Source organism: Colwellia sp. BRX8-9 (assembly GCF_014077245.1).
In the GTDB taxonomy this organism is placed as follows: domain Bacteria; phylum Pseudomonadota; class Gammaproteobacteria; order Enterobacterales; family Alteromonadaceae; genus Colwellia_A.
On the sequence record NZ_JACGVN010000012.1, the window covers coordinates 1 to 57,671 of the forward strand.

At 37.9% G+C, this 57,671-nt stretch carries 48 protein-coding genes and 1 pseudogene (1 of these 49 running past the window's edge); 29 read left to right on the top strand and 20 right to left on the bottom strand.

The genetic code is table 11. The features are described from left to right. The 7 genes from infB to H4J70_RS11455 form a co-directional block, all read left to right on the top strand. A partial coding sequence (gene infB / locus H4J70_RS11425) for a translation initiation factor IF-2 (RefSeq protein WP_259368048.1) occupies positions 1-2,157 on the top strand: 2,157 nt, incomplete at its 5' end. A 174-nt stretch (positions 2,158-2,331) separates the two neighbouring features. After that, positions 2,332-2,766: a 30S ribosome-binding factor RbfA gene (gene rbfA, locus H4J70_RS11430; RefSeq protein ID WP_182215444.1), complete on the top strand. Its 435-nt coding sequence runs from the start codon at positions 2,332-2,334 to the stop codon at positions 2,764-2,766. Between the two features lie 11 nt (positions 2,767-2,777). Continuing rightward, positions 2,778-3,740 carry a tRNA pseudouridine(55) synthase TruB gene (gene truB, locus H4J70_RS11435; RefSeq protein ID WP_182215442.1) on the top strand — a complete coding sequence of 321 codons (963 nt, stop codon included), beginning with the start codon at positions 2,778-2,780 and terminating at the stop codon, positions 3,738-3,740. A gap of 244 nt (positions 3,741-3,984) precedes the next feature. Then, positions 3,985-4,254 (top strand): 30S ribosomal protein S15, encoded by a 270-nt coding sequence (gene rpsO, locus H4J70_RS11440; protein ID WP_070376186.1) that lies wholly within the window; start codon positions 3,985-3,987, stop codon positions 4,252-4,254. A 348-nt stretch (positions 4,255-4,602) separates the two neighbouring features. After that, positions 4,603-6,720, top strand: a complete 2,118-nt coding sequence (gene pnp, locus H4J70_RS11445) for a polyribonucleotide nucleotidyltransferase (protein ID WP_182215440.1) — start codon at positions 4,603-4,605, stop codon at positions 6,718-6,720. 96 nt (positions 6,721-6,816) lie between these two features. After that, positions 6,817-7,713, top strand: a complete 897-nt coding sequence (gene nlpI, locus H4J70_RS11450; protein ID WP_182244922.1) for a lipoprotein NlpI — start codon at positions 6,817-6,819, stop codon at positions 7,711-7,713. 30 nt (positions 7,714-7,743) lie between these two features. Further along, positions 7,744-9,126 (top strand): hypothetical protein, encoded by a 1,383-nt coding sequence (locus H4J70_RS11455; RefSeq protein WP_182251173.1) that lies wholly within the window; start codon positions 7,744-7,746, stop codon positions 9,124-9,126. Between the two features lie 48 nt (positions 9,127-9,174). Here the strand turns inward: H4J70_RS11455 and H4J70_RS11460 are convergent, their stop codons facing one another. Further along, positions 9,175-9,438 carry a hypothetical protein gene (locus tag H4J70_RS11460; RefSeq protein WP_182251174.1) on the bottom strand — a complete coding sequence of 88 codons (264 nt, stop codon included), beginning with the start codon at positions 9,436-9,438 and terminating at the stop codon, positions 9,175-9,177. 179 nt (positions 9,439-9,617) lie between these two features. Between H4J70_RS11460 and H4J70_RS11465 the strand changes: the two genes are divergently transcribed. After that, positions 9,618-11,303: a SufS family cysteine desulfurase gene (locus H4J70_RS11465; protein ID WP_182251175.1), complete on the top strand. Its 1,686-nt coding sequence runs from the start codon at positions 9,618-9,620 to the stop codon at positions 11,301-11,303. Here H4J70_RS11465 and tcdA read toward each other — a convergent pair. Together tcdA and H4J70_RS11475 are read right to left on the bottom strand one after the other, a co-directional pair. Beyond that, complete coding sequence (gene tcdA, locus H4J70_RS11470) at positions 11,294-12,094, bottom strand: tRNA cyclic N6-threonylcarbamoyladenosine(37) synthase TcdA (RefSeq protein WP_182215431.1); 801 nt, start codon at positions 12,092-12,094, stop codon at positions 11,294-11,296. The genes H4J70_RS11465 and tcdA overlap by 10 nt on opposite strands. A gap of 683 nt (positions 12,095-12,777) precedes the next feature. After that, the gene (locus H4J70_RS11475; RefSeq protein ID WP_182215429.1) at positions 12,778-14,064 is read right to left on the bottom strand and encodes a citrate synthase; all 1,287 of its coding nucleotides are present in this window, start codon (positions 14,062-14,064) and stop codon (positions 12,778-12,780) included. Positions 14,065-14,474: 410 nt separating this feature from the next. On the opposite strand from H4J70_RS11475, the gene sdhC reads away from it, so the two are divergent. The 8 genes from sdhC to sucD all read left to right on the top strand — a co-directional run bounded on the left by sdhC (position 14,475) and on the right by sucD (position 24,407). Beyond that, complete coding sequence (gene sdhC / locus H4J70_RS11480; protein WP_070376194.1) at positions 14,475-14,849, top strand: succinate dehydrogenase, cytochrome b556 subunit; 375 nt, start codon at positions 14,475-14,477, stop codon at positions 14,847-14,849. Further along, positions 14,843-15,190 carry a succinate dehydrogenase, hydrophobic membrane anchor protein gene (gene sdhD, locus H4J70_RS11485; RefSeq protein WP_070376195.1) on the top strand — a complete coding sequence of 116 codons (348 nt, stop codon included), beginning with the start codon at positions 14,843-14,845 and terminating at the stop codon, positions 15,188-15,190. Before sdhC ends, sdhD begins: the two co-directional genes overlap by 7 nt. Then, the gene (gene sdhA, locus H4J70_RS11490; RefSeq protein WP_070376196.1) at positions 15,191-16,963 is read left to right on the top strand and encodes a succinate dehydrogenase flavoprotein subunit; all 1,773 of its coding nucleotides are present in this window, start codon (positions 15,191-15,193) and stop codon (positions 16,961-16,963) included. Positions 16,964-16,974: 11 nt separating this feature from the next. After that, complete coding sequence (locus tag H4J70_RS11495; RefSeq protein ID WP_070376197.1) at positions 16,975-17,685, top strand: succinate dehydrogenase iron-sulfur subunit; 711 nt, start codon at positions 16,975-16,977, stop codon at positions 17,683-17,685. Between the two features lie 159 nt (positions 17,686-17,844). After that, complete coding sequence (locus tag H4J70_RS11500) at positions 17,845-20,652, top strand: 2-oxoglutarate dehydrogenase E1 component (RefSeq protein ID WP_182222941.1); 2,808 nt, start codon at positions 17,845-17,847, stop codon at positions 20,650-20,652. A gap of 19 nt (positions 20,653-20,671) precedes the next feature. Further along, positions 20,672-22,168, top strand: coding sequence for a 2-oxoglutarate dehydrogenase complex dihydrolipoyllysine-residue succinyltransferase (gene odhB / locus H4J70_RS11505; protein WP_182215423.1), 1,497 nt, complete (start codon positions 20,672-20,674; stop codon positions 22,166-22,168). 200 nt (positions 22,169-22,368) lie between these two features. Beyond that, on the top strand, positions 22,369-23,535 hold the full coding sequence (sucC, locus tag H4J70_RS11510; protein WP_070376200.1) for an ADP-forming succinate--CoA ligase subunit beta: 1,167 nt from the start codon (positions 22,369-22,371) through the stop codon (positions 23,533-23,535). After that, entirely contained in the window at positions 23,535-24,407 is an 873-nt protein-coding gene (gene sucD / locus H4J70_RS11515) for a succinate--CoA ligase subunit alpha (RefSeq protein ID WP_070376201.1), read from the top strand. Before sucC ends, sucD begins: the two co-directional genes overlap by 1 nt. A 1,399-nt stretch (positions 24,408-25,806) precedes the next feature. Here sucD and H4J70_RS11520 read toward each other — a convergent pair. Then, positions 25,807-28,023, bottom strand: a complete 2,217-nt coding sequence (locus H4J70_RS11520; protein WP_182251176.1) for an EAL domain-containing protein — start codon at positions 28,021-28,023, stop codon at positions 25,807-25,809. A 1,614-nt stretch (positions 28,024-29,637) separates the two neighbouring features. Between H4J70_RS11520 and H4J70_RS11525 the strand changes: the two genes are divergently transcribed. The 5 genes from H4J70_RS11525 to H4J70_RS11545 all read left to right on the top strand — a co-directional run bounded on the left by H4J70_RS11525 (position 29,638) and on the right by H4J70_RS11545 (position 35,774). After that, positions 29,638-31,629, top strand: a complete 1,992-nt coding sequence (locus H4J70_RS11525) for a hypothetical protein (RefSeq protein WP_182251177.1) — start codon at positions 29,638-29,640, stop codon at positions 31,627-31,629. A gap of 550 nt (positions 31,630-32,179) precedes the next feature. Then, on the top strand, positions 32,180-33,001 hold the full coding sequence (locus tag H4J70_RS11530) for a transporter substrate-binding domain-containing protein (RefSeq protein WP_310740338.1): 822 nt from the start codon (positions 32,180-32,182) through the stop codon (positions 32,999-33,001). Between the two features lie 153 nt (positions 33,002-33,154). Further along, the gene (locus H4J70_RS11535) at positions 33,155-34,096 is read left to right on the top strand and encodes a DUF2785 domain-containing protein (protein ID WP_182243695.1); all 942 of its coding nucleotides are present in this window, start codon (positions 33,155-33,157) and stop codon (positions 34,094-34,096) included. 114 nt (positions 34,097-34,210) lie between these two features. Further along, positions 34,211-34,798, top strand: a complete 588-nt coding sequence (locus H4J70_RS11540; RefSeq protein WP_182243696.1) for an LURP-one-related/scramblase family protein — start codon at positions 34,211-34,213, stop codon at positions 34,796-34,798. A 22-nt stretch (positions 34,799-34,820) separates the two neighbouring features. Then, positions 34,821-35,774 carry a glyoxylate/hydroxypyruvate reductase A gene (locus tag H4J70_RS11545; protein WP_182251178.1) on the top strand — a complete coding sequence of 318 codons (954 nt, stop codon included), beginning with the start codon at positions 34,821-34,823 and terminating at the stop codon, positions 35,772-35,774. An 85-nt stretch (positions 35,775-35,859) separates the two neighbouring features. Here the strand turns inward: H4J70_RS11545 and H4J70_RS11550 are convergent, their stop codons facing one another. The 4 genes and pseudogenes from H4J70_RS11550 to lgt form a co-directional block, all read right to left on the bottom strand. Further along, positions 35,860-36,792, bottom strand: coding sequence for an exopolyphosphatase (locus H4J70_RS11550; RefSeq protein WP_182215412.1), 933 nt, complete (start codon positions 36,790-36,792; stop codon positions 35,860-35,862). 208 nt (positions 36,793-37,000) lie between these two features. Beyond that, positions 37,001-37,342: pseudogene (locus H4J70_RS21025) on the bottom strand (DUF2789 family protein). A gap of 79 nt (positions 37,343-37,421) precedes the next feature. Continuing rightward, a complete protein-coding gene (locus H4J70_RS11565) occupies positions 37,422-38,258 on the bottom strand; it encodes a ribonuclease H family protein (RefSeq protein WP_182251180.1) in 837 nt (278 codons plus the stop codon). 13 nt (positions 38,259-38,271) lie between these two features. Next, complete coding sequence (gene lgt / locus H4J70_RS11570) at positions 38,272-39,060, bottom strand: prolipoprotein diacylglyceryl transferase (RefSeq protein ID WP_070376208.1); 789 nt, start codon at positions 39,058-39,060, stop codon at positions 38,272-38,274. A gap of 109 nt (positions 39,061-39,169) precedes the next feature. Between lgt and H4J70_RS11575 the strand changes: the two genes are divergently transcribed. From H4J70_RS11575 to H4J70_RS11590, 4 genes are all read left to right on the top strand, one after another. After that, positions 39,170-40,087 (top strand): aldo/keto reductase family oxidoreductase, encoded by a 918-nt coding sequence (locus H4J70_RS11575; RefSeq protein WP_182251181.1) that lies wholly within the window; start codon positions 39,170-39,172, stop codon positions 40,085-40,087. A 160-nt stretch (positions 40,088-40,247) separates the two neighbouring features. Next, the gene (locus tag H4J70_RS11580) at positions 40,248-40,829 is read left to right on the top strand and encodes a DUF2975 domain-containing protein (RefSeq protein ID WP_182251182.1); all 582 of its coding nucleotides are present in this window, start codon (positions 40,248-40,250) and stop codon (positions 40,827-40,829) included. After that, positions 40,829-41,038: a helix-turn-helix transcriptional regulator gene (locus tag H4J70_RS11585; RefSeq protein WP_070376211.1), complete on the top strand. Its 210-nt coding sequence runs from the start codon at positions 40,829-40,831 to the stop codon at positions 41,036-41,038. Before H4J70_RS11580 ends, H4J70_RS11585 begins: the two co-directional genes overlap by 1 nt. A 13-nt stretch (positions 41,039-41,051) precedes the next feature. After that, on the top strand, positions 41,052-41,624 hold the full coding sequence (locus tag H4J70_RS11590) for an outer membrane beta-barrel protein (RefSeq protein ID WP_182251183.1): 573 nt from the start codon (positions 41,052-41,054) through the stop codon (positions 41,622-41,624). Between the two features lie 26 nt (positions 41,625-41,650). On the opposite strand, the gene H4J70_RS11595 is transcribed toward H4J70_RS11590, so the two are convergent. Then, positions 41,651-42,919 carry an MFS transporter gene (locus tag H4J70_RS11595; protein ID WP_182251184.1) on the bottom strand — a complete coding sequence of 423 codons (1,269 nt, stop codon included), beginning with the start codon at positions 42,917-42,919 and terminating at the stop codon, positions 41,651-41,653. 141 nt (positions 42,920-43,060) lie between these two features. Between H4J70_RS11595 and recR the strand changes: the two genes are divergently transcribed. Together recR and htpG are read left to right on the top strand one after the other, a co-directional pair. Continuing rightward, positions 43,061-43,666, top strand: coding sequence for a recombination mediator RecR (recR, locus tag H4J70_RS11600; RefSeq protein WP_182251185.1), 606 nt, complete (start codon positions 43,061-43,063; stop codon positions 43,664-43,666). Positions 43,667-43,844: 178 nt separating this feature from the next. Further along, positions 43,845-45,806: a molecular chaperone HtpG gene (htpG, locus tag H4J70_RS11605; protein ID WP_070376215.1), complete on the top strand. Its 1,962-nt coding sequence runs from the start codon at positions 43,845-43,847 to the stop codon at positions 45,804-45,806. A 65-nt stretch (positions 45,807-45,871) separates the two neighbouring features. Here htpG and H4J70_RS11610 read toward each other — a convergent pair whose 3' ends face one another. Both H4J70_RS11610 and H4J70_RS11615 read right to left on the bottom strand, forming a co-directional pair. Further along, entirely contained in the window at positions 45,872-46,318 is a 447-nt protein-coding gene (locus tag H4J70_RS11610) for a DUF255 domain-containing protein (RefSeq protein WP_182251186.1), read from the bottom strand. Between the two features lie 246 nt (positions 46,319-46,564). Beyond that, complete coding sequence (locus H4J70_RS11615; protein ID WP_182251187.1) at positions 46,565-49,198, bottom strand: ATP-binding protein; 2,634 nt, start codon at positions 49,196-49,198, stop codon at positions 46,565-46,567. A gap of 688 nt (positions 49,199-49,886) precedes the next feature. Between H4J70_RS11615 and adk the strand changes: the two genes are divergently transcribed. Together adk and H4J70_RS11625 are read left to right on the top strand one after the other, a co-directional pair. After that, positions 49,887-50,531, top strand: a complete 645-nt coding sequence (adk, locus tag H4J70_RS11620) for an adenylate kinase (protein WP_070376218.1) — start codon at positions 49,887-49,889, stop codon at positions 50,529-50,531. 214 nt (positions 50,532-50,745) lie between these two features. Next, positions 50,746-51,147, top strand: coding sequence for an MAPEG family protein (locus H4J70_RS11625; RefSeq protein WP_182217508.1), 402 nt, complete (start codon positions 50,746-50,748; stop codon positions 51,145-51,147). Between the two features lie 110 nt (positions 51,148-51,257). Here the strand turns inward: H4J70_RS11625 and H4J70_RS11630 are convergent, their stop codons facing one another. From H4J70_RS11630 to hisC, 9 genes are all read right to left on the bottom strand, one after another. Continuing rightward, complete coding sequence (locus H4J70_RS11630) at positions 51,258-51,719, bottom strand: GNAT family N-acetyltransferase (protein WP_182244569.1); 462 nt, start codon at positions 51,717-51,719, stop codon at positions 51,258-51,260. A 244-nt stretch (positions 51,720-51,963) separates the two neighbouring features. Continuing rightward, entirely contained in the window at positions 51,964-52,260 is a 297-nt protein-coding gene (locus H4J70_RS11635) for a hypothetical protein (RefSeq protein ID WP_182222471.1), read from the bottom strand. 147 nt (positions 52,261-52,407) lie between these two features. Beyond that, entirely contained in the window at positions 52,408-53,292 is an 885-nt protein-coding gene (locus tag H4J70_RS11640; RefSeq protein ID WP_182251188.1) for a hypothetical protein, read from the bottom strand. Between the two features lie 149 nt (positions 53,293-53,441). After that, a complete protein-coding gene (gene hisIE / locus H4J70_RS11645) occupies positions 53,442-54,062 on the bottom strand; it encodes a bifunctional phosphoribosyl-AMP cyclohydrolase/phosphoribosyl-ATP diphosphatase HisIE (RefSeq protein WP_182217514.1) in 621 nt (206 codons plus the stop codon). Beyond that, positions 54,056-54,832 (bottom strand): imidazole glycerol phosphate synthase subunit HisF, encoded by a 777-nt coding sequence (gene hisF, locus H4J70_RS11650; protein ID WP_182217515.1) that lies wholly within the window; start codon positions 54,830-54,832, stop codon positions 54,056-54,058. Before hisF ends, hisIE begins: the two co-directional genes overlap by 7 nt. A gap of 61 nt (positions 54,833-54,893) precedes the next feature. Next, positions 54,894-55,631, bottom strand: coding sequence for a 1-(5-phosphoribosyl)-5-[(5-phosphoribosylamino)methylideneamino]imidazole-4-carboxamide isomerase (gene hisA / locus H4J70_RS11655; protein ID WP_182204062.1), 738 nt, complete (start codon positions 55,629-55,631; stop codon positions 54,894-54,896). After that, on the bottom strand, positions 55,628-56,251 hold the full coding sequence (hisH, locus tag H4J70_RS11660) for an imidazole glycerol phosphate synthase subunit HisH (protein ID WP_231907369.1): 624 nt from the start codon (positions 56,249-56,251) through the stop codon (positions 55,628-55,630). Before hisH ends, hisA begins: the two co-directional genes overlap by 4 nt. Next, positions 56,251-57,333, bottom strand: a complete 1,083-nt coding sequence (gene hisB, locus H4J70_RS11665) for a bifunctional histidinol-phosphatase/imidazoleglycerol-phosphate dehydratase HisB (RefSeq protein WP_182251189.1) — start codon at positions 57,331-57,333, stop codon at positions 56,251-56,253. The genes hisH and hisB overlap by 1 nt, the downstream gene beginning before the upstream one ends. Position 57,334: 1 nt before the next feature. Further along, positions 57,335-57,671, bottom strand: the end of a protein-coding gene (gene hisC, locus H4J70_RS11670; RefSeq protein WP_182222473.1) for a histidinol-phosphate transaminase. 770 nt of this gene lie beyond the right edge of the window; only the last 337 of its 1,107 coding nucleotides appear in the window; its start codon lies off the right edge, out of view — the gene reads right to left on this strand; it ends in the stop codon at positions 57,335-57,337.

A 57,671-nucleotide genomic window follows, 5' to 3' on the forward strand; every position in this document is an offset into this window, starting at 1 on the left:
GCAAAAAATGCTGAAGAAGTACCAGTAAAAATTGCAGAAACTGAAGAAGCTAAAAAAGTTCGTCTTGCTCTAGAAGCTGAAACAAAAGCTAAGCTTGAAGAAGAAGCTAAAGAAGCAACAGCCGCCGCTAAAAAATTAGCAGAAGAAAATGAAGCGCGCTGGAAAGAACAAGAAGCTGAGCGTAAAGCTAAAGAGAAAGAGGTTGTTCATTTAACTTCTTCTAAATATGCTCAAGAAGCTGAAGATAAAAGTGACTCTGCTGATGAAAGTGGCCGTCGTCGTAAGAAGAAAAAAGCACCTGCAGACCGTAATGCTCGTGGCCGCAACAATGGTCGCGGTAAAGGTAAAACTTTATCTTCACCTGACAGCTTAAAACATGGTTTTACTAAACCAGTAGAAACAAAAGTACAAGATATTCGCATTGGCGAAACTATTTCGGTTGCTGAACTTGCCAATAAAATGGCTAAGAAAGGCGCGGAAGTTGTTAAAGCTATGTTCAAACTAGGCGCAATGGCAACCATTAACCAAGTTATTGACCAAGAAACAGCCGCACTTGTTGCTGAAGATATGGGTTTTGAAGTTGTACTTGTTAAAGAAAATGCCTTGGAAGAAGCTGTACTTGCTGACCGTCATCATACGGGTATCGAGATTACTCGTGCACCTGTTGTTACTATTATGGGTCACGTTGATCACGGTAAAACATCATTACTTGATTACATTCGTAAAGCGAAAGTAGCAGACGGTGAAGCCGGTGGTATTACTCAGCATATTGGTGCTTATCACGTAGAAACTGGTCATGGTATGATCACTTTCTTAGATACTCCAGGTCATGCTGCCTTTACTTCTATGCGTTCTCGTGGTGCTAAAGCAACCGATATCGTTATCATTGTTGTTGCTGCAGATGATGGTGTTATGCCACAGACTGTTGAAGCAATTCAACATGCTAAAGCATCTGATGCACCTATTATCATCGCTGTAAACAAGATGGATAAAGAAGGTGTTGATATCGAACGTGTTAAGAGTGAATTATCTCAACACGGTGTTTTATCTGAAGAGTGGGGCGGTGAAGTTCAATTTTGTCATGTCTCAGCTAAAACAGGTTTAGGTATTGATGACTTACTTGATTCAATATTGCTACAGTCTGAAGTTTTAGAGCTAACTGCTGTTGTCGATAAAATGGCAAGTGGTGTAGTTATTGAATCTAAATTAGATAAAGGCCGCGGCCCAGTAGCAACTATCCTGGTTCAAGAAGGTACTTTAAAGCAAGGCGATATTGTTCTTTGTGGTTTAGAATATGGCCGTGTTCGTGCAATGCGCGATGAAAATGGTAAAGATATTCAATCAGCAGGTCCATCTATCCCAGTTGAAATTATTGGTTTAAGTGGTGTTCCACAATCTGGTGATGAAGCGACTGTTGTTAAAGATGAGAAGAAAGCACGTGAAGTTGCTTTATTCCGTCAAGGTAAATTCCGTGATGTGAAACTTGCTCGTCAACAAAAAGCTAAACTTGAAAATATGTTTGCAAGTATGGCTGAAGGCGAAATTTCTGAAGTAAACGTTGTAATTAAGTCGGATGTTCAAGGTTCACTTGAAGCTATTAGTGACTCATTACTTAAGTTATCTACTGATGAAGTTAAAGTTAGAATCATAGGTTCAGGTGTTGGTGCTATCACTGAAACTGATGCGACATTAGCGGCGGCTTCAAATGCCATCGTGGTTGGTTTTAATGTTCGTGCTGATGCATCTGCGCGTAAAGTGATTGAATCTGAAAACATTGATTTACGCTACTATAGTGTTATTTACGCATTAATTGATGAAGTTAAGCAAGCGATGAGCGGCATGTTAGCGCCAGAGTTCAAGCAAGAAATCATTGGTCTTGCACAAGTTCGTGACGTGTTTAAGTCGCCTAAAATCGGCGCAATCGCTGGTTGTATGGTTACTGAAGGTATCATTAAACGTAGTGCTCCAATTCGCGTATTACGTGACTTGGTTGTTATATACGAAGGTGAACTTGAATCACTTCGTCGTTTCAAAGACGATGTTGCAGAAGTTCGTAACGGTACTGAATGTGGTATCGGTGTTAAGAACTACAATGATGTTCGCGTTGGTGACCAAATTGAAGTATTCGAAACAATAGAAATTAAGCGTACGCTATAACTTTAGATTATTGCTGATTGATTGACTGCTTTTGTTGGTTAATCGGCTTCAATGTAATGAGATAGCTCACTTACTGTTGTACAAATACTAAATGGGGGCTTTGCCTCCATTTTTGTTTATATATTAAAAGTTATCAGGTAAAAGTCCTCGATAATTTTATTAGGAGAATTTCCTATGGCAAGAGAATTTGCCCGTACCGACCGTGTCGGACAAGAAATACAAAAAGAAATCGCGACTATTTTGATGCGCGAAGTTAAAGATCCACGCTTAGTCATGACAACAGTTTCTGCTGTCGAGTTGACACGTGATTTAGCTTACGCAAAAATATTCGTGACTTTTTTTACCAATGAAGCCTCAGAAATAAAAAGCTCTATTGAAGTGTTAAATGAAGCTGCTGGTTTTATTCGTTCGTTATTAGCGAAGAAATTACGTGCTCGTATTATGCCGCATTTACGTTTTGTTTATGACAGCTCTATGGCTGAAGGTGTTCGAATGAGTTCATTGGTTGATGAAGCTGTCGCTAGCGATAAGCATATTGCTGAAAGCTCAGAGCGAGATGCTACCGCTTCTAAAGAAGCAACTGATCTCAACAACGAAGAAAATTCATAGGGTACAGCTAGATGGCTAAACGCAGAAAAGGTCGCCCAATTAATGGGGTGATCCTACTTGATAAACCCTATGACATGTCATCGAACAGTGCTTTACAAAAAGTTAAGCGTATCTTCTTTGCACAAAAAGCCGGGCATACTGGGGCATTAGATCCACTTGCTACCGGTATGTTGCCGATTTGTTTAGGTGAAGCAACTAAGTTTTCTCAATTTTTACTCGATACTGATAAAACCTATCAAGTAACAGCAAAATTGGGTGTGCGCACTACAACCAGTGACGCTGACGGCGAAGTTGTTGCGGAAAAGCTGGTTGATGTATCAAGTGAGCAATTAGCAATAGCACTTGAGTCTTTTCGCGGTACCACACAGCAAATTCCTTCTATGTACTCAGCGTTAAAATATAAAGGCCAGCCTTTATATAAATATGCGCGAGAAGGTGTTGAGGTCCCTCGTGAGTCCCGAGATATTACGGTTTTTCGTTTAGACTTATTACGCTTTGAAGGTGATGAAGTTGATTTACATATTCATGTATCTAAAGGCACCTATATTCGTACTATCATCGACGATTTAGGCGAGCTGCTTGGTTGTGGCGCACATGTTGCTAATTTACGCAGAAGTGCCGTGGGAAATTATCCTACAGATAAAATGGTAACACTGGAACAATTACAAGCATTAGTGGCACAAGCAGAAGAGCAAGAGTTAGCGCCTTCTACTTTACTTGACCCTTTATTGTTACCGATGACGACGGCCTGTGATGGTATCCCTGAGGTTTTTATAGATGATATGTCTGCTAACTTTTTACGCCACGGTAATCCAGTACAAGCAGCTAATGTTCCAGCTGAAGGTTTAGTGCAGGTTTTTGTTGGAGACAATATCAATGATGGAGAGTTTATTGGTGTTGGTCATATAGACGACAACGGTTTAATTGCACCAAAACGCATTGTTGTTTTAGACGAATTTTTGAAAACGCTGTAATAAATTATTTAACATTTTAGGATCTTGGCTGGTTATCGCCTATATCAGTAAAATAAAACAGCGTTTACTCATGGTTAAATGTTATATAGTCTAACGACAAGTTATTAATGGTGTGACACAAATATCAGTTGCAATTTCGTCTGTCGCTGATACAATGCGCGCTCTTTTGTCACCTTAGCTGAATTAGTGTTTGGCGAGGTGCGAATTTTAAGTACTTTCGAGTACATCACACTAAGGATTTATTATGTCTTTAAATGCTACAGAAAAAGCTGCAATCGTTGCAGAATATGCTCAAAAAGAAGGTGATACTGGTTCACCTGAAGTACAAGTTGCTTTGTTAACTACACAAATTAACCACCTACAAGGTCACTTCAAAGAGCACATCCATGATCATCACTCACGTCGTGGTTTATTGCGCATGGTTGCACAACGTCGTAAGTTACTTGATTACTTAAAAGGCAAAAACGTTGAGCGTTACACAACGGTAATCGCTAAATTAGGTCTACGTCGTTAAGATGTGACTTATTTGTTACCTTTTTTCTTAAAGGTAATATCAAAAAAAAGGAGCTTTATAGCTCCTTTTTTTATTGCTAATTTACTGGGTAACTTGCCCAAACTTAGTCAAAGTACGCTTTTTTGTCTTTTCTTAATAACAATTCCCCTTTCTGGCTAGTAAATAGCGCGTTTGATAGTATAATGTGCCTGCAAATTTTTAGAAAATTTAAGCTTTTGCAAAACTAATCAATCCAAACTGTATAATTTTTTGTTCAACTTAAGCGGTTAAAATTTTGCTCTAAGTGAATAAATAATTGTACAGATTGGTTAATCAAGAAAATTTATATTTAGCTAAAAAGGAACATTTATGTTCAATACAGTGACAAAAACATTTGAATTCGGTCAACATACCGTTACTTTAGAAACTGGTGCTATCGCACGTCAAGCAACTTGTGCTGTTATGGCAAGCATGGACGATACGTGTGTATTAGTGTCTGTTGTTGGTAAGAAAGAAGCAAAACCAGGACAAGATTTTTTTCCATTAACAGTTAACTACCAAGAGCGTACATACGCAGCGGGTAAAATCCCAGGTGGTTTCTTTAAACGTGAAGGCCGTCCTTCTGAAGAAGAAACATTAATCTGTCGTTTAATTGACCGTCCAATTCGTCCACTTTTCCCAGATGGCTTTACTAACGAAGTTCAAGTTGTTATTACGGTTGTTTCTGCTAACCCAGAAATTGCCCCTGACATCATTTCTTTATTAGGTACGTCTGCAGCTTTAGCTATTTCAGGTATGCCATTTAGTGGTCCTGTTGGCGCAGCACGTGTTGGTTATACTGACGGCAAATACATTCTTAACCCATTACAATCTGAATTAGAAACGTCTAAGTTAAACTTAGTTGTTTCAGGTACTGATTCTGCAGTACTAATGGTTGAGTCTGAAGCTGATATTTTATCTGAAGAAGTTATGCTTGGCGCTGTTATGTATGGCCATGAGCAAATGCAAACGGCTATCACAGCAATTAAAGAAATGGCTGCTGAAGTTAACAATCCTAAGTGGGATTGGGTTGCACCAGTTAAGAATGCTGACCTTATTGCTAAAATTGCAGAATTGAGTGAAGCACAAGTTAACGAAGCTTACCAAATCACTGAAAAAGCTGTTCGTTACGAAAAAATCAAAGAAATCCGCGATGGTGTTGTTGAAACATTATTAGCAAGCGATGCAGATCTTAATGTTCAAGAAGCAAAAGATTTATTCCATGACTTAGAGAAAACTGTTGTTCGTGGTCGTATCACTAAAGGCATGCCTCGCATCGATGGTCGTGATCCTGAAATGATCCGTGCCCTAGACGTTATGACAGGTGTATTACCGAGAACTCACGGTTCTGCGGTATTTACTCGTGGTGAAACACAAGCATTAGTTACGGCTACTTTAGGTACACAACGTGATGCACAGCGTCTTGATACTATTATGGGTGAGAAGACTGACGCATTTATGCTTCATTATAACTTTCCTCCATACTGTGTTGGTGAAACAGGTTTTGTTGGCTCTCCAAAGCGTCGTGAAATCGGCCATGGCCGTTTAGCAAAACGCGGTATGTTAGCGGTTATGCCTTCACTTGAAGAATTCCCATATGCTGTGCGTATTGTTTCTGAAATTACAGAATCAAATGGTTCATCTTCAATGGCTTCTGTTTGTGGTGCTTCATTAGCATTAATGGATGCTGGTGTACCAATTAAAGCTTCTGTTGCTGGTATTGCAATGGGCTTAGTTAAAGAAGGCGACGACTTTGTTGTTCTTTCAGACATTTTAGGTGATGAAGATCACTTAGGTGACATGGACTTTAAAGTAGCGGGTACTACCGGTGGTATTACTGCACTTCAAATGGACATTAAAATTGAAGGCATCACTAAAGAAATCATGCAACTTGCTTTAAACCAAGCAAAAGCTGCACGTACTCATATCCTATCTGTAATGGATGAAGCTATCTCTGGTCACCGTGATGATATTTCACAGTTTGCACCACGCATTCATACCATCAAAGTTAGCCAAGATAAAATTCGTGACATCATTGGTAAAGGTGGTGCTACTATCCGCATGCTTACAGAAGAAACAGGTACAACTATCGAGATTGATGACGATGGTACTGTTAAAATTGCTGCAACTAATGGTGAGCAAGCTGAAGATGCGATTAATCGTATTAAAGCATTAACGGCTGAAATTGAAGTAGGTACAATTTACCAAGGTAAAGTAGTACGTATCGTTGATTTTGGTGCTTTTGTTAACGTACTTCCGGGTAAAGATGGTTTAGTTCACATCTCTCAAATCTCTGACGAACGTGTTAATGCTGTAAGTGACGTATTAACTGAAGGCCAGGAAGTTACGGTTAAAGTACTTGAAGTCGACCGTCAAGGCCGTGTACGTTTAAGTATTAAAGAAGCTAATGAGAAAAAGGAAGCACCAGTAGCTGACGCTGCTGAATAGCTTACTTAAAAAGTTAGATAAAAAGGGAGCCTGATGGCTCCCTTTTTTATATACTAAAATGAGTCAATACAAAATTTCATTAGGTACATTATTTCTGTGAATAAATTATTTAAAGTAGCGCTTGTCATCGTCATCTCATCTTTACAAGGTTGTGCAAGCAGCCCAGAAAATGACGATTCGCTCGCCATGAATCAACTTATCATTGTCGAACCATTAGCCATAAATTATAAAAGTGAAATAGCGATAGCGCGTCTAACTGATGTTATTCAAAGAGCTGAAATAACCGATGCCCAACGAGCTGAACTTTATTATGACCGCGGTGTTGTTTACGACAGTGTTGGTTTACGTTCATTAGCCCGTCTTGATTTCAATCGAGCTTTGCGTTTAAAGCCAGACTTTGTTGATGCCTATAATTTTTTAGGGATCCATTTCACCCAATTGCAAGAGTTCAACCAAGCTTACGAGGCTTTTGATTCGGCAATAGATTTAGCGCCTGAACATGAATATGCCTATTTAAATAGAGGGATTGCTTTATATTATGGTGGTCGTGCTGAACTATCTATTGATGATTTTAGTACTTTTCAGCAACGAAAAAGTAATGACCCTTACCGTATTTTATGGATGTATTTAGCCGAGTCAGCGGCAAATAACCTTAATGCGAAAACATCATTAAAGGTCGCGGCAGAGCAAGTTGAAGAGAGTGTTTGGGCTAAAAATATTATTCAACTTTATCTTGGTGAGATAACCGAGCAAGAATTTATCAGTCAATTATCAATAGGCGTAAATTCTAATAAGGCTTTAAGTGAACGTCTGTGCGAGGCATATTTCTACTTAGGTAAATACTATCAACTCAAAGACAATAATGAACTTGCAGCAAACTTTTTTAAATTAGCCTTAAGTACTAACGTCTATGAGTTTGTTGAACACAGATACGCCAAACTTGAGTTAGACTTAATGCGACAAGAAATTGTTAAAGCCGCTAAGTCGTCTTAATGTGTTGATGGATGTTATTTATACCTGCAAATGAAATATAAAGTCAGCTTAACCATCATCAGCTTATTGACTGTTATATCAATAAGCTCTTTTGTATCGGTAAACTCATTAATTAAAGCCGTAGAAAATGGTTACGCTAACCACTCACAATTAACCGTTATAGAAAAGCTTGGCTTAAACACTCTTTTGTATAAGCATTTAAATACTTATGTTGATAACGACCCAAGATGGCAAAATATTGCTAAATCACTGGCTAAAAGTGATGGAGAGGTGGCATTTAAATTAGCCCAATATTATAAAAATAAGCAAGGCGACAATAATCAAAATATCGAGCTATGGCTTGCACAAGCCATTCGATTAGGTCATCAGCAAGCAAGAATAGACTTAGCGAAAATTTATTTTTCCCATAACAAACTACTTGCGGCTAAAAAATTATTATTACCAATATCGTCTAATGGATCTGCCCTAACGCTTTTACTTGAGGTTTTAATTTCAATAGGAGAAAAACCAGAAATAGACCGATATATTAAGCAGCTTGAGACGATAAACGCAGACAAACCATCTGAAGAACTTGAATCTTTTTCGAAAAAGCTATTGCGTTACAATGTCTTAAATACCCCACATATACCGTCACAAGCAAATTGTCTAGCGAGCATTGCGCCTTATGCAACGAATCTACGCGACTTAGCATATTTTGAAGAACTGATATCATCCTCGACGTTAGCAACATTACAACCTTACCTTTGTTTTTCACCGGTACAATACATCAGTAAAATAACACTCGCTTGTCACCAAAGTACTAATGAAGCGATTCGATGTGACGAATCTATCTGGCCAAATAATAAGCGAGTGTCACTAGACAGGTTCATTGCGGTGCTTGTTGAAAAAGGCGGTGCTAACGTAAACGCGGGTATTTTATATATTGATCGTCATGATAATGCAGAAGTCTTTTACCATGAGCTGGCTCATCTACTTGGCTTTATTGATGAGTACGCGCTACCTAAAAATCATTCTCGTTGCTTGGCTGTGCAAAATGCGATGTTCTCCCATAATGTTGCAATTTTGCCCCGTTTTTATCAAGGCTCTCGTGAGAAAGTCCGTGCGATAATTCTCAGCGAATTACCTTGGGCTAAATATATTTCAAGGAAAACATCGTTAGTGACTCATACTGCGCAAGGTTGGAAATTAGGGACTGTTTCTAAAGAAGGTGATAGCGTGGGGGCTTTTATTGCTGAAAGCTGTAATGAAAAAGACTTTGTTGCAATAAAACCTTTAAAGCAAAGAACTAGGATGCGGTATTATCAAACAGGCTTTCCAGCTTTATACTTACAATTGCTAGCCGACAACCCCGAAAAGTTCTTAATGCCACACTATTTACATAATGTTAGTCTAGCAATAGAAGCAAAAAAATAACGCTTTCGCGCTATTTTTATCAGCCAGATTAGTTGAGAAGAGCTCTGCCTAACCTAAAGGAATAGGGCCAATAATTGGCTTACTCGCTTTAGTCGTCTCGTATTTATGGGTACTTTGAGACGTATTCATTTTCTTATTTGGCTTCTTAATAATCACAGTCGCGTTTTTAACTTTTGCTATCGGCCACATAGTATTGCGATTAAGTGCTTTTATTCCTTCATCTGCGATGTCATTTGATACAGCTGTTGTTAAACCTTCTTGTGCAGGCTTTGGATGCTTATTTGCTTTAATGAACCATGAAAATAACTTCATACTTTTCACCCTTTATTTTCTTTACTGTTTAACTCTAGTTTAAAACAGGTAAATTAACCTATTATTTTGGACTATTGTCTAAATAAACTAGCGAGACTCTTGATTGTTTAAATGATCAATTTTTATAGTATTATCAGGTATAATTATGTCAGTAATATTATCTTTGCATGTAATCTCTTATGAATAAATTCGATGTCAGCACATTTCGCCAGCATTTTCCTTTGCTCAGTAATACCGTCAACGACTTGCCCTTAGTTTATTTTGATAATGGCGCTACCACTCAAAAGCCTAATGTGGTTATCGATACCGAAGCTGAGGTGTATCAGCAATATAATGCTAATGTTCATCGCGCCTCACATGCTCTGAGTGCTAAAGCTACTTTGGCTTTTGAGCAAGCTAGAGCTAAGGTGCAACACTTTATTCAAGCCAAATACTTAGAAGAAATCATTTGGACTCCAGGTACAACGGGAGGAATTAATTTAATTGCTCAGAGTTGGGGGCAGAAAAACTTACAAGCGGGCGATGAAATATTATTAAGCCATGCTGAACACCACGCTAACATCGTGCCTTGGCAAATGATTGCCGAAAAAACTGGCGCTATTATTAAAGTTTTACCTTTAGATGCGAGCGGTCGTATCGATGAAAATAGCTTAGCAGGTTATTTTAATGAAAAAACTAAGGTGGTTAGTTTTACGCATATTTCTAACGTGATTGGTAAAGTGAATCCCGTTAAAAAAATCATCACCTTAGCTAAAAAATATAAAGCCATAACCGTTATTGACGGTGCTCAAGCTTGTGCCCACTTAGCACTAAATATGCAAACTCTAGACTGTGACTTCTACGTTTTTTCAGCACACAAAATGTTTGGACCCACGGGCGTTGGTGTTTTATACGGTCGACGTGACTTATTAACGGCTATGCCTCCTTATCAGGGGGGTGGGGAAATGATAAAAATAGTTAGTTTTCAAGGAACATCATTTAATCAACTCCCCTTTAAATTTGAAGCTGGAACACCGAACTATGCTGGTGTTATTGCTTTCTCTGCCAGTATTGAATTCATTAATTCATTTGGAGTAGCTCAGTTAGCAAAATATGAAAGCTTGCTGACATGCTACTGTTATGAAAAATTATCACAAATTAAAGTGGTTAAATTTGTTATTGAGGACAAACCTGATATTAGCGTACTTTCATTCACCGTCTGTGGTGCACATAATTACGATATTGCCAGCGGGCTAGATGCATATGGTATTGCCATCAGAAGTGGACATCATTGTGCGATGCCTTTAATGGACTATTTAAAATTAAGTGGCTGTATTAGAGTTTCATTAGCGGCTTATAATACTTATGCAGAAATTGATTTTTTTATTGAGAAACTAAATTTACTGATCCAAGGCACTGATGACAATGTTGATAAAATTATTATTGAACCACATCACTCAGCACAGCCGGTCAATTCAACTAATCACTCAGCTATGATAGTAAGATTTAGTTTATTAAAAGGTTGGGATTCTCGTCATCGAGAAATAATGATGTTGGGTAAGTCATTAGTCAGAATGGATAAAAGCTTCCGTAACAACACTACCTTGATTGTAGGATGCGAAAGTCATGCCTGGTTAATGGCAACTAAAAATACTCAAGATGAGTTTATTTTTAGTTGCGACAGTGACGCTAAAGTTATTCGAGGTTTAATGGTGATTATATTAGCTGCTTTTCAGCAGCTTTCATCGGCACAGATATTAGCGTTTGATGACCAATCTTACTTTTCAAAGTTGGGTTTGTTACAGCACTTGAGCCCATCACGTAGTAATGGTGTTAAAGCCATCGTTGAAAAAATTAAAATGATGGCAAGGCAACATCAAAGCTGATGCTTAGCTAAATATTTCTTAATTGCACGGCTGGTAGCAAAGAAAGCAAATGTGGCTGTAACGTGAGTAACCGCGCCAAAACCTGAGCTGCAATCTAACCGTACCGTACCATTTTGAGTTTGCTTTGCGTGACAAACATTGCCATTTTCATCAGGATAAACCAGTTGTTCAGTAGAAAAAACGGCATCAATTGAAAATTTTCGCTTATTGCTTGTTTTCGCATCGGCTTTTGGGAAGTTAAATTCACGGCGCAGTTGATTTTTTACCTTAGCAAGCAATGGATCTTGATAAGTTTGGCTCAAGTCACAAAGTTGAATCTTACTTGGATCTGTTTGCCCTCCTGCGCCACCAATAGTAATTACCGGTATTTTATTACGTTTACAATGAGCAATAATAGCCGTTTTTATTTTCACTGAGTCAATAGCATCGATGACATAATCAAAATCGTTACTTAATAGTTCACGCAAATTATCAAAAGTGACAAAATCTTCAATGACATTAACCTGACAGCTTGGATTAATTTGCTTAATACGTTCAGCCATCACATCGACTTTACTTTCTCCAATCGTTTCAGTAAGTGCATGAATTTGTCTATTGATATTGGTTGTGCAGATATCATCTAAATCAATTAATGTTATCGAACCAATCCCTGTTCTTGCTAAAGATTCAGCAGCCCAAGAACCAACACCACCGATGCCTATCACACAGAAGTGCGCTTTTTCTAATAAAGCAGCACCTGCAGCGCCGTAAAGACGCGCAATTCCACCAAATCTCATTTGATATTCAGACATACCGTAATCATTAACTCATAAAATTTTTAACATTATAAGGGTGAATTAACACTGAATACAGCAAATCCCGTAAGCAATTAACTTTTTTCTTTATCTCGCTATTTTTACCCTTAACAATGACGACTTTATCCGCTGGCTGCACCTTAATTTAAAGTGTGAGGCAGCAGAATTGTAATGGTTTGGTTGATTTATTAATAAATCAATCAATGATTGTGAGAGTGTAAGGTGACAATTACAGTTGATTTAGCTGGGTATAGTGTTGGAAAAATAAATATGCAGTGGCAAGGTATCAATTGTTTTACTTATAATTAATAAATCATCAGTATTTTAAACAATTATTGTAGTAATTTTTAGCTATTATCGGTATAGATTTGGCCCGGAATTAAGCTGAACTATCGGTCTGTGTTTTTTTAATTTACTGTTTATTAATACTATTTTTTATGTGTATAGCTAGTATTCTTTATTGTTATAATGATTATTTATTGGGCTGTTTTATGTTTTTATCAAGATAAAGCTGTTTTTATTGCAGTAAAGAGAAAATTATTACTAAGGCGAGGCAAAAGAAATTTCCTGATAATCAAAGAAAAAAGGGTTATTAATTGTTTTTATGATGCGACTAAAATTGAAGGAATAAAAAAGGTAGCGTGAGCTACCTTTCAAAGAGTGATTTATAAAATAAATAATTATCTTTTATTTAATGGGATAAATTCACGGTCAATTTCACCAATATAGTTTTGACGAGGACGACCAATTTTTTGACCCGCTTGACCTAACATTTCATCCCAGTGAGAAATCCAACCCACGGTACGAGACATAGCAAATACTACTGTGAACATGTTGGTAGGAATACCGATAGCTTTCAAGATGATACCTGAATAAAAATCTACATTCGGGTAAAGTTTTTTCTCAATAAAGTATGGGTCTTCAAGGGCCACTTTTTCAAGAGCCATTGCCACGTCTAAAAGAGGATCTTTTATGCCTAACTCTTTCAATACTTCATGACATGTTTCACGCATTACTGTTGCGCGTGGATCAAAGTTTTTGTAAACACGATGTCCGAAACCCATTAAGCGAAATGAATCACTCTTATCTTTAGCACGAGCAACAAATTCGTCAACACGCTCTAATGTACCAATTTGCTCAAGCATTTTTAAGCAGGCTTCGTTAGCGCCGCCATGTGCAGGGCCCCACAAAGATGCTACGCCTGCAGCGATACATGCATAAGGGTTAGCACCAGAAGATCCAGCTAAACGAACTGTTGAAGTTGAAGCGTTTTGCTCGTGATCTGCATGCAATGTAAATATTCTATCCATGGCACGGGCAACAGTAGGGCTAACAACATACTCTTCTGCTGGTACAGAGAACATCATATGTAAGAAGTTTTCTGCATAGCTTAATTCATTACGTGGATAAACGAATGGTTGGCCAATGCTGTATTTGTAAGCCATTGCTGAAATAGTTGGCATTTTAGCAATTAAGCGATGCGCACTACGCATACGTTGCACAGGATCTTCAATGTCTAAATCACTATGATAAAATGAAGACATAGCACCAACAACACCACAAAGCATTGCCATTGGGTGTGCGTCAGGCAAGAAACCTTGGAAAAAATGAGCCAGTTTCTCGTGAACCATAGTATGGTTGGTAATAATATCAACAAATTCATCATATTGAGTTGATGTTGGTGCATCACCATTTAACAAAATATAACAAACTTCTAGATAGTTAGCTTGTTTAGCTAAACTGTCAATTGGATAACCACGATGTTGTAAAATACCCTTACCACCATCGATATAAGTAATAGCTGATTCACATGAAGCGGTTGCTAAGAAACCCGGGTCATAAGTGAAATAACCATAATTACCCAAAGTTCTGATGTCTATTACGTCGTTACCGGCGCTACCTGAAAGTATTGGTAAATCTGCAACTACGTTACCATCAATACTGAGAGTGGCTTTAGATTCAGCCATATGTTTAATCCCCTATAAATTATTTAATTCGCTTGCTGAACTTACTTTTGAAAAGTTAGTCAGTTTTTATGAATATAAAACTGACCGTATTCTACTTCATTATACCCCCTTAAAGTCAAACCAATTGTTTCTACCTTAGACTAAAGTTAAAGAATTGCTAAAATAGGTTAAATAATAGTCTGATACCTTTGAAATAAAGGTGAAATTCTCGCGTAAGAAAATTGTAATTAAAAATGTTCAGCTATATAATCAAGCTGATCTAATTTTTGTATTTGTAGATTATTTCATTAATAGACAAATATTAACTAAGATCGCTAGGGGATTGCTCAATTGATTGTAAACACGTTTACTTATTTCATTGAGCAATAAAAAAACAAGTTGAAGGCTCAAAGAACTCTTTAGGCGAAATTGTGAAAAAACAACGTCCTGTAAACCTAGATCTGACTACAATTAAAATGCACCCTTCGGCAAACGCCTCGATATTGCACCGTGTTTCTGGTGTCATTATGGTATTTGCTATTGGTATATTATTGTGGGCACTTTCGTTATCTCTATCTTCCGCTGAAGGATTTGCTCAAGTTCAAGCATGTCTGGATGGTTTCATATTTAAATTCATTATGTTTGGCATAATCTCTGCTCTAACGTTCCATATATTAATGGGTGTTCGTCACTTATTTATGGACTTAGGCCATTTTGAAGAATTAGCTTCAGGTAACACCAGTGCTAAATTTGCTATGGCACTTTGGTTTATACTTACCGTCGTAGTAGGAGTTTGGTTATGGTAAACAACATTGCTACTGTAGGCCGAAATGGCGTACATGATTTTATTCTTATAAGAGCAAGCGCTATTATTTTAACGTTATATACGTTATTGATCGCTGGCTTTTTTGTAGTTACTCCAGATGTAACTTATGACGCTTGGCATAGCTTTTTTGGCTTGATGTCAGTAAAAATAGCAACATTACTTGCTGTTTTGTCAGTTGTTATTCATGCGTGGATTGGTATTTGGCAAGTATTGTCTGATTATATTAAACCAGCTTTTTTGCGTGGGTCATTACAATTTTTCTTTTCTGTTACTTTATTAGCTTACCTTGCGGCAGGCTTTTTAATTGTGTGGGGTGTATAAGTGGGCGTTCCAATTCGTGAATTTGACGCTATAGTTATTGGCGCCGGTGGTGCAGGTATGCGCGCTGCATTAGCTATTTCTGAATCAGGCAAATCTTGTGCCTTGATTTCTAAAGTTTTTCCTACTCGTTCTCATACAGTATCTGCTCAAGGTGGTATCACTGTTGCGCTAGGTAATGCGCATGAAGATCATTGGGAACAACATATGTACGATACCGTTAAGGGTTCTGATTATATCGGAGATCAAGACGCAATCGAATACATGTGTAAAACAGGTCCTGAATCCATTATTGAGTTAGAGAAAATGGGTCTACCCTTTTCTCGTACTGAAGAAGGTAAGATTTATCAACGTCCTTTCGGTGGCCAATCTAAAAACTTTGGTGGCGAACAAGCTGCACGTACAGCAGCCGCAGCCGATCGTACTGGCCATGCTTTATTACATTGCTTGTACCAACAAAACGTTAAAAATAAAACTAATGTCTACTCTGAATGGTATGCACTAGATTTAGTTAAAAATAGTGACGGTGCTATTGTTGGTACAACCGCTATTTGTATCGAAACAGGCGAGATTGTTTACTTCAAAGCCCGTGCTACGGTATTAGCTACCGGTGGTGCTGGTCGTATCTATGCATCAACAACTAATGCTCACATCAATACTGGTGACGGCGTTGGTATGGCAGTTCGTGCTGGCATACAGATGCAAGACATGGAAATGTGGCAGTTTCATCCAACAGGAATCGCCGGTGCAGGTACGCTTGTTACTGAAGGTTGTCGTGGAGAAGGTGGTTACCTGCTTAACAAAGATGGCGAGCGTTTCATGGAACGTTATGCACCAAATGCTAAAGATTTAGCAGGTCGTGACGTAGTTGCTCGTTCTATGATGACAGAGATCCGTGAAGGTCGTGGTTTTGACGGTCCTATGGGTCCGCATCTTAAACTTAAACTTGATCATTTAGGCCGTGAAACGCTTGAAAAACGTTTACCAGGTGTTTGTGATTTATCGAAAACATTTGCTCACGTAGATCCAGCAGTAGAACCTATTCCAGTTATACCAACTTGTCATTATCAGATGGGTGGTGTTCCTTGTAACGTGAATGGCCAAGCGATTAACTTTAACCCAGAAACGGGTAAAGAAACTATCGTTGAAGGGTTATTTGCCGTTGGTGAAATCGCTTGTGTATCTGTTCATGGAGCAAACCGTTTAGGTGGTAATTCTCTTCTTGATTTAGTGGTCTTTGGTCGTGCAGCTGGTAATTTCTTAGGCACTTACCTAAATGATACGCAAAGCGGAAAAGATGCCTCTGAGTCTGACTTAGAAGCTTCATTAGCACGTACTAATCGTTGGGAGTCATCTGTAAAAGGTGGAGAAAGTCCAACTAAAATACGTAAAGACTTGCAAAAATGTATGCAATTTAACTTCTCGGTATTCCGTGAAGGTGAGGCTATGGCCGAAGGCATGCAAGAGTTGACTGAAATTCGTGAACGTCTTCAACATGCGAGCCTCGATGATAAGTCTACAGAATTTAACACGCAACGTATTGAGTGTTTAGAATTAGACAACTTGATGGAAACGGCTTTTTGTACAGCTAAAGCAGCTAACTTCCGTACTGAATCTCGTGGTGCACATGCCCGTCAAGATTTCACTGAACGTGATGATGAGAACTGGTTATGCCACTCTATCTACACGCCAGAAACAGAAGAGATGACAAAACGTTCTGTAAATATGAAACCTATTCATCGTGAAGCTTTCCCACCGAAAGCTCGTGTATACTAAGGAGCATTGCAATGAAACAAATTTTTTCGATTTATCGTTACAACCCTGATGTTGATAATGCACCTTACATGAAAGATTATGAGCTGGATATTCCAGAAGGCTCAGATATGATGGTACTTGATGCACTTATTTTATTAAAAGAGCAAGATACGACTATCTCTTTCCGTCGTTCATGTCGTGAGGGAGTATGTGGCTCTGACGGTATGAATATTAACGGTAAAAATGGTTTAGCTTGTATTACACCATTATCGGCTGTTCCAGCAAAGAAAATAGTGTTACGCCCTTTACCTGGTTTACCGGTAGTACGTGATTTAGTTATTGATATGACACAGTTCTATAATCAATATGAAAAAATCAAGCCGTTCTTAATTAATGATGGTAAAAACCCTCCAGCACGTGAGCATCTTCAATCGATTGAAGAGCGCGAAAAGCTTGATGGTTTATATGAGTGTATTTTATGTGCTTGTTGTTCAACTTCTTGTCCGTCTTTCTGGTGGAACCCAGATAAGTTTATTGGACCAGCAGGTTTGTTGCATGCTTATCGCTTCTTAATTGATAGCCGTGATACTGCAACCGAAGAACGTTTAGATGGTTTGCAAGATGCCTACAGCGTATTCCGTTGTCATGGTATTATGAACTGTGTTGATGTTTGTCCAAAAGGATTAAACCCAACGAAAGCTATCGGCCATATTAAGTCGATGTTGATTTCACGCGCAGTATAAAATTAAATAGCAGAGTGTTAGATGAAGTTATCTAGCACTTTGGTGTTTTAAAACAGGAATAGTCATCATTAGCAGATGACAATTAGCCATTAGTCTAGTTGACTTGCTAACGATAATTGTTTATTTTTTTATTGCTTTTATCCCATAAAGGAACAGGCAATGCCCGAAGGTACAATGAAGGCTTGGTTAGAGTCTTCTCATTTAAGTGGCGCTAACGCTACTTACATTGAAGAATTATACGAATCTTATTTGGATAACTCCCAATCTGTTTCTGCAGAATGGCGAACGTTATTCCAACAACTTCCAAAAATTGAAGGTGCTGACTTAGAATTCAGGCACTCTGAAATCCGCAATGAATTTAAAGAATTAGCTAAGCAATCCCATAAAACTGTTGTTGTTTCTGGTAGTAGTGATGCCAAACAAGTTAAAGTTTTACAGCTAATTAATGCTTTTCGTTTTCGTGGACATCAAAATGCCAACCTTGACCCATTAGGTTTGTGGAAGCGAGATAAGGTACGCGATTTACAACTGTCGCATCATGAACTTTCAGAAAACGACTTTGATACAGAGTTCAACGTCGGCTCATTTGCTACTTCTCAAGATGCGATGAAGTTAGGTGACTTATACAATGCCCTTAAAACTACTTACTGTGGTTCTATCGGTGCTGAATATATGCACATTACTGACACCGATGAAAAACGTTGGATCCAACAACGTTTAGAGTCTGTTCAGTCGCAAGCAAAATTTTCTGTCGACCAAAAAGAAGAAATTCTTAAAGGTCTTATCGCTGCCGATGGTATTTGTAAATACCTTGGAGCTAAGTTTCCAGGCGCTAAACGTTTCTCCCTTGAAGGTGGTGATGCGTTAATACCTATGCTAAAAGAGCTTATTACTCGTGCTGGTACGCAAGGCACTAAAGAAGTTGTTATTGGTATGGCTCACCGTGGCCGCTTAAATGTCTTAGTTAACGTGATGGGTAAAAATCCGTCAAAGTTATTTGACGAGTTTGGCGGTAAGCACGATGAAATTTTATCTTCAGGTGATGTTAAATATCACCAAGGTTATTCATCAGATTTTGTAACGCCTGGTGGCAATGTTCATTTAGCTTTGGCCTTTAATCCATCGCATCTAGAAATTGTTAACCCTGTTGTTATTGGCTCAGTCCGTGCGCGTCAAGACAGACGTGGTGATAAAGTCGGTGATACGGTTCTTCCGGTTACGATTCATGGTGACGCTGCTATTGCCGGTCAGGGTGTGGTTCAAGAAACTTTTAATATGTCACAAGCACGTGCATTTAAAGTTGGTGGAACGATACGTATCGTTGTCAATAATCAGGTTGGTTTTACAACGTCAAATCCTGCAGATACGCGCAGTGGTGAATATTGTACTGAAATAGCAAAAATGGTTTCAGCACCGATTCTTCATGTTAATGGCGATGACCCAGAAGCTGTTATCTTGGCAACACAAATTGCCCTTGATTATCGCAACGAATTTAAGCGCGATGTCGTTATCGACCTTGTTTGCTACCGTCGTCATGGTCACAATGAAGCTGATGAGCCTAGTGCAACGCAGCCATTGATGTACAAAAAAATTAAGAAACACCCAACACCTCGTCAACTCTATGCACAGCAACTTGATACTGAGGGTTCAATCAATTTAGATAAGTCGAATGAATTAACCTCTTATTATCGTAAATTGCTAGACGAAGGTCAGTGTACGGTTGAACAATGGCGACCTATGACAGAACATTCTGTCGATTGGACTCCATACCTTGGCCATGAGTGGGACGATGATTACGATAAAGAAATTTCTGTTGAAAAGCTGAAAGAACTTGCCGGTAAATTGTCAACATATCCTGAGTCTCATCCTGTACAAGGTCGTGTTAAGAAGATATACGATGATCGCGTTAAAATGGCATCGGGTGAAAAATTACTTGATTGGGGTATGGCAGAAAATTTAGCTTATGCCTCGGTTGTTGATTTAGGTAAACGTGTTCGTATTACTGGGCAAGACTCTGGTCGCGGTACTTTTTTCCATCGTCATGCTGTTTTACATAACCAAGATGATGCTAGCAAATACTTACCTTTGCAAAATATTCGCGAAGGACAAGGTCCATTCGATATTCATGACTCAGTGTTGTCAGAAGTATCAGTGGTTGCCTTTGAATATGGCTATACTACAGCAGAGCCTGCAGGGCTTACTATTTGGGAAGCGCAATTTGGTGATTTTGCTAACTGTGCACAAGTAGTCTTTGACCAATTTATTAGTTCAGGTGAGCAAAAGTGGGGCCGTTTATGTGGTTTAACTATGTTGTTACCTCATGGCTATGAAGGTCAAGGTCCTGAGCATTCATCTGCACGATTAGAGCGCTTCTTACAACTTTGTGCCGATCATAATATGCAAGTTTGTGTGCCATCAACACCTGCGCAAGTATTTAATATGCTGCGTCGACAAGTTGTTCGTCCTATGCGTCGTCCATTGGTTGTTATGTCGCCTAAGTCATTATTAAGACATCCTTTAGCGGTCTCTTCATTAGAAGAGCTATCGACGGGTGTGTTCCATAATGTCATTGGTGAAGTTGACGATATCGATCCGAAAAAAGTGACACGTGTCGTTTTTTGTAGTGGTAAAGTTTACTATGAATTACTTGATCAGCGTCGCAAGAGTGAGCAAGAAAATGTTGTTATCATTCGAATCGAGCAGCTATATCCATTTCCAGAAGAAGAGCTTCAAGCAGAGTTGGCCAAATACCAGCATGTTAAGCAATTCGTTTGGTGTCAGGAAGAACCGCAAAACCAAGGTGCATGGTATTGTTCACAGCATCACTTTAGAGCGGCAATACCTGAAGGTACTTATTTGACATATGCTGGTCGTAAGGCCTCTGCAGCACCAGCTGTAGGTTATATGTCTGTCCATGTAAAAGAACAACAAGCGCTAGTCAATGACGCGCTATCTGTTGAAGACTAGTGAGTAAGGAATAAAATAAATGACAACCGAAATTAAGGTTCCCGTTTTACCTGAATCTGTTGCTGATGCAACCGTAGCTACTTGGCATGTTCAAGTAGGTGATAAAGTTTCACGTGACCAAGTATTAGTAGATATTGAAACTGACAAAGTTGTACTTGAAGTACAAGCTGTCGTTGATGGAGTGATCACTGAGATTTCTCAAGCCGAAGGCGCAACAGTATTAGGCGAGCAAGTAATTGCAATCCTCACTGAAGGCGATGCATCAGCTGATGTTTCAGCTCCTGCAGCGGCAAAACCTGCAGCAGCGGCAAAATCAGCTCCTGCGGCGGCAACAGCAGTGAAAGTTATCGACATCATCGTACCGGTTTTACCTGAGTCTGTTGCTGATGCAACAGTTGCTACTTGGCATGTTGCTGAGGGTGATACAGTTTCTGTTGACCAAAACTTGGTTGATATCGAAACGGATAAAGTTGTTCTAGAAGTTGTTGCTCAAGACAATGGTGTGATTGGTAAGATAATCCACGTCGAAGGTGACACGGTATTAGGTTCACAAGTTATTGGCCAACTTAATGCGGGCGCAACAGCAAGTGCTCCTGCAGCTACTTCAGAAGATGCGATTAGCTCTGATGAATTAGCTAGCCCTTCTGTTCGTCGTTTAATGACAGAAAAAGGCTTAACAGCTGCTAATGTTAGAGGTACAGGTAAAGGTGGACGTATTTCTAAAGAAGATGTTGAAGCAGCGGCTAATAAACCTGCAGCTCCAGCTCCAGCGGCAAAAACTGCTGCTGCGACGCCTGTTGCACAAGATTTAGGCGAACGTACACAAAAACGTGTACCTATGACACGTTTACGCAAGACAATTGCCAAACGTTTATTAGAAGCTAAAAACTCAACGGCAATGCTAACAACGTTTAACGAAGTTAACATGAAGCCAATTATGGATCTTCGTAAGCAATATAAAGATCTTTTTGAGAAGACGCATGATACGCGTTTAGGCTTTATGTCATTTTATGTTAAAGCGGTTACTGAAGCATTAAAACGCTTTCCAGCGGTTAATGCATCAATCGATGGTGACGATATTGTTTATCATAACTTTTTTGACATCTCAATTGCTGTTTCTACGCCGCGTGGCTTAGTAACACCAGTATTACGTGATGCAGATCAATTAGGTATGGCAGCGATTGAAAATGGTATTCGTGACTTAGCAATAAAAGGTCGCGACGGAAAGCTTTCAATTGAAGATATGACCGGCGGTAATTTCACGATTACTAACGGTGGTGTTTTTGGTTCACTACTTTCAACACCTATTTTAAACTTACCGCAAGCGGCTATTTTAGGTATGCATAAGATCCAAGACAGACCTATGGCTGTTGATGGAAAAGTTGAAATACTTCCTATGATGTACTTAGCACTTTCTTATGATCATCGTTTAATTGATGGTAAAGAATCTGTTGGCTTTTTAGTGGCAATTAAAGACTTGTTAGAAGATCCAACACGTCTACTTCTTGATATATAATCGAGAAGTTTAAATCTTTTGATTTAGACTATAGTATTAGCTCTGGGGACTTTGTTCCTTAGAGCTTTTATACTATAATCGATCAACTTTTTTCGATGATAGCTAATTTTATTTATATTTATGATTAAAATTAAGATTTTACTTATATTTATGACTAAGAACAGCTGTCATTATCATTCACAGATAAATGGAAATACACCATGAATTTGCATGAGTATCAAGCGAAACAATTATTCGCTGAATATGGTTTACCAGTTTCTGAAGGTTTCGCTTGCGATACACCTCAGGAAGCGGCAGAAGCGGCTGATAAAATCGGCGGCACTATGTGGGTTGTTAAAACTCAAGTTCACGCGGGCGGTCGCGGTAAAGCTGGCGGCGTTAAGCTAGTTAAATCTAAGCAAGAAATCAAAGATTTTGCTCAAAACTGGTTAGGTAAGAACTTAGTTACTTACCAAACTGACGCTAACGGTCAGCCAGTTGCTAAAATTTTAGTAGAAAGCTGTACAGATATTGCTAACGAATTATATCTTGGTGCTGTTGTTGACCGCGCTAGTCGTAGAGTAGTATTCATGGCCTCTACTGAAGGCGGTGTTGATATTGAGAAGATTGCTGAAGAAACGCCTGAGTTAATTCACCAAGCTGAAATCGATCCACTTGTTGGTGCTCAACCGTACCAAGCTCGTGAATTAGGTTTTAAGTTAGGTTTAAACCCGACGCAAATGAAGCAATTTGTTAAGATCTTTTTAGGTCTTGCAAAAATGTTTGAAGATTTCGATTTTGCCTTATTAGAAATCAACCCGTTAGTTATTACTGACGAAGGTAATCTTCACTGTTTAGACGGTAAAATTGGTATCGATGGTAATGCTTTATACCGTCAACCTAAAATGCGTGCGTTCCATGATCCATCTCAAGAAGATGAACGTGAAGCTCATGCTGCACGTTTTGAATTAAACTACGTAGCCTTAGACGGTAACGTTGGTTGTATGGTTAACGGTGCAGGCCTAGCAATGGGTACTATGGATATCGTTAATTTACACGGCGGCAAGCCAGCTAACTTCCTAGATGTTGGCGGCGGAGCAACGAAAGAACGTGTTTCTGAAGCATTCAAAATCATTCTTTCTGACGACAACGTTAAAGCTGTTTTAGTTAACATCTTTGGTGGCATCGTACGTTGTGACATGATTGCTGAAGGTATTATCGCTGCAGTTAAAGATGTAGGCGTTAAAGTACCTGTAGTTGTACGTTTAGAAGGTACAAATGCTGAAGAAGGTCGTGAAGTTCTTAAAAAATCTGGCTTAGATATCATTGCTGCTGAGTCATTAACTGATGCAGCGACTAAAGTTGTAGCAGCTGCGGAGGGCAAATAATGTCTATCTTAATTAACAAAGATACTAAAGTAATCTGTCAAGGTTTTACCGGTGGTCAAGGTACATTCCATTCAGAACAAGCACTTGAATACGGTACACAAATGGTCGGTGGCGTAAGCCCAGGTAAAGGCGGTCAAACGCATTTAGGCCTACCAGTATTTAACACAGTACGTGAAGCTGTAGAAGCAACTGGCGCAACAGCAACAGTTATTTACGTTCCAGCTCCTTTCTGTAAAGATGCAATTTTAGAAGCAATTGATGCAGGCATCGAGCTTATCGTTACTATCACTGAAGGTATTCCTACTTTAGATATGGTTGACGTTAAAGCTAAGCTTGATCAATCTGGCGTTCGTATGATCGGTCCTAACTGCCCAGGTGTTATTACTCCTGGCGAAACTAAGATTGGTATCATGCCTGGTCACATCCACAAGCCTGGTAAAGTAGGTATTGTTTCACGTTCTGGTACGTTAACGTACGAAGCCGTTAAGCAAACAACTGATGCAGGTTTTGGCCAATCTACTTGTGTAGGTATTGGTGGTGACCCGATCCCAGGAACTAACTTCATCGACGTATTGGAAATGTTCCAAAATGATCCACAAACTGAAGCAATTGTAATGATTGGTGAAATTGGCGGAACTGCTGAAGAAGAAGCGGCTGAATATATCAAAGCACACGTTACTAAACCTGTTGTATCTTACATTGCTGGTGTTACTGCACCAGAAGGTAAGCGTATGGGTCACGCTGGCGCGATTATCGCCGGTGGTAAAGGTACTGCTGATGAGAAATTTGCAGCATTAGAAGCGGCTGGTGTTAAAACTGTTCGTTCTTTAGCTGATATCGGCGTAGCACTTAAAGAGAAAACAGGTTGGTAAGCTAGCGCTGCTAATTTGTAATTCTTAATAAAAACCCGCATTCTCGCATAGAGATTGCGGGTTTTTTATTAATACGTGTTGTGCTCAATATTTCGATAATTCAATGCAACTGAATATTTTTCCTGAATGTAGGGAACAACATTAAACCATTCAACATCAAGCGACAGTAATCTAATATTACTTTCATATAAACAGATATCAGTTAAACCTTACCATATTATTTTTCTATACTTATTTTTCTCTTTTTGAAAATACTTAATGCATTGTTCATTGTAGGCTTAATAAACTTTCGTGCTTGAATATGCATTTGAGATATAGCGTAAATGCACTCATCCATCACTAAGTGTAAATCAATTTTTTCTCCAAAAATATCTAGTAGTTTATTTCAGTCTCCATTCTCGTCATGCTGAATTTATTTCAGTATCTGGGCTTTGAGTTGTTAAGGTCGAGATCCTGAAACAAGTTCAGGATGACGGAGGTTGGGTTCATACTTAATTTATTTCAGTATCTGGGCTTTGAGTTGTTAAGGTCGAGATCCTGAAACAAGTTCAGGATGACGGAAGTTGGGTTCAGGATGATGGCGTTTGAGTGCATGCTGAATTTATTCCAGTATCCACTCTCGTCATGCTGAATTTATTCCAGTATCCACTCTCGTCATGCTGAATTTACTTCAGTATCCATTATCGTCATGCTGAATTTATTTCAGTATCTGGGCTTTGAGTTGTTAAGGTCGAGATCCTGAAACAAGTTTAGGATGACGGAGTACAGGTTCAGGATGACGGAAGTTGGGTTAAGAATGATGGCGTTTGAATGCATGCTGAATTTACTTCAGTATCCATTATCGTCATGCTGAATTTATTTCAGTATCCATTCTCGTCATACTGAATTTATTTCAGTATCTGGGCCTTTAGTTGTTAAGGTAGAATTATTATCTTTATTTCTGTTTAATAACCCAAAATATGGCTACTAAACTGGAATAGTAATCACTGAATATGACCTACTTAAAAGTGCCAATAGCGGTCGTAGCGGTAGCTCGAAAAAAACTGGTTTTAACGATCTTATTTGTCACCATTGCCGCCGTTCACTGGTCCTAGTGCAATCGACTGTTTCAGATCCAAAAATGAAACTCCATCGACCCCGCAGGTAAATAGCTTTCGATTGTCAACGAGTCGCTTATTTCAGTTATAGAAAGTTTTCAACTTTAGTGTTCTCCGACATTAAGCGCTTTTTAGTGAGTGAATGAGAAGTCTATGATTTTTATTCTGCCGTGTTCGAACGATGTGTTGTCTTCAAGAGCAACTTTACTCTTGAGGTGAAACGAAATTTTATATTTTAAATAGCAAGTAAGTTTTAAACACCCCGTTAGCATGAAATTAAGTCAAATATCAGACTTTAAGTATCATATCTGCCAAGAATCATCGGCTTTCCAGTTAGATACCCATTTGGGAATATCAATGGCAGGCATGGGTCGAGCAATACCATAACCCTGCGCCAACTGACAACCAAGTTTTAATAATGCTAATCCATGAGGAATAGTTTCTACGCCCTCAGCAATCACGTCACGCCGGAATGCTTTAGCTAATCCTATTACAGCTTCAACAATAGCGGAATCATCAGCATTTTCTAACATCTCCCGTACAAAGGTTTGGTCGATTTTAATTAAGTGCGCTGGCAGGCGTCTAAGATAGGTAAGTGACGAATAGCCCGTGCCGAAGTCATCTAAAGCAAAGCGTACGCCAAGTTCACAGCATGCATTCATAGTCGCAGACACTTGGCTGATATCATGTAAGGCACTAGTTTCGAGTATTTCTAATTCTAAACAGTTGGGGGCCACTTCAGGATGGATCGCTAGCAATGTAGCTAAGCGAGTTGTGAAGTTACTTTGTTGTACTTGATAGGCACTGATGTTGACACTGACTGGGAGATTTATTCCCATGTTTCGCCATTGGATTATTTGGCTTAATGCCCTATCTATGACCCATTCACCCAGTTCTAAACTTATGGCATGACCTTCTATCACAGGTAAAAAATCTAAAGGCGGAACTAAGCCACGTACTGAATGCTGCCAGCGGATTAACGCTTCTACCCCTATCACATCGCCAGTCTGCATATTCACCTTGGGTTGATAGTGCAGCACAAACTCGTCATTAGCCATAGCTGTACGAACATCGTTGATACTTTTTCGTTGTGTATTAATTAAATTATCTTTTGCAGTATCAAACAGGTGATAACGGTTTTTACCTTCTTGCTTGGCAACATACATGGCTTGGTCGGCACGACGTATGAGTGGGTCTGCTTCCACACCGTCTTGCGGATAAAAGGCGACACCCATACTCACTGAAACTTGCATGATGACATCGCCCACGGTAACAGGATTAGCTGCGGCCTTTAGTAGACATTCTAATACCGGCACACTATCTTCGGGCTTTTCTAAATTAATCATTACTGCGATAAATTCATCACCGCCAATACGTGCGAGCGTGTCATCTTCATGTAAAGCTGCTTGCATCTGTTGTGATACAGCAATGAGCAACTCGTCCCCCATATTATGGCCATACTTGTCATTGACGTCTTTAAAGCCATCTAAGTCCATAAACGCAACGGCTAATGACTGACTACCACGTTGGCATTGCACCAAAGCTTGTGTAATGCGGTCTGTCACTAATACGCGGTTAGGCAGATTGGTTAGTAAATCGTAATGAGTACTGCGTTCCAATTGCCTTTGGTACGCCTTTATAGATGAAATGTCAGTGGATAATGAAACGTAGTGTTGCGTAAGACCATCAGCATTTTTTACAGCACTAATGGATAGCATTGCGGGAAATATTTGACCATTTTTACGACGGTTCGATATCTCGCCACGCCAATGCCCCTGTGTTTGCAGCGTATCCCACATTTCCCTAAAAAATTCTGGCGATTCACATCCAGATTGGAGGATCCTTGAATTTTCTCCCAGTACATCTTTAGAATCGTAACCAGTGATGCGGCTGAATGTATCGTTGACTTCAGTAATAGTCGCAGTTGCATCGGTTATCATGATGCTCTCTTGGGTATGGGTAAAAACACTGGCTGCACGTCTTATCTTTTGTAGCAGATGCTCTTTCTCTTCGTTAGCAATGACTAATTCATCTGCTCGCTTGTCTTTTTCTTCGTTAGCAATGACTAAATCATCTTCTAGCTTGTCTTTCTCTTTGTTGGCGATGACTAAATCATCTTCTAGCTTGTCTTTCTCTTCGTTGGCGGTGACTAATTCATCTACTCGCTCGGTGACGTCCTCCATGGACAATAAAATAATCAGTTCTCTATCTTCATCTTCTTCAATCTGTTGGGCATTTATCAGCATGATTCGCCGACCTATATTGGCAAAATTGTGCTCAACTAGGTAGCTATTAAAACTGGTTTTCTGGGGTAAAATTGTTTCTAATAGTTCTCGCAGTGCAGGAATATCCCATTGTTTATTGTCTAACTCGTATATGAGGTATCCGATGGCATTTTCAGACTTGACATGAAAAAACGTATAAAAAGAATCGTTTGCAGTGACTATCCTTAAATTTTTATCTAGTGTAATTAAGGGGGGGGGCGTCGCATTGATGATTATATCAGCATACTCAGACATTTTTTGATTTCCTCAGGCCATCTACAAACAACAGTGAAGTAATTAAGTATTACTCATTACTTCACTGTTGAAAAAATGACGTTGATTTAATTAGGCTAAAGCCGATTATTTTCATAAATGACTTAAAGCATTTGCTAAACGAAGAGTCCAACCGTTTAACGCTAACACATATCTCAATCGATTGTATCTTTAGGTCGATTGCACTATGAATTGATTTGTTTATCTAAGCTTTGTTATGACCTTTACAGCTATCGATTCAAAGATCCGCTTCTCGCTCAAACTTACCCTTTATTCAGTTTTGCAATAGCTTATTGCAAAACTGGGTGTCTCAGCGTTTTGGCAATAACCGAAAATTACTCGATTATTAAACATACAATATTAAACAGACACTCACTCTAAATTTCTGGTTTGAAGATTGTCTATTGTTGGTGTCTGGTCTTTGAGTTGTTAATGTCGAGATCCTGAAATAAATTCAGGATGACGGCGCTTGGGTTCAGGATGATGGAGTTTGCCTTCATACTGAATTTATTCCAGTATCCACTCACGTCATGCTGAACTTACTTCAGTATCCATCATCGTCATGCTGAATTTATTTCAGTATCTGGACTTTGAGTTGTTAAGGACGAGATCCTGAAACAAGTTCAGGATGACGGAGGTTGGGTTCAGAATGATGGCGTTTGAGTGGATACTGAATTTATTTCAGTATCCACTCTCGTCATGCTGAATTTATTCCAGTATCCACTCTCGTCATGCTGAATTTATTTCAGTATCTACTCACGTCATGCTGAATTTATTTCAGTATCTGGGCTTTGAGTTGTTAAGGTCGAGATCCTGAAACAAGTTCAGGATGACGGAGGTTGGGTTCAGGATGATGGCGTTTGAGTGCATGCTGAATTTATTCCAGTATCCACTATCGTCATGCTGAATTTACTTCAGTATCCATTATCGTCATGCTGAATTTATTTCAGTATCCACTATCGTCATGCTGAATTTATTTCAGTATCTGGGCTTTGAATTGTTAATGTCGAGATCCTGAAACAAGTTCAGGATGACGGAGTACAGGTTCAGGATGACGGAGTACGGATTCAGGATGACGGAGTATGGATTCAGGATGACTAAGTAAGGGGTCAGGATAACGGAGGTTGGGTTCAGGATGATGAAATTTTGGGTCATGATGAAGAAGCTTGAGTTCATGCTGAATTTATTTAAATATCGATTCTCGTCAAATTAGAAGGACACTCACTTTAATTTACCAGCTTTGGTTTTGTTAAAGGGTTTGATTTTCAGGAGGCTGACTACTCCCAAAGAGGGTGAACGCCGAAGCCTCTTTGAGCTCAAAGAGCGCTTTTGCATAAACTAGCTTTAAACCATATCGTAACCCCCAAGCCGTCATTCCATAATTGTTTTATACGGAACTTGTCAGATAACTAGTATGTTAATTAAGTCGTCCAATGTTATATCCTATTTTTATTTATTATTAACATCAATAATTACACTAAGGTTGTTAACTGTTATTTAATTATGTGTTAACATTTTCGCTCTATTGAAGGGAATTCGATACGACAAAGATTGTTTAATTCTATTTCCCTTCTAAATTTTAAAAGGAAAGTAAAATTGAAGTATGTAAATCTAGTGATGATAAGCGTTTCTTTATGTTTATTAACAGCATGTTTAGAAGTAGAAAACGACAATAATAACGAAGATGTAGTGCAAGCAATCCAAGCACAAAATGAAATTCTTAGTGGCACTAACAATTCTATCAATCCTGGTACTCCTGCCGCTTCTGTTGCATTAACGGGGATTGTTGTTAATGCATTGGATAATCAAGCCGTATCAGCCACGAACATTACAATTATTGCCGCTGATGTTGTCCTCGTCGATAGCGTTAGCTTCAACGGTGGCGAGTTTAAACTAGAAAACCTTCCTGCTAATTCTGATATTGAAATGATTATTGAAAGTAGCAATAATGAATTTTTATCACGTGCATATTTCATTAATACGGGTCATTCAAATGCAGTCAATACGGCCAATGATTTTGGTCAATTTGAAGTTTCTACAGCTAAAGATATGCAAATAACTGTTATTAATAAAACATCAGGATTGCCTCTTACTGGATTAGCGTTTAAAGCTTCATCTCATTACGGTACTAGTTCAAGGTCAAATAAGTATCAACACCACTCGACTTATAATGAAGCCAATGGCGTTTACCATATCACCATACCAAAGTTTCTCAATATTATGGTTAGAGTCAACTTAGATCTCAATAAAGATGGTGAAATAGATTATAATCCTGAGTTAAATAACAACATTAGTAGTAATGAATTATATTTTTTATCATCGAATAGTGATGAATCATTAACGCTTTATGTTGAAGAAAAAATGCCGTTAAAAGAGATTGAATTTCGCATTACAATGATTGATGCAAGTGCGAATGTTATTTTAGGTGCTGAGTTATTCTCTACAGACTCTGCGGGTACACAGACGACTTCTACTTTTGATGCTGCAACAGAACAGTATGTGATTTCAGCAATGTTTGGCGATTACTCACGAGTAGAAATCCCTTCATTTATGGCAAACGATATCTCTTATCAAAGTGCTTCAATATCACTGAATAAGAACGATGATGACAGCTTAAGAGTCAACATTTCAGGTGCTTTAGAAAACTGTTGTTATAATATCGCTAATACTGACGTTGTTGAGTTAGCGGTTATGCCAAGAGTTGTTACTAATGATAGCTCTTCTTTAGAGGTCGTTATTGCGGCAAATGAAGTAAATTATATCGATAAAAGTTTCAGTGTATTCTACTCTCAAGCTATTACCGCATCAGCAAGTAGCCTATCACTTACTAATACTTCTGGTTTTACCGTTGTTAAAGGTAATGATTCATCGACTGATGTTATTTTACCCGGTACTACAGTTGTTAGTGGCATGGTAGATATTCCTGTTTCATTTGAGATGAGTTTAAATGACACCAAACTTACGATTACGCCGGTTAACTCTTTGCCTAAAAGTCAAAATTACCAATACAATGTCGGTAACTTAGTTGTGAAGTCTACAGAAAAATCTGTCGATGTTAATAATGATTCACTTTCGTTTTATATCGAAAATAATGATGACTTTGATATTAATGACGTACATTTAGATAACAATAATTTTACCAGCAACGGAAATGCGATTACTCTCTCCAATTCAGCGGGTGATAGTTCTTCACCTTCAAATTATGATCGCAGTGTTTATTTATATCTACCATCATCAATTGAAACGTTACAAAGCTTTTCAATGCGTCTTTACTCGGTAACAGAAGACGGTGTCAGTTATAATTCAGTAAGAAATTTTACTCTTGTTAGAGATAGTAATACTTATAATGTTTCACCATTGGGACTAGTCAAACTTGCTGAAAATGAAACATTAATTACCGAAAGTCTTCAAACGTCGATTGAAACAGGAACCGCTCAATCAGACAATCAGAAAGTTTACCGCGCCTCAACGTCTATATACGCTTCTGATGATTTAGATAGCTCGGAAAATAGTTTAACGTTTGAATATGCTTATCAAACAAAAGCGGGTGACATTGTTACGGGTACTATTAATATCCCGGTACAATAAATATCAGTGATGATTATTTTATATCAGTAAGTTTAGTCTGATTAATTCACCTTTAAAACCCGCTATCTAGCGGGTTTTTTATTTTAAAGCTAGCTTGTCTTGTCGCCGCTTTAGTCTTGTGAATAAAACACTAGGTCAGAGTGAAAAATATTACGTGTTGTTCATTGCGTAAGTCTCTAATATGCAACCTAGAGAATGAAAAGGTAGGCCTATGACTAAACCACGACTCGCATGACGCGAAGTCATGCCTAAGCTAAAACGAGTATCACGTGACCGGTCTAGTTAATCGAACAGCAGGCTTTTATGTTTAAATTTTGCCCCGATTGTTAACCTTTTGCGATATTGTTATGTGCCACTAGATAGCTATTATATCTGACTGAGCAAAGTATGCCGGGCCGCATTTTAAGGTTTTACTTGTCATTTTACCCGCCAATTTATATTATGGTCCTATCGAATAGGCTCTGCATAAGTAAAGTTTTCAAGAAAAACAAGGAGGTCGTTACCAAAAGGATTATACTTTATAAGCATTAATTTGAAGGTGGTAGTCTAAGTGAAGGTAATATTCAGTCTTTATTTTTTACTTAGTGGTATATACTTCATTTTGATGGTGTCTCCAAATGTACTTGCTCAATCGATTGTTACCCCTACTTATATTTCATATGAAAATTCAGCCATTATTCCAAAGCATAGTTCTCTAGTACTGCCTAAAACTCTCCACTACAATTTTGCTTCTATTGAATTACTGATTGAACAAGAAGTCGGTCGAATTGTTTTACCTCAAATTTATAAAAATATAGGGATAGACATTACTATTACGCCTTTACCTGCTAAAAGAGCGGAATTATTAGCGAGTATCGGGCAAAGTGATGGCGAAATAATGAGAATTTGGTCCTACGCAGATGAGAACAACGAAATGATCAGAGTTCCTACTCCTTATTATTCTTTGCAAACTATGCCATTTAGCCTAGCAAGTAAGCAGCTCAATATTGTCAGTAAAGATGATTTAAAAAAATATAAATTGGCCAAAATTAGAGGTGTAAAACACACCGATAATATAACGAATGGCTTAAGTAATGTTGTCGAAATGAATAGTACTGAAAATATGTTTAAAATATTACAAAGTGGTCTAGTTGATGTTGCCTTGACCAATACTATAGACGGTCAGCTAATCTTGAAAAGGTTGGGTTACCAAAACATAATTCCTGCAAAAAAGCCATTAGCTGTTTTTCCTCTTTATCATTATATACATCAGAAAAATAAAAATTTGGTTGCTCTTATTAACCAAGAAATAATGCGTCTGCAACAAAGTGGTGAATTAGAAACGTTAATTGCCTTAGCTGAAAAGCAAGTCATCAGTTTAAACCACCAATGATTGCTATATGCAAACTCTGTTAATTACTATCGTTCTTAAATCCTTTCTCAATACAACTCACTAACGTCTTCATTTTATGTTTTTTTTGCCGATGTGGTGGTATCCTGATGTGCTTATTTTTAAGATAATTAAATAACTTTAAAAGGATGTAAAATGAAATTTTCATTAAAAATTCCAATAATATTGATGCTTCTTATCAGTAGCTCTGCCTTCTCTGCTAATGAAGTATTGATCAATGCGCAGCAAGTCAATAAACAGTGTTTATCGAAGCAATGGCATAAAAAAAATCTACTACAACTCAAAGAAGATAAATTTACCCTTGAAAACAAAGCAGATAAAGAAGCTTTAGCACTACAATTACTGGCTTGTTTAGCAAGCCCAGATGCTGAAATAAGAGATGGTGTCGCTTTTGAAGCATTAAGTTATTGGTTGCGAAACGAACACCTTAGCCAAGCAATACATATTAAAATGTTTAACTACTTAACTCGTGTTTTAGAATCGAAAGTAACTGACACCTTTGGTGTCTATCAGTCATTCTCAATCTTGGTATTAGCTGAAGTGGTTCGTGTCGATAGGCACTCACCTTTTTTAACCGTTGACCAAAGAGACTATTTAGTTAATGTGGGTACAAGTTTTTTAGCTAATATAAAAGATTATCGCGGTTTTTCAGCTAAAACTGGCTGGCAACATAGTATCGCTCATGCTGCAGACCTTATGCTGCAATTGGCGTTAAACCCTAAAGTTAACAAAGCGCAACTCGATAAGATACTGGTCGCTTTAGCCAGCCAAATTACTGCTAATGATCAACATTCATATATTCAAGGAGAGGCAAAACGTATCGCTATGGCTGTTATATATGTTTTTTTACGAGAACAATACTCTGCTGATGATTTTAACCTTTGGCTTATTAAAGTGGTTGATCCTGCTCCTTTTAATCAATGGCAAGATGTTTATCAAAGTGAACAAGGATTAATTAAATTACATAACACACAGAGTTTTTTATATGCGTTATATGCCACAATAAAACCCAGTAAGAATAAAGTATTAACTGAAATGTCTACCTATTTAGAGCAAGTGATTAAAGCGACTAAATAACGTCAATTTGTATGGTTTAATGTTAATTTCAATCAATATAAAAGCAAAGACAACTATTATCATCAATGATTTTCGTAATAACAACAATAGCTAAACTCACGGAGTGAGCGTTTAATGAATACTAGAATTAATAAGAATACTTATATAATCAAAGAGCATGTTGGCCTATTTAAAGCGGCAAATAATTACGACATTTATGATCCTGAAACAGGGGATATCATCATGGAATGTCGAGAGCCTAATTTAGGCTTTTTTACTAAAATGCTGCGTTTCACTGACTACAAAACCATGACACCTTTTGATGTTCAAATACGTACGCCTGACGATCAGCGTATCATCAGAATTCAGCGTGGTATCTCTTTATTTATTTCAAAAGTAACTGTTTTTGATTGTGACGGTAATGCGGTTGGTTACTTTAAACAAAAATTATTTTCAATCGGTGGAAAATTCGATATCTTTGATAACCAAGACCAACTTGTCTGTCAGTTAAAGGGCAACTGGGTTGGTTGGAATTTTCGCTTTATGGATGGCAATGATGAACTTGCTCATATATCGAAAGAATGGGGTGGCATAGGTAAAGAGTTATTTACCAGTGCAGACAATTACGCATTAGAAATTTCTGCTGATGTTCCTGAAGAACACCCGATTAGAAAGCTGATCCTTGCTGCCGTAATGTGTATTGATATGGTTTTAAAAGAATAATGCTAAGAGGAAACATTTAACAATGGCTGTTATTACTTTTGTTAGTCAACTTGCCCACCAAGAGCAGGATGCTTGGTTAGCGCTATTATCAACTAAGCTGCCAAATGAAGCAATTAAGCTTGATAAAGACTTGTCTGTTGAGCAAAAGCTTCAATGCGAAATCGCTATTGTTGCTAATCCAGATGCTGATATCTTGTCTCAATACCCCAAACTCATATGGGTACAAAGCCTATGGGCAGGGGTCGATGCGCTAGTTTCGCAATTAAGCGATAATAAACCAACGCCAAGCTTTAAGCTCGTGCGTTTAATTGATCCAATATTAGCGCAAACCATGAGTGAGGCGGTCTTAACTTGGGTGCTTTATTTACATCGTGATATGCCAAAATACTTACAACAACAAAAATCAGCGCAGTGGCTACAACATCGCTATTTACTGCCACAAGAGCGCACCTTAGGTATTTTAGGTTTAGGTGAATTAGGTAAGTTGAGCGCGTTACGTTTGTATGAAAATGGCTTTAATGTGCTTGGTTGGAGTCAAAGTGATAAGTTAATTAATGGCATTACATGCTATTCAGGAGACGAGGGGTTAGTGACTATGGTTAGGCAAACAGATATTTTAATTTGTTTACTACCACTTACTTCAGCGACCTACCAACTCATCAACGAGGATCTGCTGACAAACCTACCGCAAGGCGCCAGTATTATTAACTTTGCTCGAGGGGGGATCGTCGCTAATCACGACCTTATTAATCACTTAGCCAATGGTAATCTTGAACATGCAATTCTAGATGTTTTTGAACAAGAGCCATTAGATAAAAGTGATGATTTATGGTCGAATGAAAAAATTACGGTTCTTCCCCATATTTCTGCGCCGACACATTTTGAAAGTGCAGGTGAAATAGTGACCAATAATATTAAACAATATCGAAGTAACGACCAGATACCTTTTTATATTGACTGGAATAAAGGCTATTAATATTTTTGATTAGCGATTTACTATTACCATCATTTTTGATGGCAATAGTAAGCTATTATTGAGCCGTGAGTCTGACTACTGCAACTTAGCCATCGGCATTAATCGTCGCAATAAGTTCGGCAAGGCAAGCTTCATTTTGATCATGTGGAACTTGACAGGTTCCCGCCGCATTATGCCCACCACCATTGTATTTCAACATAAGTTCACCGACATTTGTTTTTGCACTGCGATCAAAAATAGATTTACCGGTAGCAAAAACAGTATTTTGTTTTTTAAGCCCCCACATAACATGAATTGAAATATTACATTGTGGAAATAAGGCATAAATAACAAAACGATTACCCGAGTAAATAATTTCTTCTTCTCTTAAGTCAAGCACAACTAAGTTATTGTGTACGGTTGCACAGCGCTTAATTTGCTCTTTAAATTTTTCTTCATGTTCAAAATAAAGATCGGTGCGTTCCTTAACATCAGGGAGTGCGAGTAATTGGTCAATGTTGTGATCTTTACCAAAATCAATTAAGTCCATCATCAGTTCATAGTTCGAAATCCGAAACTCTCTGAAACGGCCTAAACCTGTGCGTGAGTCCATAATGAAATTAAGTAATTCCCATCGCTTGGCATGCAAAACTTCTTCTTTATTAAATTGTGCTGAATCACCTTTATCTACCGCTTCCATCATGCTTGTCCAGCTTGCGGGGAAAGTTTCTAGGCCACCGTAGTAGTCATAAACAACGCGAGCAGCTGAAGGCGCATCAGGGTCGATAACATGGTTATCTCGTTTTTTATTACGAAGTGTTTCACTATGATGGTGATCAAAAGCGATATGAACACCGTCAACATAAGGTAAGTTGGTGGAAATATCATCTGGCCCAACCGCTATCTTTCCGTCTTGCATATCCTTGGGGTGAACAAAGAGAATACCGTCAACTAAATTAATATGTTTGAGTAAAATAGCACAAACTAAACCATCAAAATCACTACGTGTTACTAAACGGTATTTTTTATTATCCGACATTTATTATCTCCATTATATAGATTTTTACACTCTGTTATTTAACACTATATTGTTTATATAAGCATAATTAAAGTAGATTAATGCGCGGAATCAACTTTAAGGTTAAATAAAGTGCTTTATGTGTAGATTATTTTATTTCGATTCTTTTATCTCGATCCTATTTGAAAAGTCTAAGGCTAGGTTTAATTTTCTATGTATTGCTCTCGCATTAACCTAATGAACAAACCAAGCTGTTAGTCATTTCAGACCAGTTAGCATCCTCCTGCACGGCTTCTTTTAAAATAATGACTTGTGAGTGGCTCCATATTTTTGCTTAATACAAGGGTAATCTTACTGGAATAGCTTTATGAGTCTCTATAAAACTTGTTATATCTGCTTGGAAGTTATTCATACCTAATTGGGAGAATAAACAAGATATTGTATGATTTGAGAGATTGATAATGGCTACGTTTCTGATAAGAAATAGAATGTTGAGTATAGCTTGGATTGAGCAAAGCACCGAAAAATTTAAGTAAAGTAGGAAAAAAGAAACGATTGAATATCGTTGCATTTTTCTTATTTATTTTGAGGTAATGCTACATTTAACCCATGAGAACGTTGACTATATGGCCGCATTATATATTGATCTATTATCCCGCTTCGGTTGCTAATATTTCGCGAATATTTATTGTTTGCTGATATTGTACAAAATTCATTTCTTGTGACGTTCTGGCAAGTACAGCCATGCGATCGGCGAGCTCATTACCTTCAATATTCGCGTGACCTTTAACATGAGTAATAGCAATATGTTTTTTAATTTCTTGATAGAGTGTATAGCAAACCTTGACTAACTCTGGATTTTTAATCGCTTCGCCATTTGCTTTTTTCCAACCTTTATTTTTCCATCCTGTTGCCCATTTCGTGATGCTGTCGATAGAGTATTTTGAATCAGACAGTACTTGAATGGTTCTACCAGGATTAGCTTCAATATAAGCTTTCGCCAATTTAAAGGCTTGTAGCATACCAATTAACTCAGCGGTGTTATTAGTACCATTGGCGTTATAGGCACCATACCAAAGGCTATGAATTTCACCTTGATGATAAACAGCGACACCAGTCCCTGATTTTCCAGGGTTGGGCGAACACGCACCATCACAATAAATATCGATATTAGCTTTAGTGACTTCACGATCGCTGCGTACTGTGCTGCCAGCAGGTTTTGCTGAGGCTGTTGCTCGACTCAATGATGAACTTGCGGTTTTAGCCGCAGCGGGGTATTCAGCTCCGTTGCGTGGTGGTGTTTTTAAGGATCGCTGGGTTAATGCTTTGGTGTAAGTTGACTTAAAAGCGGCTTCTGCTTCAACTTGTGAAGGAAACCCCATAAATTGAGCATCAGCACGCCCTGTTGTTACGGATTGAACCGTTGTCCAGTTGTCAAAGACACCTGTTTTTGAACCTTTCCAAACCACGTAATATTTTTTACTCATTATGCTACTCAGCTTATTTTAGTTTGTTCTTGGCAGATAACGACCATATTAATAAAACGATACCAGCGATAAAAAATGGAATACTCAGCATTTGCCCGGTATTTAACGCCCAAATCGACTCATAAGCAGCTTGTTTAACTTTTACTGACTCAATTAAAAATCGAGCGGTGAAGGTTAATATTAAAAATAAGCCTAATAATGAACCCTTTGGCGTTTTATCTTTTGATTTTTTATAGATAAAGAAGAGAATAATAAAAATCAGTAAATACGCAATCGCTTCATAAAGTTGCGCAGGGTGGCGAGGTATATTATCAATACGCGCGAAAATAATAGCCCAAGGCGCATCACTGGCAACGCCTAATATTTCAGAGTTAACAAAGTTAGCTGAACGAACAAATACACCAAAGAGTGCGGTACAAATAGCTAATCGGTCGAGCAGCCATAAATAGTTTTCTTGATACTTTCTTGCGTATATACCTAATGCAATAATAAGTCCTAAACCGCCGCCATGGCTAGCAAGACCACCTTCCCAAATGGCCAGTATCTTTAAAGGATTAGCAAAGTAATATTGAGGATCGTAAAAGAAACAATGGCCTAAGCGAGCACCAATAATTATACCAAATACAGAATACATCAGTAAGTTGTCCAGAGCCTCTAGGTTTTTGTGCTCTGTTTGATACACCCATTTCATCACCTGTAAACCCGATATGATAGCGGCAGCAAATAGCGCGCCATACCAATGAACGCTTAAAGGACCTATAGAAAGTAAAACTGGATCAATATCCCAAATAAAATGTTGCAATGAAAAAAACCTTATTTATACGTATGCAGTGATTGAGTTGTTGATGAACAACAACCATAAAGTCGCTATTATGTCAGTCAATTAGCGATAAAACGAGAGCAAAGTTGTAATGAAAAATTATAGTTTAGGTAAGAGCGAACTCCAGTCATCACGATTAATCTATGGTTGTATGCGAATTGCAGGTGATCAATCAGTTAATGATATCGATAAAGGCAAACGTGCGGTGCAGAGCGCGATTGATGCAGGCTACAATCATTTTGATCATGCTGATATTTATGGTGGAGGGGCAAGTGAACAATTATTTGGTGAATTGTTAAAACAATTACCGCACTTGCGAGAAAAGATGATCCTTACCTCCAAAGCAAGTATTCGTCCAAAAAACAATGAAAATACTTATGCGCCAACACGCTATGATTTTAGCAAAGCATATATTTTATCGAGTGTAGAAGGTTCTTTAAAGCGTTTGCATACCGAGCAACTCGATCTTTTCTTATTACATCGCCCTGATTATTTATTTGATATTAATGAAGTCGCCGAAACCTTTAAACAACTCAAAGACAGCGGTAAAGTTGCGCATTTTGGCGTAAGTAACTTTAAACCCTCACAAGTAGCGATGTTACAAAGTGCATTAGATTTACCATTATTGGTGAATCAGATAGAAATTAATATTCATAATGTTGATGCGTTAAATGACGGCACTTTGGATCAATGTCAACAAGATAAACTATCGCCAATTGCCTGGTGCCCGTTAGGTGGTGTTGCCTACTCTGCATGGGGGAATACCTTTTCAGTTGAAGATGAACAACGTATCGCCGAGGAGTTAACTTCGCAAGCACAAGTGTATAACTGTCAACCTTGGCAAATTATTCTTGCTTGGTTACTAAAACACCCCGCGAAGATATTTCCTATTATTGGTTCGACCACACCAGAACGAATTATTGCTGCAAAAGTAGCACTAGAACTCAATTATAGCCGTGAAGATTGGTATCGATTATTTGAAACGAGAAATGGTCAAGCTGTTCCCTAGCGAGGAAGATGAATCGATATTGAATCGTTTTTCTCGCTAACTAAAGTCAGCGGGTAATTATATAATAGTATTTATTTATCGTTTATCGATAAAAATAGATTGATAAGCATGTTTTTTCTGCTACATTAGGCTTATTGAATAAATTTAGGTTATAAGTTTTATGTTAGCGCATCATAGGATCAACAAAGTAAGTAAAATAGTTAGGGCACTCGTTGCGCTATTTGTTGTTATGCAAGTTTTCAGCTTTACGTTTTTATTACTCTTTGGGGTTAATAATGAAGGCACCTTTGAGCTAACTGACAATTTTTCATTTATTTCTTCAGCGGCCAATATCGACTTTTCAGGTAGTTGGGAAAATTTAGCGTTAGCCTTAACCGATGAAGGTTTTAACGCTTTGCTTATACTAGGCAGTGCAGATTTGTTGCCAAGCCTTTTAATTTATTGGTCTTTGTTTAAGTTATTTGGTTTATATCAGCAGGGTTTAGTATTCACTGTCGCCAATATTCAATGCATTAAAAATATTGGTACTGTGCTATTAGCTTGGATTGCCTTAAAGCTTCTTTATCCGATAGTGGTGACCTTAGTATTACGATTTTCAGGAGCTTCTGATACGTTATCGTTATACATAAGCTTAGGCTCTGATGAGTTAAGATTTTTATTAATTGGTTTAGTGATATACGTGATAGCTTGGATAATGAGCGAAGCGACTAGCTTGCATCAAGAGCAGGAGTTAGTTATCTAGTGGCTATGATTATAGAACTGGACGTTATGCTAGCAAAACGTAAAATGAAATTAAACGATCTTGCTTTGTCAGTAGGCATAACGCCACAAAACTTATCTGTACTTAAAAGTGGTCGAGCAAAAGCGATACGGTTTTCAACGCTTGAAGCCATTTGCCAAACACTAGATTGTCAGCCAGGCGATATTTTACTTTATGAAAAAGATCAATAAACAAGGAATGAAGATGAACAAATCTATAGCGATAATGATTACCTGTGGAGCCTTAGTGAGTCACCTAGTAAGCTTTTCGGCAATAGCAACTGATGAGGAATCGTATGCTTTTGTTGGTTTTGGTCTAAGCCATTATGATAATTTAGCTAACTTAGCCTTAAGTGAGACTCAAATTGATCTTGTTCCTGAAGTTTATCTTGGTGTAGGTAAGCGTTATCAATTGAATGACGACTGGCAGCTAGCGACAGAGGTTTCAATTCATTATGCCAAAGCACATTTTAGTGGCTTAGCTGAAAATGTTGACGCCAATCAGTTATCTAAAGAACGGCAAGTTTCTTCGGGTAATTATCAATCACTGGGATTATGGGCAACTTCTCGTTTTAACTATGTTAGCTTAAGTGATAATGTCTCACCATTTATTGAACTAGCCCTTGGCGCGGTGCAAACGAACCAGAGTGCACTTTTTGGTGAAGAAAAAAATCAGCAAATTGCTTATAAAGCAATTGCTGGTCTAGAGTTTGAGGTAGCTGAAAAAATGACTTTTTCTATTGGCGTTGGTCTTTCAGACAACGATGACCACCTGTAAATAAGTTGATGCTATTATTGGTATCGCTAAGATTGAGCTGCCTTGTTGGTGGCTTTTTTTCTGTCTTTAATATAGTAAAACCAAGTTACTGCAAAGAGTATGGCAATAAAGGGCATACTCGTAAGAACTACTGTATGCCAACCCGCTTTAAATAAAACCCAACCAGCGAGTAACGATGCAGTTGCTTGTAAACCAAAAATAATAAAGTCATTAATTGCTTGTACTTTGTGTCGTTCACTCGGCTTATAACTTTGCGGCAGTAAGGTTGTACCGGTCAAAAATAAAAAATTCCAACCTATGCCTAATAAAATCAGTGCCCACCAATAGTGCATAACCTGCTCGCCAGAAAGCGCCACAACAGCGACTAACGCATAAATCACTGTGCCAATTAACATTAAGTTTTTCAAGCCGATTCTTTTTACTAACCAAGCGGTAAAAAGTGAAGGGATAAACATCGCGGCAATATGGCTTTGAATTACCCATTTTGTCTCGTGTAAGCTATGACCGCTCATCTGGTGCATGCTCAAGGGGGTTGCTGTCATTAAGTAACTCATTAAGGCAAAACCAATGGCCGCTGATAATATTGCAATAATGAAAATAGGTTGTTTGATAATTTCACTCAATGGGCGAGTGTCGCCCACTTGTTGATGAGATTCAATCTGGGTGTTTTTAAAATTCAGCATAATAATCATCGCACAAACGATTAATCCGGCTAACACTAAAAATGAGCCAGCATATCCATAGGGAGATGCTAACCAATCTTTCGCGACTACGGCTATTTCAGGGCCTAGAAAAGCGGAAAAAATGCCACTTAGCATTAAAATCGACAACACGGTTGGAATATCTTTATCGTCCTTTATACTCTCAATTGCTGCAAAACGTAATTGCTGGATAAATGAGGTACTAATACCAAAGAGTAAACCGGCAAAGACAAAGAGTTCAAAGTTAGCAATAAGTGCAGAGACCATTGCCGTTAAGGTCGCAACTAAACCAACACTATAACCGGTAAAAATCGCAAAGCGGCGACCTTTATTTTTTGCCAACATAGCCGCAGGAATAGCACCACAGGCTACCCCTAAAATCATCACGGTAACGGGTAGGGTCGCTAAAGAAGGATCACTTGCCATACGGGTCGACAATATACCGCCAATAAAAACAATCACCGGTGATGCTGCCATAACAAGGGGTTGTGCAATAAAAAGCAGCCAAATGTTTTTAGGTAAAGTGAAATATCGTGATAAGAAAAAAGCGCTGACAATGAGTAAGGCTAAGGTAATAAAAATATTGGATAACATAGCGATTCGTTTTGATAATTATTCTTGGACTATCATAGCGTATTATTTTTAGTGACGAGAGAATAATTTATCTTGGTTTTTATGCTTCAACTGATAAACTGCCTGCGTTGAAAATTAGCTAAACATTGTTTTAAGGTTGTTATGAAATTTAGTCCACTGGTTCAAGAATTAATCAATTCACTTAAATGTTTACCGGGTGTTGGCGCTAAATCGGCGCAGCGTATGGCGTTTCATTTACTTGAACGTAATCGTATTGGCGGCGCGAAGCTTGCGGGTACATTAAAAGTGGCGATGGAAAATATTGGTCATTGTTCACAATGCCGAAATTTTACTGAAGATGATACCTGTGAAATTTGCCAAAGTGCTAAGCGGCTTATAAACCAGCAGCTCTGTATTGTTGAAAGTCCAGGTGATGTTATTGCTATAGAACAAACCGGGGAGTTTCAAGGACGTTATTTTATTTTAATGGGGCACTTATCGCCGCTAGATGGTATTGGACCGGATGATCTTGGCTTAGATATATTAGAGAAACAGCTGGCGACAGGTCAGTTTAAGGAAATTATTTTAGCAACCAATCCAACGGTTGAAGGAGAAGCTACCGCACATTTTATTGCCGAACTGGCTAAAAAATATCAAGTGGTTATTTCTCGAATTGCCCATGGTGTGCCTGTTGGTGGTGAACTTGAATATGTTGACGGTAACACCTTATCTCATGCTTTATCAGGACGTAAGAGCTATTCATTCTAATCTTGAGTAAATTTATGCTTTGAACACATATTCAAAGCATATTTTTAAATTTATTTTACCTAAGAAACATCACATTCCCTTGAAATAATTTCTCTTAGCCCCACATGTTATCTATCAACGTGAGCATCATATTTGCATGTTCTCTTTTAAACACCGATAAATGTAGGATATATTTCAAATGTCAGAAACAGGCCAAAAAGAAAATCATCAGTTTGCAACTGATAACGCTAAATTACTTAAATTAATGATCCATTCACTTTACTCAAACAAAGAAATCTTCTTACGTGAGTTAGTGTCAAATGCGGCCGATGCTGCTGACAAACTTCGCTTTAACGCACTATCAAATGCTGATCTATACGAAGGTGATGGTGATTTACGCGTACGTGTTAGTTGCGATAAAGAAAATAATACGCTTACCATTTCTGATAATGGTATTGGTATGACGCATGATCAAATTATTGATCATTTAGGTACTATCGCTAAATCAGGTACGGCTGAGTTTTTCTCGCAACTTTCTGGCGATCAAGCTTCAGACTCACAACTTATTGGTCAATTTGGTGTTGGTTTTTATTCAGCATTTATCGTTGCAGACTCAGTAACTGTGCGTTCTCGCGCTGCTGGTGTTGATGCATCCGAAGGTGTTGAATGGACAAGTGCTGGCGAAGGTGAATTCACCACAGCTAAAATTTCAAAGACTAATCGTGGTACCGATATTATTCTTCACTTAAAAGAAGAAGAGCAAGAATACGCTGACGATTGGCGTTTAAAATCAATAGTCACTAAGTACTCAGATCATATTTCTGTTTCTGTTGAAATGCTAACACCAGCAGTTCCTGGTGTTGAAGCCGTTGCTGAAGTTAAAGATGACGAAGACAATGTTACTGTTCCAGCTGCTGAAGCCGTTGCTGAAGTACCTGCCAAATGGGAACCTGTCAATAAAGCCACTGCATTGTGGACTCGTGAAAAATCAGAAGTTTCTGATGACGAATATAAAGAATTCTACAAGCATGTATCACATGACTTTGGCGACCCACTTGTCTGGGAGCACAATAAAGTAGAAGGTAAAACTGAATATACATCATTACTTTATATTCCAAGCAAAGCGCCATTTGACATGCATAACCGTGAAAAACAACATGGTTTAAAGCTATTTGTTCAACGCGTATTTATAATGGACGACGCTGAACAGTTTATGCCTACGTATTTACGTTTTGTAAAAGGTTTATTAGATTCAAATGATTTACCATTAAACGTTTCTCGTGAAATTTTACAAGATAACAAAATTACCCAAGCGATCCGTAAAGGCTGTACTAAACGCGTACTTAAAATGCTTGAAAAACTAGGTAAAAAAGACAAAGAGCAATACCAGTCATTTTGGAACGAGTTTGGTCAAGTATTGAAAGAAGGCCCAGCAGAAGATCAAGGTAATAAAGAGCAAGTTGCAAACTTATTACGCTTTGCCTCAACAGAGCATGATACTGCGGTTCAAAGTGTTTCAATTCCTGAATACGTAGAACGTATGAAAGAAGGACAAGAAAAGATTTACTATGTTGTTGCAGACAGCTTTGAAGCGGCTAAAAACAGCCCACATTTAGAAGTTTTCCGTAAAAAGGGCATTGAAGTATTATTAATGTCTGACCGTATCGATGAATGGTTAGTGAGCCACTTAACAGAAGTTGATGGCAAGCAATTACAATCGGTCACGCGTGGTGGTTTAGACCTAGGTGATATGGAAGATGAAGAGTCAAAACAAGCACAAGAAAAACTTGAGCAAGAGTTCGATTCTGTTGTTACCCGTATTAAAACATCATTAGCTGGTAAAGTGAAAGATGTTAAATTGTCGCAACGTTTAACTGATTCTCCAGCTTGTATCGTTGCCGATGAGCACGACATGAGCAGCCAAATGATGAAGCTTATGCAATCAGTTGGACAAGAAGTACCTGACGCATTACCTATCTTCGAAATCAATGCAGAGCATGAGTTAGTAAAACATGTTGCTAATGAAACTGATGATGAAAAATTCAATCAGTGGACGCAAGTATTGTTTGAACAGGCGATGTTAGCTGAGCGTGGTAGCTTAAAAGACCCAGCAAGTTTTGTTGCACGTTTAAACAAATTAATGTTGAGCCTTACTAAGTAAGCTTTTAATATTTCTTAGTGTACAGATTAAAAAAAAGGAGCTTCGGCTCCTTTTTTATATCTAATTCAGTCTATTTTATTTGTGGCTTTATTTAACAGTGTTTGTAGTTGCTCAACACTTTTATAACCATGACTCAAGGAATATTGGTCACCGCGAACGATCATCACCGCTGGAAATCCTCTAAAAGTAAGCTGCTCACCTTTGTTATCTTTAAGATCGTCAAAAACAAAACTTGAAAGCATAAAGTTGATAGTTTCTCTAACAGGAATAAACTGCTCATTCAATATTTTAGCTAGAGCGGGATCTGTAAAAACATCTTTTTCCATTGCTGCACAGGTTGTACAAAAGCGCATTTTAGCAAAGACAAAAATTGGTTGTGTTGAGTCCATTGCACGCGCGTCTTGATAACTATGCCATTCAACTTGAGTGGTATATAAAGTTGATGAAATACCCGCATAGAGGCTAGGTATTAAAATAATGGCGGCAATTATTGCTATAAAAAATTTATTCATGGGCTTTTCGATAATATAATTGAACAAGTACCCACTAGACCCACTATCTAAGTATATGCTTTCATTTGAGTTCATTAATTTAAAGCTGAACGTTAATACTCAACGCAATATCAAGATGAACGCTAGCAGAGCCTGTTATTTTGACCTATAACAATTATCTTATCTCACCATAAAATTGGCATTATCGTATCGGTTATTTGCAGCCTAAAGGCATTAAAAGTTAACTAAGCATGTAGTAACCATAAGTTACTTCTCTCTATAGGTAATGGCGTTAATTTTTAAAGAACCGTTATCAATATCACTGGCTTTATTGGCCTGGGCACTTGTTAAAAACTTTTGCAAGAGTGTATAAATTTCCTGAACGTCAATGGGCTTGCCTAAACAATCATCAAATCCTGCTTGTCGGTACTTTTTAATATCGTGGGCCATAACATTCGCCGTTAAGGCAATAATTGGGATATTTGGATTGCTTTTTTTTATCGCCTTACACGCTTCAACGCCATCCATATTTGGCATTTGAATATCCATAAAAATTAAATCAGGTATTAGTTTGCCGATTTCTGCTATTGCCTCTATGCCATCATTTGCAATACGAATGTTTGCTTTAGTCGGGCGTATAACAGCATTAAATACTTTTTGATTTATTTTGTTGTCTTCTGCCAATAGAATATCGAATCCCTGTGCCTGTGGGGCTTGCGTTTTTTTCAATGCTAACTTGCTATGACTTTTCAACGTAGTTTTCTTTAATGGCAATACCACACTAAAAATAGAGCCAACATTTTCTTCACTAATGACGTTAATGTCACCCCCCATCAAGTTTGTTAATTGCTTGGCAATAGACAGACCTAGACCCGTACCACCATAATTTCTTGTTGTGGAAGTATCTGCTTGTTCATAACGGATAAAAAGTTTTTTAATTTGAGCGGGTGATAATCCAATTCCCGTGTCTTTGACTTCGAAAACCACTTTCTCATCTTTCTCCATAAGCGTTATGCTAACTTCACCTTTAGGGGGAAATTTAAGCGCATTAGAAATTAAATTTACAATAATTTGTCTTAACCTTATCGGGTCCGTTAACCAGTAAGTACAAAGATCTTCTTCTATAGTAAAAATTAAGGTAATACCTTGTTGCTCTGCTAAAAAAGACAGTTCTAAAATAATAGATTTGAACAGTTCACCAATGTTGGTTGGCAGCGATTCTAAGCTAATATTGTTTGATTGGATTTTAGATAAATCTAAAATATCATTAATAAAAATATCATTAATAATTGTAATAAGATTTTTAGAGGAAATAATGCCGATATCAACTAATTCTTTTGATGAGTCAGATAGAACTTCTTGTTTTAATACTTGTAATGAGCCTAAAACACCATTCATTGGTGTGCGGATCTCGTGACTCATGTTTGATAAAAATTCGCTTTTAGCTTGATTCGCCTTTTCAGCTTTCATCGTTGCTTTTTCCGCATCTATCTTAGCTTCTATTGCCAATGATTTTGCCTCACGCAAACCGACCTCAGCTTTAACTCTTGTTTCTACTTCATGTTTTAGTTTTAAATACATTTTGTATTGAAAGATAACTAAGATAAAAATAATAAATAATACCGTCGCCAATGTGATACTGGCTTGTTCAGACTTCAATAACAGTTGCTCGACAACTATTCTGCTTTTTTGTTCTTCATCAATGACTTTCTTGAGGGTATTTCTAACATCAATAATATTATTTTGCTGGTTGGTTTTTATTGTTAAGTATTTTTTCCACCAAAATTTATCTTGCAAAGCTTTTGGCTTGCTATAATCCTTACTGTTAAAGGCGAGTATTGATTCAATTTCTATAAATTCATCAGGGGTAGCTAAGTCGGGTTGAGCATCAAAGTAGTGCTTTGCTACATCGAAATAATACCGTGACATTTGCTCGTTTTGTTCAGTTGCATAATAAAATGACAAGACAGTATTTAACCAAGCCTGCCAAAATTCATCATCAGTGGTAACTGATTTGATATAGCTTATTGTTTCAGTAGGAACATTTTCTTTAAGCCGGGCTTTATTATCTAAGTAGGCTAATAAAAGTAGCACTTTACTGCTTTCATCTGTTTCTTCTTTGGCGAGTTTTAGTAACTCATTAGCCACACGATTGGCAATAATAATTTCGTTAACACCGGTTAAATGCCATTGTAAATTGTATAGAAAAGACGCTTTATTAATAACGTAATTATGTTTGTTTGATGAGCGTAATAACCGCAGAGTTAAATTAACATATTCATTTGCATCTTTAGAAATAGCAGAGAGTGCCCAAAGCATGGCAAATTCTTCGAAAGAATAATTTGATTGTCCGATTATTTTTTGCAGGCTATTACGCAGTATCTGATTTTCTAAAATAGGAAAATCTTCTCTAATAGCTGTCATGGCTAAGGCTATATCATAATGAATTTTTGCGCGCTTGCTTATTAATGTTGGGTAAAGTGTACTTAATTTTTTATGTGCGACGTCGGATGAGTCTTGTAAGTTTACTTCTCCAACGATTAAATAAATAGCGGCAATATTTTTCGCACTTTTATTTTTAATCTGCACGGCTAAAATACTGAGACGTTGACTACAAATTTTTACCTCACTGTATTGATCGGCAAACATGCTATAAACACAAGATTGAATCAATAAGTTTATTTTTTGGTTATCGTCATCAATAGTGGCCAGGCGAGGAAATAGTTTTTCTTGAAAATAGTCTGTTGAATATTGTTGTTGGTTTAACAAACTTATTATTTCATCAACATCTTCACCCACTATGTCTTGTGCAAGAACAGAAGTTATCGTTAATAAATTCGCGACAAGGCAAAATATAATAATAAAAAAAGAGTTTCTACAACATCTATGCATCTGATTCATTGCTGCTTTCCATAAGGCTGATCGCGGAACTACTTATTATTACCACATAAATTTATATAGTTAATACTGTAAACAAGCAATAGGGGTAACCACCTAGAAGCGGTTATTAAAAGTATGCTTAACGCTTTATTTTATATATAAAATATATTGAGTGTGAATAAATTAATTTTTTACACTCAACCACAATGACTCATCAGTAGGTGACAACGCAAGCCTTACCTTTACTGATCCTAATAAAGATAAGGCACTGAGTGCTTAATTGTTTTTTTGGCTGCTCTAAGCTACATGATTAACGTATTGCGTATCTATGGAAATCTCACAGTAGAAAAGGGTCATTTAAATTTACTTATTACCCAAGTGCTTGGAGATTATATTTTTATCGCAAGTTTTTTCTTTATAGTAAGTAAGACTCATTAGTCCTTATTTGCTTGTCTCTTTGTTGATTATAATTTTGGGTATTATCTTTAAATGCCTTATATCACCACGATAACCCCATAGACTTTAGTATAAAAAATAGCTTTTTAGTGCCTTTTTTGATGATAGAGCGGTAATGCTACTTGTCTGACTACAATTGAACTTGTATAGTGTTGCACAATCGAAAAAATACTCATTTGGCTGTTATATTCGAGACGTTTTGACACCAGTACAACAGCCTAATTAGTATATTAAACATATAAGGCAATATTTTATGCGCATTATTTTATTAGGTGCTCCGGGCGCTGGCAAAGGCACTCAAGCACAATTCCTAATGGCTAAATTTGGTATTCCACAAATTTCTACGGGTGACATGTTACGTGCTGCTATTAAAGCAGGTACTGACCTGGGTAATAAAGCTAAAGCAGTGATGGATGCTGGACAATTAGTTTCTGATGATCTGATTATTGGTTTAGTCAAAGAACGTATTGCACAAGATGATTGTAAAGCAGGTTTTTTGCTTGATGGTTTTCCTCGTACAATTCCACAAGCAGATGCGATGAAAGATAACGGCGTTTCAGTTGACAGTGTCGTTGAATTTGATGTTCCTGATGAAGTCATTGTTGATCGCATGAGTGGTCGTCGTGTTCATGCCGGTTCTGGTCGTGTTTATCATTTAGTTTATAATCCGCCTAAAGTTGAAGGTAAAGATGACGATACCGGTGAAGACTTGTCTATTCGTCCTGATGATGAAGAAGCCACAGTCCGCAAACGCCTGGGCATTTACCATGAGCAAACTAAACCATTAGTGGCTTACTATCAAGATGAAGCAAAAGCGGGTGCATGTTCGTATTTAACGATTGACGGCACTAAGCCTGTAGAAGAAGTCAGTGCTTTACTTGCTAACGAATTAAATTAATTCGGTTGATTTTATAAGCCCTTTATTAACAAGTAGCTAATAACGAGCTTATAAATACCTAACAAAAAATTCGCTTCGGCGAATTTTTTTGTTTTTATTGGCTGTGAAAAATAGACAGGGTAATTTTTCTTAAAATAATAGCCTTTTAGGCTATCAAAATTAATTTTAAAACGTAAACTATATTCCCTCATCTATAAATATAAGAAGAAATTTCATGGTAGTAAGTTTATCGATAACAGGCCTCTACACGAGTTTGTTGGCGCTTTTATTTGTTGGTTTAGCCATCAATATTATTCGCCTACGTTTACAGTTTAAAGCCGGTATTGGTGACGGTGGTCATCAACCCCTTGCCAAAGCAATTCGTGTACATGGTAACTTTGCTGAGTATATTCCTATGGCGTTAATAATGTTGGGTATTTATGAGGTTAACGGGGCGAGCCCGATAGTACTGCACGCCTTAGGTGCGATATTATTTATTGGCCGTATTCTGCACGCCGTAGGACTTTCAAAAACTACTGGGGTTTCTAAGCAGCGTCAAATAGGTATGTTATCACTATTCCTTGTTATGCTTATTCTAGCCGTTGAAAATATCCGCTTATTTATTACTGCAGTTTAGCGAGTACTACACTCTTTTGAACTAATACATAACATAACTCAAATAAGCATGCATACTGCAATGCTTATTTGAGCGCTACGCTTGTAATAACGGTTTAAACACCTGCTTATTTATTGAACAACTTTTAACATAGCGATGTGCGGAATATCATCTTCAAGATACATAGCAGAAACACGTTCAAAACCGTGATTGCCATAAAAGCTTTCAAGGTGCTCTTGGGCTGATATTTTAATTTGTTGATCTGGAAAATATTGCTGACAAACGGTTAACGCCTCAGCCATTAACTGGTGACCTAAACCTGTCCCTCTCGCATGACTGGCAACAATAACTCTGCCAATAGCAATATAGTCGCGGTAACTTTGGCCTTTTGCTAAAATACGCAAGTAACCAGCAATCTTACCCTCTAGGTAACAAAAGAGGTGAACCGTATCCTCGTGCCGGTCAATATCATCAATATCAGCATAAAAACAAGTTTGCTCAACCACAAAAACATCAATACGAAGCTTTAATATTTCATACAGTTCATCGATATTGAGCGCTTTAAAATGCTTCACTTGCCAAGCTACTTTCATTAAACCTTACCTATTGTGATTATCAGGAAACAGTTTATTTTTTCATGATTTATCTACTAGGTAAAGTTAATAACACCCATTTTATTAATTAGCAGGGTTACTTTATTAGCAAAGCCAATGCTCAAGATAAGCTTACTGGCTTTAATAGTGAGATATTATAAATATTAAATATCTAACGCATTAATAGCTAGTTTCATCAGTAGACGTCCTCAGATAATGAGTCATATTGGTATAATACCTAGATTTAGTGGTGAAGTACCTGTAAGTAGCCATGATAACTTTTACTGATTAAATAATTTGAAATTTCTTGTCGATATTCATTAACATCTATGTGAGGGAACTCGATATACATCGTTTCTTTTAAAGAAATCTCATCAAGAAAGAGTATGTAACCTAAAGGTAAGTAGGTGGGGGAGAAGTTATTTTTAAAAATTGTTATGCGAATTTCAGCTGCGGTATAGTATTCTTTGCACCCAAAATCACGTTCTAGTGTTGGCAATAATTTTGTGCCATAACTTTTTATTGACCAGTATTTAAACATTGCTATTCCTTAGCTGTTTTTAACATCCATTTTCTGCTGGAAAAATATACGCTCTTCTCTGTAAATGTCAATGAAAATAATGAATTACTGAATTTTTTATGATGTTTAATAAGGGCTGTAGGACATAATATGCAGATAGTACAAAGATTAGTTTAGGTTTAATATTTTGACTTTATCAGGGCTTACAAAAAAACCGGCTTGTGTAAAAGCTTGTACAATTCTATGCTGACTTCGTAATTTCTTTAACCCGATATTAATGGCTTTAAATGCGATTTTTCCGTGAGGGTGTTTTGTACTAATAACAAAGTGGCGACTGTCTTTGAGCTCTATAGCAACACCTTTTACCGGCACTAAATGAATTTTATCCATTGTAAAGGATTGATCGGGTGTCGAATTAAAAGGCATTAATAAGAAGTCTATCCAACCTAGGTTTACCATGCGAGCTTGGCTTAGCCACTCATCTTCGTGGATCAGCTCTTTTAAATACAATAACTTTAACGTTTGCCAGTCAGTACGCCATTTTGGCGTAGAAACGGCAGTAAATTTTTGCAGGTCATCGAGTTCTGTTATAGCTAAAACAGCATTATTACTTGGGCTGGTGTATATACCTGCAATGTATTCGCCTTGTCGGATAACTGCATCAGAAGTATAAACACTGTCATTAAGTGCTTTGGCATCAGCAAGCCAATAAGAGTCAAAACTAATGAGTAAGCGTCCTGATGCCAACATCTTAGTATTTCTAAAGTTAATTTTACCTGTTGCATATTTGAAGCTGTGTTCAAAACCACCTATTTTTAAAGCTTGCTGGGCGATAATCATATCGACAACATCGCGGCGGATATTTTTTCCTGAAAAATTTTTAATTGTATGCACATCCTGACCATTTAAGAAGGTCATATAATCTTGGTAAACATCATCACGAATGAAGATTAAGATATCTTCTGCTTTTGTAAGGGGACTAAATAATGAACTCTGTATAAAGAGCAAGGGTATAAGAACAGTGATTAATTTTGTAAATATTTTTAATATCATGAGTGTTAAATAACTCTATGTCGGGGCGTATAAAAATCTTTTTCTAAATTATTTATCCTTAGACGTAAAATTGAGTATAGCCGCTTAATTAAAGAAAGATAGCTGTTGATAAAGTGTCTTATAAACAACTATCTTAAAGTTAACTCAGCTTACTTGTTATGTCGTTTTTGTAGTACCGCCATCACCTCAGATACTTCAATGTTTTTATCTTGAAGTAAGACGAGTGTGTGGTAAAACAAATCAGCACATTCACCGAGTAAGTCTTCTTTGGTTTCAGCAACCGCAGCAAGTGCAACCTCAACGCCTTCTTCGCCAACTTTCTGTGCTATTTTAGTGGTGCCTCGCGAAAATAAGTGCGCAGTATAACTGCTTTCAGGATCGCAACCTTTTCGACTAGCAATCACTTGCTCTAATTCGCTAAGGAAGTTTTGCTGAGTTAATTTTTGTTCTGGAAAGCATGACTCAGTTCCTAAATGACAGCTTGGTCCAATAGGTCGACAAGCAATTAACAAACTATCGTTATCACAATCGGTTAGAACCTGGCTAACATTGAGAAAGTTTCCTGATGTCTCACCTTTCACCCAAAGTGCTTGTTTTGAACGACTAAAAAAAGTCGCTTTACCCGTTGTTAATGTTGCTTTGAGGGATGCTTCATTCATATAACCTTGCATTAAAACGGCACCCGTATCTTGATGCTGAATAATTGCAGGTATTAAGCTTTCCATTTTAGCCCAAGCTAATTCATTGATGTTCTCTAGGGTAACTAGCATAATCTTATCTCTATATTTTGATTCTTCAATGTTTGTTTTAATTGGTTTATTTCAATGATACCTTTATGGAAAACACTTGCAGCAAGTGCGCCATCTACATCGGCTTGTTTGAAAACGTCAGCGAAATGCGATATTTCACCCGCACCGCCTGATGCTATTAAAGGAACATTACACACCGCACGTGCTTTTTGTAATTGCGCAATATCATATCCTTGGCGAACACCATCTTGATTCATACAATTTAAAACGATTTCACCTGCACCACGTTGCTGAACTTCTTTGATCCAATCAAAGGTTGTCCACTTGGTTTGTTGGGTACGACTTTCATCTCCAGTAAATTGATAAACTTGATACAACCCCGTTTCTTTATCATAAAAACTGTCAATGCCGACAACAATACATTGCTGACCAAAAACGTCAGCCAAACGAGAAATCAAATTAGGGTCACGCAAAGCAGGGGAGTTAACTGATATTTTATCCGCGCCCATCATTAAGATTTCTTTTGCGTCTTGCTCTGTTTTTATACCACCAGCAACACAAAAAGGAATATCGATGACTTCAGCAATACGGCTAACCCAGCTTTTATCAACCACTCTATTATCTGAGCTGGCGGTAATATCATAAAAAACTAATTCATCAGCACCTGCGGCTGCGTATTTTTGGGCGAGTGGTACAATATCACCAATAATTTCATGGTTTCTAAATTGGACTCCTTTAACAACTTTGCCATCACGTACATCGAGACAAGGTATAATTCTTTTTGCTAACATAAAACTTCAACCTTTGTACTTTGCTTAGACAATAAAAAACTCACGGTTTCAAGCCCATAACTTAAGCGTTTGGCCAGCATGCAATCGCCTCCTCAAGTGTGAATTTACCTTCAAGTAACGAACGACCTAAAATAACACCGCTGACACCAGTTGGAATTAAAGCCTTAATATCGTCAAGGCTGCCAATACCCCCTGAAGCTTGCCATTGGATGTCAGGATATTTTGCACAAACCTCGCGATACAAGTCTACATTGGTGCCTGTTAACGTACCGTCTTTACTGATATCAGTACAAAGTACGTGTTTGATGCCAGCGTTTTGGTATTGAGCAAGTAGGTCTTCTAAATTAACGCCACTGTCCTCAATCCAACCGTGTGTAGGGAGTGTTTTATTGCCAGCAGCATCAATTTTAATATCTAGTGCTAAGACAATTTTTTCACATCCATAGGTTTTTAACCACTGAGTCACAAGTTCAGGTTGTTTAATCGCTAAACTCCCAATGACTACACGGTCTGCACCTAATGCCAGTAGCTGTTTAACATCGTCTTCACAACGAATTCCACCACCTACTTGAATCGTCATCGTTGGATGTTTGACTACGGTCTTTAAGGTTTCAAGTTGACGCTTTGTTGAGTCTTTAGCACCGTCTAAATCAACGAAGTGCATTACGGTTGCCCCTGACTTAGCATAGGCTTGTTGGCGCTCTTGCACTGTGTATTGGTAATTAGTTTTTTGGCTGTAATCACCTTGAAATAATCGTACAACTTGGCCATCGATTAAATCAATTGCTGGGATCATCATAGGGCTAACTCCAAAAAATTCTTAATGATTTTACTACCTAATTTACTTGAACGCTCGGGATGGAACTGGCAGCCAATGAAGTTATCTTTGGCAATCACCGCGGAGAAGCTAGAGCCATATTGACAAGTTGCTAAGGTGTATTCACTTATTGGCGCGGCAAAGCTATGAACAAAGTAAAAGTAGTCACCTATATTTATGCCTTTAAATACCGGGTGATCGCCAACAGATGTTAATGTGTTCCAGCCCATATGCGGTAATCTATTATTTTCAGCATTGAGCGGTATAATATCGGTATGAATAATACCTAAACAGTCAACTTTTTTGCCATCGCTACTTTCTACTGACGAGTCACACATTAACTGCATACCTAAACAAAAGCCCAACACGGGTTGAGTTAAGTTTTGCAAGGTTTCAACCAGTCCTTTCGCGCGAATGTTTGCCATAGCATGTTTTGCTGTGCCAACACCTGGCAGTATCACTTTGTCGGCATTTTTAATAAGAGTAATATCGTCAGTGATGGTCACTTGAAAGCCTAAACGTTCTACAGCAAACTTAACCGAAGAAAGATTGGCACAACCAGTATCAACAATAACGTTCATCATTGCTTTTTCAACAGACATCACAGGGTACCTTTTGTGCTAGGTAGCACATCACCACTTACCGTAATGGCTTGACGTAATGCTCGACCAAACACTTTAAATAAACTCTCTACTTGGTGATGGCAATTACCTTCGGTTGTTGAAAGGTGCAGGGTAATAGCCATAGAGTCAGCAAGTGAACGGAAAAAGTGTGAAACCATTTGCGTCGACATATTGCCTACTCGGTTATCAGTAAAATCAGCATCAAATTCAAGCCACGGACGACCCGATAAATCGATAGAACATTCAGCCCGACATTCATCCATCGGCAGAACAAAGCCAAAACGACCGATACCACGTTTGTCGCCCAATGCTTTTCTTAGTGCTTGACCAAGTGCCAGAGCGGTATCTTCAACGCTGTGGTGCTCATCAATGTGGTAATCACCATCGACACTGACCTCCAATGAAAAACCACCATGGGCAGCAATTTGCTCAAGCATGTGATCGAAGAAGCCTAATCCGGTGTTAATTTTTACCGTACCGACTTTATCTAAATTAACCGCAACGTTAATATTGGTTTCTTTAGTGGTACGAACAACTTTAGCTTCACGTTCTTGTTGGTTCAATAATTGTGCTGAAATTGCCAACCAATTTAAGCTTTCTTTGTTATATTTTATACCGCGAATACCCATGTTAGCAGCAAGTTGTATATCGGTTTCACGGTCGCCAATCACAAAAGAGTTTTCGAAGTTTACTTTTCCTTGCTGTAAGTAATCACTTACTAAGCCAAGTTTAGGCTTACGACAACTGCAATTCTCATTGTCAAAATGCGGACAAAGTAATACATCGTCAAATATAACGCCTTGTGAGGAAAAAATATCCATCATCTTGTTATGAGGTAAATCAAAGTCAGCTTGTGGATAACTAGTCGTTCCTAAGCCATCTTGGTTTGACACCATAACTAAGCGGAAACCCTTTTTTTGCAGTGCTAATAACACTGGAATAACGTCAGGCTCAAAAACCAATTTTTCAAGTGTATCTACTTGCTTATCAGAAACAGGTTCTTCAATTAAAGTGCCATCTCTGTCGATAAATAGTATGTTTTGTTTTTTTGTATTGAGCATTTTATATCTCTTTTACTGCATTAATAATCGTTTGTTTTAGGAGCGATAATTCACGTTCGCTACCTATGCTAATACGTAAACAATCGGCTAATTGTTGTTGCGCAGATTGGTCGCGAATTAAAATACCTTGTTGTTTTAGGCAATCGAAAATAAAGTTTTTAGTGTCAGTATCTACGGCGCGAAATAAAATAAAGTTTGCATCACTGTTAAAAACTTTAGCACACCAGTCTTGGTCTTTCAGCCAATCAAATAATTGGCGACGTAAAATCACCGTTTCTTGAACACGGATACTTACTTGTTCAAGCGCTAATTTTGCTAATGCTTTACTGGCAATGTCT

Coding starts and splice junctions, on each gene's coding strand:
- truB (WP_182215442.1), top strand. CDS start 2,778: ATGGCTAAACGCAGAAAAGGTCGCCCAATTAATGGGGTGATCCTACTT.
- recR (WP_182251185.1), top strand. CDS start 43,061: ATGAAATTTAGTCCACTGGTTCAAGAATTAATCAATTCACTTAAATGT.
- H4J70_RS11635 (WP_182222471.1), bottom strand. CDS start 52,260: ATGTTTAAATACTGGTCAATAAAAAGTTATGGCACAAAATTATTGCCA.
- H4J70_RS11535 (WP_182243695.1), top strand. CDS start 33,155: ATGAAATTTTCATTAAAAATTCCAATAATATTGATGCTTCTTATCAGT.
- rpsO (WP_070376186.1), top strand. CDS start 3,985: ATGTCTTTAAATGCTACAGAAAAAGCTGCAATCGTTGCAGAATATGCT.
- H4J70_RS11610 (WP_182251186.1), bottom strand. CDS start 46,318: ATGAATAAATTTTTTATAGCAATAATTGCCGCCATTATTTTAATACCT.
- hisIE (WP_182217514.1), bottom strand. CDS start 54,062: ATGCTAGTTACCCTAGAGAACATCAATGAATTAGCTTGGGCTAAAATG.
- sdhD (WP_070376195.1), top strand. CDS start 14,843: ATGGTAAACAACATTGCTACTGTAGGCCGAAATGGCGTACATGATTTT.
- H4J70_RS11625 (WP_182217508.1), top strand. CDS start 50,746: ATGGTAGTAAGTTTATCGATAACAGGCCTCTACACGAGTTTGTTGGCG.
- hisF (WP_182217515.1), bottom strand. CDS start 54,832: ATGTTAGCAAAAAGAATTATACCTTGTCTCGATGTACGTGATGGCAAA.
- odhB (WP_182215423.1), top strand. CDS start 20,672: ATGACAACCGAAATTAAGGTTCCCGTTTTACCTGAATCTGTTGCTGAT.
- H4J70_RS11465 (WP_182251175.1), top strand. CDS start 9,618: ATGAATAAATTCGATGTCAGCACATTTCGCCAGCATTTTCCTTTGCTC.
- hisA (WP_182204062.1), bottom strand. CDS start 55,631: ATGATGATCCCAGCAATTGATTTAATCGATGGCCAAGTTGTACGATTA.
- H4J70_RS11540 (WP_182243696.1), top strand. CDS start 34,211: ATGAATACTAGAATTAATAAGAATACTTATATAATCAAAGAGCATGTT.
- H4J70_RS11590 (WP_182251183.1), top strand. CDS start 41,052: ATGAACAAATCTATAGCGATAATGATTACCTGTGGAGCCTTAGTGAGT.
- H4J70_RS11575 (WP_182251181.1), top strand. CDS start 39,170: ATGAAAAATTATAGTTTAGGTAAGAGCGAACTCCAGTCATCACGATTA.
- adk (WP_070376218.1), top strand. CDS start 49,887: ATGCGCATTATTTTATTAGGTGCTCCGGGCGCTGGCAAAGGCACTCAA.
- H4J70_RS11475 (WP_182215429.1), bottom strand. CDS start 14,064: ATGGCTGAATCTAAAGCCACTCTCAGTATTGATGGTAACGTAGTTGCA.
- H4J70_RS11595 (WP_182251184.1), bottom strand. CDS start 42,919: ATGTTATCCAATATTTTTATTACCTTAGCCTTACTCATTGTCAGCGCT.
- sucC (WP_070376200.1), top strand. CDS start 22,369: ATGAATTTGCATGAGTATCAAGCGAAACAATTATTCGCTGAATATGGT.
- hisB (WP_182251189.1), bottom strand. CDS start 57,333: ATGCTCAATACAAAAAAACAAAACATACTATTTATCGACAGAGATGGC.
- H4J70_RS11630 (WP_182244569.1), bottom strand. CDS start 51,719: ATGAAAGTAGCTTGGCAAGTGAAGCATTTTAAAGCGCTCAATATCGAT.
- pnp (WP_182215440.1), top strand. CDS start 4,603: ATGTTCAATACAGTGACAAAAACATTTGAATTCGGTCAACATACCGTT.
- H4J70_RS11550 (WP_182215412.1), bottom strand. CDS start 36,792: ATGTCGGATAATAAAAAATACCGTTTAGTAACACGTAGTGATTTTGAT.
- hisH (WP_231907369.1), bottom strand. CDS start 56,251: ATGTCTGTTGAAAAAGCAATGATGAACGTTATTGTTGATACTGGTTGT.
- sucD (WP_070376201.1), top strand. CDS start 23,535: ATGTCTATCTTAATTAACAAAGATACTAAAGTAATCTGTCAAGGTTTT.
- rbfA (WP_182215444.1), top strand. CDS start 2,332: ATGGCAAGAGAATTTGCCCGTACCGACCGTGTCGGACAAGAAATACAA.
- H4J70_RS11455 (WP_182251173.1), top strand. CDS start 7,744: ATGAAATATAAAGTCAGCTTAACCATCATCAGCTTATTGACTGTTATA.
- H4J70_RS11495 (WP_070376197.1), top strand. CDS start 16,975: ATGAAACAAATTTTTTCGATTTATCGTTACAACCCTGATGTTGATAAT.
- H4J70_RS11565 (WP_182251180.1), bottom strand. CDS start 38,258: ATGAGTAAAAAATATTACGTGGTTTGGAAAGGTTCAAAAACAGGTGTC.
- H4J70_RS11545 (WP_182251178.1), top strand. CDS start 34,821: ATGGCTGTTATTACTTTTGTTAGTCAACTTGCCCACCAAGAGCAGGAT.
- H4J70_RS11640 (WP_182251188.1), bottom strand. CDS start 53,292: ATGATATTAAAAATATTTACAAAATTAATCACTGTTCTTATACCCTTG.
- H4J70_RS11520 (WP_182251176.1), bottom strand. CDS start 28,023: ATGTCTGAGTATGCTGATATAATCATCAATGCGACGCCCCCCCCCTTA.
- H4J70_RS11615 (WP_182251187.1), bottom strand. CDS start 49,198: ATGAATCAGATGCATAGATGTTGTAGAAACTCTTTTTTTATTATTATA.
- htpG (WP_070376215.1), top strand. CDS start 43,845: ATGTCAGAAACAGGCCAAAAAGAAAATCATCAGTTTGCAACTGATAAC.
- H4J70_RS11460 (WP_182251174.1), bottom strand. CDS start 9,438: ATGAAGTTATTTTCATGGTTCATTAAAGCAAATAAGCATCCAAAGCCT.
- H4J70_RS11580 (WP_182251182.1), top strand. CDS start 40,248: ATGTTAGCGCATCATAGGATCAACAAAGTAAGTAAAATAGTTAGGGCA.
- H4J70_RS11500 (WP_182222941.1), top strand. CDS start 17,845: ATGCCCGAAGGTACAATGAAGGCTTGGTTAGAGTCTTCTCATTTAAGT.
- tcdA (WP_182215431.1), bottom strand. CDS start 12,094: ATGTCTGAATATCAAATGAGATTTGGTGGAATTGCGCGTCTTTACGGC.